The organism is Labrys sp. KB_33_2, assembly GCF_052114505.1.
GTDB lineage: Bacteria > Pseudomonadota > Alphaproteobacteria > Rhizobiales > Labraceae > Labrys.
Genome location: NZ_JBFREW010000010.1, coordinates 113104 through 169620, shown reverse-complemented (window position 1 = coordinate 169620; position 56517 = coordinate 113104). Strand labels below are relative to the sequence as shown.

The 56517-nt window shown below is 62.2% G+C and carries 53 protein-coding genes, 1 tRNA gene and 1 pseudogene (2 of these 55 cut by a window edge); 28 read left to right on the top strand and 27 right to left on the bottom strand.

Translation table 11 applies throughout. The annotated features are described in order from the left end of the window. Together AB4037_RS18630 and AB4037_RS18625 are read right to left on the bottom strand one after the other, a co-directional pair. Nucleotides 1–3363, bottom strand: partial view of a vitamin B12-dependent ribonucleotide reductase gene (locus tag AB4037_RS18630; protein WP_441772517.1) — the 5' portion only. 414 nt of this gene lie to the left of the window's left edge; only the first 3363 of its 3777 coding nucleotides appear in the window; it begins with the start codon at nt 3361–3363; its stop codon lies off the left edge, out of view. Nucleotides 3364–3859: 496 nt separating this feature from the next. After that, nucleotides 3860–5143, bottom strand: coding sequence for an NAD(P)/FAD-dependent oxidoreductase (locus tag AB4037_RS18625; RefSeq protein WP_441772516.1), 1284 nt, complete (start codon nt 5141–5143; stop codon nt 3860–3862). 122 nt (nt 5144–5265) lie between these two features. Here AB4037_RS18625 and AB4037_RS18620 point away from each other — a divergent pair, with 122 nt between their 5' ends. The 5 genes and pseudogenes from AB4037_RS18620 (at nt 5266) to AB4037_RS18600 (ending at nt 8860) form a co-directional block, all read left to right on the top strand. Beyond that, a complete protein-coding gene (locus AB4037_RS18620; protein WP_434956021.1) occupies nt 5266–5772 on the top strand; it encodes a DUF1003 domain-containing protein in 507 nt (168 codons plus the stop codon). Nucleotides 5773–5861: 89 nt separating this feature from the next. Continuing rightward, nucleotides 5862–6797: a nucleoside hydrolase gene (locus AB4037_RS18615; RefSeq protein WP_441772515.1), complete on the top strand. Its 936-nt coding sequence runs from the start codon at nt 5862–5864 to the stop codon at nt 6795–6797. A gap of 182 nt (nt 6798–6979) precedes the next feature. Beyond that, nucleotides 6980–7387 (top strand): NADH:ubiquinone oxidoreductase subunit NDUFA12, encoded by a 408-nt coding sequence (locus tag AB4037_RS18610; RefSeq protein ID WP_434956023.1) that lies wholly within the window; start codon nt 6980–6982, stop codon nt 7385–7387. Between the two features lie 95 nt (nt 7388–7482). Next, nucleotides 7483–7923 (top strand): annotated as a pseudogene (locus tag AB4037_RS18605) (DUF2155 domain-containing protein); the annotation flags it as partial. 313 nt (nt 7924–8236) lie between these two features. Then, nucleotides 8237–8860, top strand: coding sequence for a trimeric intracellular cation channel family protein (locus tag AB4037_RS18600; protein WP_434956024.1), 624 nt, complete (start codon nt 8237–8239; stop codon nt 8858–8860). Between the two features lie 9 nt (nt 8861–8869). Here the strand turns inward: AB4037_RS18600 and aat are convergent, their stop codons facing one another. From aat to AB4037_RS18565, 7 genes are all read right to left on the bottom strand, one after another. Then, nucleotides 8870–9538, bottom strand: coding sequence for a leucyl/phenylalanyl-tRNA--protein transferase (aat, locus tag AB4037_RS18595; RefSeq protein WP_434956025.1), 669 nt, complete (start codon nt 9536–9538; stop codon nt 8870–8872). Between the two features lie 11 nt (nt 9539–9549). Beyond that, nucleotides 9550–10908, bottom strand: coding sequence for an acetyl-CoA carboxylase biotin carboxylase subunit (gene accC / locus AB4037_RS18590; RefSeq protein ID WP_434956026.1), 1359 nt, complete (start codon nt 10906–10908; stop codon nt 9550–9552). 5 nt (nt 10909–10913) lie between these two features. After that, nucleotides 10914–11378, bottom strand: a complete 465-nt coding sequence (gene accB / locus AB4037_RS18585) for an acetyl-CoA carboxylase biotin carboxyl carrier protein (protein WP_434959625.1) — start codon at nt 11376–11378, stop codon at nt 10914–10916. A 40-nt stretch (nt 11379–11418) separates the two neighbouring features. After that, nucleotides 11419–11862, bottom strand: a complete 444-nt coding sequence (aroQ, locus tag AB4037_RS18580) for a type II 3-dehydroquinate dehydratase (RefSeq protein ID WP_434956027.1) — start codon at nt 11860–11862, stop codon at nt 11419–11421. A gap of 147 nt (nt 11863–12009) precedes the next feature. After that, nucleotides 12010–12774, bottom strand: coding sequence for a DsbA family protein (locus AB4037_RS18575; RefSeq protein WP_441772514.1), 765 nt, complete (start codon nt 12772–12774; stop codon nt 12010–12012). Between the two features lie 220 nt (nt 12775–12994). Further along, nucleotides 12995–13525: a YceD family protein gene (locus tag AB4037_RS18570; protein ID WP_441772513.1), complete on the bottom strand. Its 531-nt coding sequence runs from the start codon at nt 13523–13525 to the stop codon at nt 12995–12997. Further along, entirely contained in the window at nt 13522–14067 is a 546-nt protein-coding gene (locus AB4037_RS18565; RefSeq protein ID WP_441772512.1) for a ubiquinol-cytochrome C chaperone family protein, read from the bottom strand. Before AB4037_RS18565 ends, AB4037_RS18570 begins: the two co-directional genes overlap by 4 nt. A 219-nt stretch (nt 14068–14286) precedes the next feature. On the opposite strand from AB4037_RS18565, the gene AB4037_RS18560 reads away from it, so the two are divergent. After that, the gene (locus AB4037_RS18560; protein WP_434956031.1) at nt 14287–14763 is read left to right on the top strand and encodes an outer membrane protein assembly factor BamE; all 477 of its coding nucleotides are present in this window, start codon (nt 14287–14289) and stop codon (nt 14761–14763) included. Between the two features lie 86 nt (nt 14764–14849). Here AB4037_RS18560 and AB4037_RS18555 read toward each other — a convergent pair whose 3' ends face one another. Together AB4037_RS18555 and AB4037_RS18550 are read right to left on the bottom strand one after the other, a co-directional pair. Next, nucleotides 14850–15260: a GtrA family protein gene (locus tag AB4037_RS18555; RefSeq protein ID WP_441772511.1), complete on the bottom strand. Its 411-nt coding sequence runs from the start codon at nt 15258–15260 to the stop codon at nt 14850–14852. A 19-nt stretch (nt 15261–15279) separates the two neighbouring features. Further along, nucleotides 15280–16209: a glycosyltransferase family 2 protein gene (locus AB4037_RS18550; RefSeq protein ID WP_434956033.1), complete on the bottom strand. Its 930-nt coding sequence runs from the start codon at nt 16207–16209 to the stop codon at nt 15280–15282. 552 nt (nt 16210–16761) lie between these two features. Here AB4037_RS18550 and AB4037_RS18545 point away from each other — a divergent pair. Then, nucleotides 16762–16974, top strand: a complete 213-nt coding sequence (locus AB4037_RS18545; RefSeq protein WP_434956034.1) for a cold-shock protein — start codon at nt 16762–16764, stop codon at nt 16972–16974. Between the two features lie 241 nt (nt 16975–17215). After that, entirely contained in the window at nt 17216–17395 is a 180-nt protein-coding gene (locus tag AB4037_RS18540; protein WP_434956035.1) for a hypothetical protein, read from the top strand. Between the two features lie 285 nt (nt 17396–17680). Here AB4037_RS18540 and AB4037_RS18535 read toward each other — a convergent pair whose 3' ends face one another. From AB4037_RS18535 to AB4037_RS18520, 4 genes are all read right to left on the bottom strand, one after another. Continuing rightward, nucleotides 17681–17977 (bottom strand): hypothetical protein, encoded by a 297-nt coding sequence (locus tag AB4037_RS18535; RefSeq protein ID WP_441772510.1) that lies wholly within the window; start codon nt 17975–17977, stop codon nt 17681–17683. Then, a complete protein-coding gene (locus AB4037_RS18530; RefSeq protein WP_441772509.1) occupies nt 17974–18390 on the bottom strand; it encodes a hypothetical protein in 417 nt (138 codons plus the stop codon). Before AB4037_RS18530 ends, AB4037_RS18535 begins: the two co-directional genes overlap by 4 nt. A 125-nt stretch (nt 18391–18515) precedes the next feature. Next, nucleotides 18516–18806, bottom strand: coding sequence for a putative quinol monooxygenase (locus AB4037_RS18525; RefSeq protein ID WP_441772508.1), 291 nt, complete (start codon nt 18804–18806; stop codon nt 18516–18518). Nucleotides 18807–18919: 113 nt separating this feature from the next. Beyond that, nucleotides 18920–18997 (bottom strand) — tRNA-Pro (locus AB4037_RS18520). Between the two features lie 262 nt (nt 18998–19259). Between AB4037_RS18520 and AB4037_RS18515 the strand changes: the two genes are divergently transcribed. Next, complete coding sequence (locus tag AB4037_RS18515; RefSeq protein ID WP_441772507.1) at nt 19260–19649, top strand: hypothetical protein; 390 nt, start codon at nt 19260–19262, stop codon at nt 19647–19649. A 161-nt stretch (nt 19650–19810) separates the two neighbouring features. Here the strand turns inward: AB4037_RS18515 and AB4037_RS18510 are convergent, their stop codons facing one another. Together AB4037_RS18510 and cysG are read right to left on the bottom strand one after the other, a co-directional pair. Then, nucleotides 19811–20149 (bottom strand): GCG_CRPN prefix-to-repeats domain-containing protein, encoded by a 339-nt coding sequence (locus AB4037_RS18510; RefSeq protein WP_441772506.1) that lies wholly within the window; start codon nt 20147–20149, stop codon nt 19811–19813. Between the two features lie 111 nt (nt 20150–20260). Further along, nucleotides 20261–21688 (bottom strand): siroheme synthase CysG, encoded by a 1428-nt coding sequence (gene cysG, locus AB4037_RS18505; protein ID WP_441772505.1) that lies wholly within the window; start codon nt 21686–21688, stop codon nt 20261–20263. 972 nt (nt 21689–22660) lie between these two features. On the opposite strand from cysG, the gene proS reads away from it, so the two are divergent. The 17 genes from proS to lpxB all read left to right on the top strand — a co-directional run bounded on the left by proS (nt 22661) and on the right by lpxB (nt 44565). Then, entirely contained in the window at nt 22661–23980 is a 1320-nt protein-coding gene (gene proS, locus AB4037_RS18500; RefSeq protein WP_434956042.1) for a proline--tRNA ligase, read from the top strand. Nucleotides 23981–24244: 264 nt separating this feature from the next. Beyond that, nucleotides 24245–25540, top strand: a complete 1296-nt coding sequence (locus AB4037_RS18495; RefSeq protein ID WP_434956043.1) for a lipoprotein-releasing ABC transporter permease subunit — start codon at nt 24245–24247, stop codon at nt 25538–25540. Nucleotides 25541–25544: 4 nt separating this feature from the next. Beyond that, a complete protein-coding gene (locus AB4037_RS18490; RefSeq protein ID WP_434956044.1) occupies nt 25545–26240 on the top strand; it encodes an ABC transporter ATP-binding protein in 696 nt (231 codons plus the stop codon). Nucleotides 26241–26784: 544 nt separating this feature from the next. After that, a complete protein-coding gene (dnaE, locus tag AB4037_RS18485) occupies nt 26785–30252 on the top strand; it encodes a DNA polymerase III subunit alpha (protein ID WP_441772504.1) in 3468 nt (1155 codons plus the stop codon). A 286-nt stretch (nt 30253–30538) separates the two neighbouring features. After that, nucleotides 30539–31549, top strand: coding sequence for a 30S ribosomal protein S2 (locus tag AB4037_RS18480; RefSeq protein ID WP_434956045.1), 1011 nt, complete (start codon nt 30539–30541; stop codon nt 31547–31549). Between the two features lie 153 nt (nt 31550–31702). Then, a complete protein-coding gene (gene tsf, locus AB4037_RS18475) occupies nt 31703–32632 on the top strand; it encodes a translation elongation factor Ts (protein ID WP_434956046.1) in 930 nt (309 codons plus the stop codon). 113 nt (nt 32633–32745) lie between these two features. Beyond that, nucleotides 32746–33462, top strand: coding sequence for a UMP kinase (gene pyrH, locus AB4037_RS18470; protein WP_434956047.1), 717 nt, complete (start codon nt 32746–32748; stop codon nt 33460–33462). Nucleotides 33463–33495: 33 nt separating this feature from the next. Next, the gene (frr, locus tag AB4037_RS18465; RefSeq protein ID WP_434956048.1) at nt 33496–34056 is read left to right on the top strand and encodes a ribosome recycling factor; all 561 of its coding nucleotides are present in this window, start codon (nt 33496–33498) and stop codon (nt 34054–34056) included. A 133-nt stretch (nt 34057–34189) separates the two neighbouring features. Further along, complete coding sequence (locus tag AB4037_RS18460; RefSeq protein WP_434956049.1) at nt 34190–34960, top strand: isoprenyl transferase; 771 nt, start codon at nt 34190–34192, stop codon at nt 34958–34960. A gap of 109 nt (nt 34961–35069) precedes the next feature. Continuing rightward, nucleotides 35070–35894 carry a phosphatidate cytidylyltransferase gene (locus AB4037_RS18455; protein WP_441772503.1) on the top strand — a complete coding sequence of 275 codons (825 nt, stop codon included), beginning with the start codon at nt 35070–35072 and terminating at the stop codon, nt 35892–35894. A 171-nt stretch (nt 35895–36065) separates the two neighbouring features. Continuing rightward, a complete protein-coding gene (locus tag AB4037_RS18450; RefSeq protein ID WP_441772502.1) occupies nt 36066–37190 on the top strand; it encodes a M50 family metallopeptidase in 1125 nt (374 codons plus the stop codon). Between the two features lie 173 nt (nt 37191–37363). Beyond that, nucleotides 37364–39571, top strand: coding sequence for an outer membrane protein assembly factor BamA (gene bamA, locus AB4037_RS18445; protein ID WP_441772501.1), 2208 nt, complete (start codon nt 37364–37366; stop codon nt 39569–39571). A gap of 389 nt (nt 39572–39960) precedes the next feature. Continuing rightward, complete coding sequence (lpxD, locus tag AB4037_RS18440) at nt 39961–41037, top strand: UDP-3-O-(3-hydroxymyristoyl)glucosamine N-acyltransferase (protein WP_441772500.1); 1077 nt, start codon at nt 39961–39963, stop codon at nt 41035–41037. A gap of 168 nt (nt 41038–41205) precedes the next feature. Then, nucleotides 41206–41670, top strand: coding sequence for a 3-hydroxyacyl-ACP dehydratase FabZ (gene fabZ, locus AB4037_RS18435; protein WP_434956054.1), 465 nt, complete (start codon nt 41206–41208; stop codon nt 41668–41670). Then, nucleotides 41670–42506: an acyl-ACP--UDP-N-acetylglucosamine O-acyltransferase gene (gene lpxA, locus AB4037_RS18430; RefSeq protein WP_441772499.1), complete on the top strand. Its 837-nt coding sequence runs from the start codon at nt 41670–41672 to the stop codon at nt 42504–42506. The genes fabZ and lpxA overlap by 1 nt, the downstream gene beginning before the upstream one ends. Before the next feature lie 32 nt (nt 42507–42538). Continuing rightward, nucleotides 42539–43393, top strand: coding sequence for an LpxI family protein (locus AB4037_RS18425; protein ID WP_441772498.1), 855 nt, complete (start codon nt 42539–42541; stop codon nt 43391–43393). Continuing rightward, complete coding sequence (lpxB, locus tag AB4037_RS18420; RefSeq protein WP_441772497.1) at nt 43393–44565, top strand: lipid-A-disaccharide synthase; 1173 nt, start codon at nt 43393–43395, stop codon at nt 44563–44565. Before AB4037_RS18425 ends, lpxB begins: the two co-directional genes overlap by 1 nt. 78 nt (nt 44566–44643) lie before the next feature. Here lpxB and gltA read toward each other — a convergent pair whose 3' ends face one another. Together gltA and gltX are read right to left on the bottom strand one after the other, a co-directional pair. After that, nucleotides 44644–45936, bottom strand: coding sequence for a citrate synthase (gene gltA / locus AB4037_RS18415; RefSeq protein WP_434956058.1), 1293 nt, complete (start codon nt 45934–45936; stop codon nt 44644–44646). A 303-nt stretch (nt 45937–46239) separates the two neighbouring features. Then, nucleotides 46240–47670: a glutamate--tRNA ligase gene (gene gltX / locus AB4037_RS18410; protein ID WP_441772496.1), complete on the bottom strand. Its 1431-nt coding sequence runs from the start codon at nt 47668–47670 to the stop codon at nt 46240–46242. Between the two features lie 218 nt (nt 47671–47888). Between gltX and AB4037_RS18405 the strand changes: the two genes are divergently transcribed. Further along, nucleotides 47889–50117, top strand: coding sequence for a ComEC/Rec2 family competence protein (locus AB4037_RS18405; RefSeq protein ID WP_441772495.1), 2229 nt, complete (start codon nt 47889–47891; stop codon nt 50115–50117). Nucleotides 50118–50146: 29 nt separating this feature from the next. Continuing rightward, on the top strand, nt 50147–50353 hold the full coding sequence (locus AB4037_RS18400) for a TOBE domain-containing protein (RefSeq protein ID WP_434956061.1): 207 nt from the start codon (nt 50147–50149) through the stop codon (nt 50351–50353). Nucleotides 50354–50456: 103 nt separating this feature from the next. On the opposite strand, the gene AB4037_RS18395 is transcribed toward AB4037_RS18400, so the two are convergent. The 8 genes from AB4037_RS18395 to AB4037_RS18360 all read right to left on the bottom strand — a co-directional run. Then, nucleotides 50457–51140 (bottom strand): pentapeptide repeat-containing protein, encoded by a 684-nt coding sequence (locus AB4037_RS18395; protein WP_441772494.1) that lies wholly within the window; start codon nt 51138–51140, stop codon nt 50457–50459. Between the two features lie 26 nt (nt 51141–51166). Then, on the bottom strand, nt 51167–51883 hold the full coding sequence (gene lexA / locus AB4037_RS18390) for a transcriptional repressor LexA (RefSeq protein WP_434956063.1): 717 nt from the start codon (nt 51881–51883) through the stop codon (nt 51167–51169). 112 nt (nt 51884–51995) lie between these two features. After that, nucleotides 51996–53216 carry a molybdopterin molybdotransferase MoeA gene (locus AB4037_RS18385; RefSeq protein ID WP_441772493.1) on the bottom strand — a complete coding sequence of 407 codons (1221 nt, stop codon included), beginning with the start codon at nt 53214–53216 and terminating at the stop codon, nt 51996–51998. Next, a complete protein-coding gene (gene moaC, locus AB4037_RS18380; RefSeq protein WP_434956065.1) occupies nt 53213–53716 on the bottom strand; it encodes a cyclic pyranopterin monophosphate synthase MoaC in 504 nt (167 codons plus the stop codon). The genes AB4037_RS18385 and moaC overlap by 4 nt, the downstream gene beginning before the upstream one ends. Next, nucleotides 53713–54516, bottom strand: a complete 804-nt coding sequence (gene trpC / locus AB4037_RS18375; RefSeq protein ID WP_441772492.1) for an indole-3-glycerol phosphate synthase TrpC — start codon at nt 54514–54516, stop codon at nt 53713–53715. Before trpC ends, moaC begins: the two co-directional genes overlap by 4 nt. 5 nt (nt 54517–54521) lie before the next feature. Then, nucleotides 54522–55532 (bottom strand): anthranilate phosphoribosyltransferase, encoded by a 1011-nt coding sequence (gene trpD, locus AB4037_RS18370; RefSeq protein ID WP_441772644.1) that lies wholly within the window; start codon nt 55530–55532, stop codon nt 54522–54524. Next, nucleotides 55532–56146 carry an anthranilate synthase component II gene (locus AB4037_RS18365; RefSeq protein WP_434959627.1) on the bottom strand — a complete coding sequence of 205 codons (615 nt, stop codon included), beginning with the start codon at nt 56144–56146 and terminating at the stop codon, nt 55532–55534. Before AB4037_RS18365 ends, trpD begins: the two co-directional genes overlap by 1 nt. Before the next feature lie 84 nt (nt 56147–56230). After that, nucleotides 56231–56517 carry the 3' portion of a hypothetical protein gene (locus AB4037_RS18360; RefSeq protein ID WP_434956067.1) on the bottom strand. The gene runs 220 nt beyond the window's last position, so 287 of the gene's 507 nt are visible here — the last part of the coding sequence; its start codon lies beyond the right edge, outside the window; the stop codon is at nt 56231–56233.

Below are 56517 nucleotides of genomic sequence, written 5' to 3'. Positions count from 1 at the left end.
AACAGGCACGGTCACTGGCTGGGCCGGCGCCTTGCTCTCTCCGTCACCACGGCCAAGCGTAGCATGGCCATCCTCATCAGGCACGACATGGGCGAGGTCGTACCGGCCGACATAGGAGATGGCGAGCTCGCGGAACACATAGTCCAGGATGGAGGTGGCGTTCTTGATCGAGTCGTTGCCCTGCACAAAGCCAGAGGGCTCGAAACGCGTGAAGGTGAAGGCCTCGACATATTCCTCCAGCGGCACGCCATATTGCAGGCCGAGTGAGATCGCGATGGCGAAATTGTTCATCATCGCTCGGAAGGAAGCGCCTTCCTTGTGCATGTCGATGAAGATCTCGCCGAGGCGGCCATCGTCATACTCGCCGGTGCGCAGATAGATCTTGTGGCCGCCCACCACCGCCTTCTGGGTGTAACCCTTGCGGCGGTCGGGCATCTTCTCGCGCTCGCGCGCCACTTCCACCCGCTCGATAATACGCTCGACGATCTTCTCGGCGACCTGGGCCGCACGGGCGGGCACCGAGCGCTCGAGATGCTCTTCCACCGCGTCGGCTTCGTCCTCGTCGGCCAGAAGCTGCGAGTTGAGCGGCTGGGAGAGCTTGGAGCCGTCGCGATAGAGGGCGTTTGCCTTCAGCGCCAGGCGCCAGGACAGCATGTAGGAAGCCTTGCAGTCCTCCACCGTGGCGTCGTTGGGCATGTTGATGGTCTTGGAGATCGCGCCCGAGATGAAGGGCTGCGCCGCCGCCATCATGCGGATGTGGCTTTCCACCGAGAGGAAGCGCTTGCCCAAGCGTCCGCAGGGATTGGCGCAATCGAATACCGGCAGATGCTCGGCCTTCAGATGCGGCGCGCCTTCGAGGGTCATGGCGCCGCAGACATGGATGTTGGCCTTCTCGATATCAGCCTTGGCGAAGCCAAGGTGAGCGAGGAGGTCGAAGGAAGGCTCGTTGAGCTTTTCGGCCGGCACGCCGAGCGTACCGGTGATGAAGTCCTCGCCGAGTGTCCACTTGTTGAAGACGAACTTGATGTCGAAGGCCGAAGCTAGGGACTTCTCGAGCAGAGCGAGCTTCTCCTCGGTGAAGCCCTTGGAGGCCAGCGAGGTGTGGTTGATCGCGGGCGCCTGGCGCAGCGAGGCATGGCCGACGGCATGGGCCTCGATCTCGGCGATGTCGGCTTCCGAATAACCCAGCGTCCGCAGGGCCTCGGGCACGGCGCGGTTGATGATCTTGAAGTAGCCGCCGCCGGCGAGCTTCTTGAACTTCACCAGGGCGAAATCAGGCTCGATGCCAGTGGTGTCGCAATCCATCACCAGGCCGATCGTGCCGGTGGGCGCGATCACGGTCGCCTGGGCGTTGCGGTAGCCATGGGCCTCGCCCAGCGCCAGGGCGTTGTTCCAGGCGGCCTTGGCATGCTCGACGATGGCCTTGCCGTTGTCGCCGAGGGCTGCGAGAGAAGCGAGATCGAGCGCGACCGGTGCGGTGGCCAGCGCCTCATAGCCCGTTGCCTCGCCATGGGCGGCACGGCGATGGTTGCGAATGACGCGCAGCATGGATTCGCGGTTCGGCTCGAAGCCCGGGAAGGGGCCGAGCTCCCTGGCCATCTCGGCCGAGGTCGCATAGGCGACGCCGGTCATGATTGCCGAAAAGGCGCCGCCGAGCGCGCGGCCGGCATCGGAGTCGTAGGGGATGCCCGAGGTCATCAAGAGGCCGCCGATATTGGCATAGCCCAGGCCCAGCGTACGGTAGCGATAGGACAGCTCCGCGATCGCCTTGGAGGGGAACTGCGCCATCATCACGGAGATTTCGAGCACGATCGTCCACAGACGGACGGCATGCTCGTAGGAGGCCAGGTTGAAGCTGCCGTCTTTCTCACGGAACTGCAGCAGGTTCAGCGAGGCGAGGTTGCAGGCCGTGTCGTCGAGGAACATGTATTCCGAGCACGGATTGGATGCGCGGATCGGCCCCGAGACCGGGCAGGTGTGCCAGTCATTGATGGTGGTGTGGAACTGGATGCCCGGATCGGCGGAAGCCCACGCGGCGTGGCCGATCTTCTCCCAGAGGTCACGGGCCTTCAGTGTCTTCATGGTCTTGCCGGTGATGCGGGCCTTCAGCTCCCAATCGCTGTCCTTTTCGACCGCGTTGAGGAAGGCATCGTCCACGCGCACGGAATTGTTCGAATTCTGGCCGGCGACGGTGAGATAAGCCTCCGAGTCCCAATCGGTGTCATAGGTGTCGAAGGAGATATCCTTGTAGCCCTGCTTGGCGAACTGGATGACGCGCTTGACCAGATTGTCGGCGACGAGGTTGCGGCGGGCCGCCTTGATTTCGCGCTTGAGGGCCGGGTTGCGCTCCGGATCGAAGCAATCCTCGCCCGGGCCTTCGCATTGCACGCAGGCGCGCATCACAGCCTTGAGGTGGCGCTGCACGATCTTGGAGCCGGTGACGAGGGCGGCAACCTTCTGCTCTTCCTTCACCTTCCAGTCGATATAGGTCTCGATATCGGGATGATCGGCATCGACAACCACCATCTTGGCGGCTCTGCGGGTGGTACCGCCCGACTTGATGGCGCCGGCGGCGCGGTCGCCGATCTTGAGGAAGGACATCAGGCCGGAGGAACGGCCGCCGCCCGAAAGCCTTTCGCCCTCGCTGCGCAGGGCCGAGAAGTTGGAGCCGGTGCCCGAGCCATATTTGAACAGGCGCGCCTCGCGCACCCACAGATCCATGATGCCGCCCTCGTTGACGAGGTCGTCGGCAACCGACTGGATGAAGCAGGCATGCGGCTGGGGATGCTCGTAAGCCGAGGACGAGGAGGTCAGCTTGCCGGTCTTGTAGTCGACATAGAAATGGCCCTGGCCGGGGCCATCGATGCCATAGGCCCAGTGCAGGCCGGTGTTGAACCATTGCGGCGAATTGGGCGCGACCATCTGCATGGCGAGCATGTAGCGGTGCTCGTCGAAGAAGGCTTGCGCATCGTCTTCGCTGTCGAAATAGCCGCCCTTCCAGCCCCAATAGGTCCAGGTGCCGGCCAGGCGATCGAAGACCTGGCGCGAATCAGTCTCACCGACAAAACGCTCGGCCTCGGGGAGGGCGGCCAGAGCCTTCTTGTCGGGAATGGTGCGCCAGAGCCAGGACGGAACGGCGTTCTCTTCCACCTTCTTTGTACGGGCGGGCACGCCCGCCTTGCGGAAATATTTCTGCGCCAGGATGTCGGCGGCGACCTGGCTCCAGGCCTCCGGAACGGCGATGCCTTCCAGCCGGAAGACGATCGAGCCATCCGGATTCCGGATCTCGCTCGTCGCGGTCCGGAACGCGATGGACGCGTAGGGGGACTGCCCCTTCTTGGTGTAAAGCCGATCAATCCGCATTGCGTTCTGCCCCGAAAATTAGACGCAAAAATTCGCGCCGTGCCAGCGTTACGGCTCGGTTCGAAATCTGCCTGACATCCTGTTTACTTGTCGGTGAGTGCATGGCCCTGCCAACGTTCGAATGCCGGGCTCGTGCCCCGCAATCCCGCGAGGTTACCCCCGCCGCCGACGTTTCCGACTATGACTCAATAGGTATGACTCGACGGGGGTGGCGTCAAGATTTAGTGCCGGCAAAATGAGTGACTATCTACATATGGTAGAGGCTGTGGAAAACGGGGACAAGCTTGAGCCGGCAGCCTCAAGGCTCCGGAATCTCTGGCGAAATCGCCGCCTTCACCCTGTCTTTGAATTGCCATGTTCCGGTCATGTTTCATTTACCATCCCGGTGGATGACCCAAAATGGCACACAAGCCTTTGTGGAGAGATCGCCGAAGTCCTGCCGTAAGGGCAAGCGCGGGAGGTCGTTGGCGGACGAATCGAGGCCGGGGTGATTCCCTCACCCCTTTTCGAGCGACGAATCGTCCCCGTCCCCGCCCTGGGTGATCAGGCGGGCGCCGCGTTGATTGCGGGTGTGGATCCATAACCAGCTCAGGGCGACGCTGAGGCGAGAGCGTACGCTGATCAGGAAATAGATGTGGGCGATGCCCCAGATCCACCAGGCGAGCGAGCCGCGCAGCTTGATCCAGCCGAAATCGATCACCGCGCGCTTCTTGCCGATCTGCGCCAGGCTGCCCTGATGCTTATAGCGGAAAGGAGGCGGGGCAGGATCGCCCGCCAGCCGGGCCCGAATCACCCGGGCGACATAAACGCCGGCTTGCTTGGCGGCCGGCGCAATGCCGGGTACGGGCTTGCCGTCCGGGCCGGTGAGGCTGACGGTATCCCCAATGGCGAAGATCTCGGGATGACCCGGCACAGTCAGGTCCGGCTCGACGATGATTCGACCGTTCCGGTCCGCCGGGACAGCGAGCCATTCGGCAGCCGGGGATGCGCGCACGCCCGCGGCCCAGACGATGGTGCGTGCTGGCAGGAGCTTGCCGCCATGGACGACGCCCTCGGCGGTGCATGCGGTGACCGCGGCGCCGAGAACCACCTCGACACCAAGGCTTTCGAGCGACTGCTTGGTGTAATCGGAGAGGTCGTCGGGGTAGCCTGCGAGCACGCGGGGCCCAGCCTCCACGAGCACCACTCGTGCTTTATGCGTGTCGATACGGCGAAAATCCGGAGCCAGGGTGTCGCGCGCCAGTTCGGCGATGGTGCCGGCGAGCTCTACGCCGGTTGGTCCAGCGCCAACGATCACGAAAGTGAGCAAAGCGTCCTGCACCTTGGGATCGGTCTCGCGTTCCGCCTTTTCGAAGGCAATGAGAATGCGCCGGCGAATGGTGGTGGCGTCCTCGATCGCTTTCAGGCCGGGGGCGTGAGGCTCCCATTCGTCATGACCGAAATAGGCGTGGCGCGCGCCCGTCGCCAGAATCAGCGTGTCATAGGCAAGCATCGCGCCGTCCTTCAGGCACACTTGCCGCGCCGGCGCGTCGATGCCGCCGACTTCACCGAGCAGCGTGGTCACCTCCGGCCGGCCGCGCATGAGATGGCGAATCGGCCAGGCAATCTCGGAGGTGGCCAGCGAGGCGGTGGCAACCTGATAGAGCAGGGGCTGGAAGATATGGTGATTGCGCCGATCCACCAGCGTGATCTCGACGGGCGCCCTCTTGAGGTGATGGATAGCTTCCAGGCCCCCGAAACCTGCCCCGACGACCACGATACGGTGGGGTTCGCCCGCCATGTCCCATTCTCCTGCCTACAGTCCGGCGTCGCGGCCCGTATGCGCGCCCGACAATTTCCGCCGTTCAGCCAGGGAACCTTGTAGCATTCCCGCACCGCAAGCAGAGTCGGAAAGAACGGAAGATGAGCCTCATCGCCAAAGCCCATCAGCTTCATGACGAGGAGCTGGCACTCCTGCACCGGTTGCGCCAGTCGCGACGCGTCCGACGAGGAGGAGATCAGGCGGCGATGTCCTTCGGCGCCCGCGTTGCCGATGCGGTCGCCGCCACCATGGGAAGCTGGCCTTTCATCATCGTGCAATCGGCCGTGCTGGCGGCCTGGGTGGTGCTCAACGTCATCGCCTTCGTCCAGCATTGGGATCCCTATCCCTTCATCCTGCTCAATCTGGCGCTGTCGTTCCAGGCGGCTTATGCCGCCCCCTTCATCATGATGAGCCAGAACCGGCAGGCCACCATCGACCGTGCTGCCGCCACCCATGACTATGACGTCAACACCAAGGCGGAACTGGAGATCGAGCTGTTGCATGAGAAGATAGACTTCCTGCGTGAGACTCAAGTCGTGGAGTTGATGCAACTGGTCAAAAGGCTGGAGGAGAAACTCGACGCCGCCGACCGCGCGCCACCGGCCTGAAGCAGCCGAGGAAGAGGAGTCTTCGGCGCCTTGCGCGCCGATCCGCGCCGGTCCATGGTCCGGCCTTCTTCAATGCTCCCGAGTCTGTCATGCCCCGTTCCATCATCATCGACACCGATCCCGGCCAGGACGATGCCCTGGCGCTGTTGCTGGCGCTGGGAAGTCCCGAGATCGAGGTGCTGGGCATCACCACCGTGGCCGGCAATGTGCCGTTGGCCTTGACGAGCCGAAATGCGCGCGTGGTCTGCGAGCTGGCGGGGCGGTCCGACATCACCGTGTGCGCCGGCGCGGACCGGCCGCTGCTGCGACCGCTCGTCACCGCCGAGCATGTGCATGGCAAGACCGGCCTCGACGGCGCGGATCTGCCGGAGCCGGCCATGCCGCTCAGCCCGCGCCATGGCGTCGATTTCATCGTCGAGACCCTGATGACGCGCCCCTCCGGCACCATCACGCTTTGCCCGCTTGGCCCCCTCACCAACATTGCCCTGGCGTTGATGCGCGAGCCGCGCATCGCCCCGCGCATCAAGGAGATCGTGCTGATGGGCGGGGGCTGCTTCGAGGGCGGCAACATGACGCCGGCGGCCGAGTTCAACATCTTCGTTGATCCCCATGCGGCCAAAGCGGTTTTCGCCGCCGGCGTTCCGATCACCATGGCCCCGCTCGACGTGACCCACAAGGCGCTCACCACCCGCCCGCGCGTCGACAGGATCCGGGCGATCGGGTCCAAAGTTTCGGATGCGGCGGTGGGTTGGCTCGATTTCTTCGAGCGCTTCGACGTGCAGAAATACGGTTCGGAGGGCGGGCCTCTGCACGATCCCTGCGTGATCGCCTGGCTGATCAAGCCTGAGCTCTTCACCGGCCGTTCCTGCAATGTCGAGATCGAGACGGAATCCGACCTTACCCAGGGCATGACGGTGATCGACTGGTGGGGCGTGACCGACCGTCCGAAAAACGCCTTTGTCCTCGGCGGCATCGATGCCGACGGCTATTTCGACCTGATTGCGCAGGCGATCGCACGGCTCTGATACTTCGCCGGCGGCCTTCGGGTCGGACGGATGCGGAGTTAGAATGGCAGATTCGAGCAGAACAAGGTTCTGCTGCCACGCGTCTTGCTCTAGAAATCGCCTGTAAGGTGGAGCGGAATGGTGGACATCCCCTTCATGCTTGGCCATAAGACTTGCAACGGAATACGAAACGGCAGCCCTCGATGAAAACGCTCCTGCAGATCTTCACGTGGTGGAACGGCTCCACGATCGGAACCCGCTTCTGGACCTCGCGGAAGGGCGAGCGCGTGGGCGAGGACGAGTTCGGCAATGTCTACTACCGCACCAAGGGCGGTGCCGTGGATCCGACCATTGGCGTGCAGCGCCGCTGGGTGCAGTATAATGGCTATGCCGAGGCCACGGCGATTCCGCCGGGCTGGTGGGGCTGGATGCACCATCAGATCGATACCCCTCCGAGCGAGACCGAATACAAGCCGCGCGATTGGCAAAAGCCGCATCGCCCCAACCAGACCGGTACGGTGAACGCCTATCACCCCAAGGGCTCGATGCTCTCTCACGGCCATCGCCAGGCGGCGACCGGCGATTACCAGGCCTGGTCGCCGGGGGACTGACGCATCGGTATAGCCGGCTGCGGCGGTGCCCGTGGCCGTCTTTTCGCCCCGAAGGGGCGCTATCGCTTTTCGACTCGTCCAGACACGGATCCCCTTTGCCTTTGCGTCCGCCTGCCTTCCTTTCTCTGACCGACCGGTCCCGGCGCCTTGCTGTTGCAAGTGCGGCTTGCCTCGGCGTGATTTTGGGCACCGGCGAAGCCCGGGCTGAGCGCATCACCAACCCCACCGCGGTCTTCACCGGCCTCGACAAGATTTCCGGTGAAATCAGTACCTTCGAGGCGCCAGTTGGACAGACGGTGAAGTTCGGGGCGCTCAGCGTGACCCCACGCGTATGCTACAGCCGTTCGGCCAGCGAGGATCCGCAAACCACCAGCTTCGTTGAAATCGACGAGCTCACGCTCAGCAAGAAGGTCGATCGCCTGTTCAATGGCTGGATGTTCGCTGCCAGCCCGGGCCTCAATGGCGTCGAGCATCCCGTCTATGACGTCTGGCTCAAGGACTGCAAGGGCGGCAAGACCAGCGATCCACCGCCGCCGCCCGTGGTGACGGCTCAGCCGGGCAGCAAGCCCGCGAAGGGCAAGAAGGGGCAGGCCGCATCGCCCGACACGGTGGTGCCGGACGCCGCTCCGCCGCCTGAGGCCGGCGACGGCAATACCGATTTCTTCGACCAGCCGGTGGATCCCAACGCGCCGCAGGATTGAGCGGGCGGCTTTTCACGGTCCATGTACAGCTTTGTTGATCGGCGTGATTGTCTGCCGTACGGGGATCGTGGATAGGGCGTTGCCATGTCCTGATATCCCTGGAAATCCTGACATCACCGGAAATCCTGGCATCGCTGGAAGCGCGTCGATGTCCCGCAAGGTCGATCAACTGGTTCTCCTCGCCGATCTCGGCGGCACCTTCGTATTCGCGCTCGAAGGGGCGTTGGCCGGCGTGGTGGCCGGGTTCGATCCGGTCGGGGTGCTGGTGCTGGCCTTCCTGACGGCGCTCGGCGGTGGAGTGATGCGCGACGTCTTGATCGGCGCCCGCCCGGTGGCTGCGGTGGCCGACTGGCGCTATACGGTGGCCGTGCTCAGTGCCGCTTTCGTCACCTGGGTGTTCCACGCTTGGGTCAAAGCCATCCCGATCCACGTGTTGATCGCGTTCGATGCCTGTGGCCTGGCTCTGTTTGTGGTGGCCGGTACCTTCAAGGCGCTGGATTTCAAGATCCATCCTCTGGTGGCGATTTTCCTCGGCACGGTCAGCGGCGTCGGGGGCGGTGTGATGCGCGACGTGCTGCTGAACAGGGTGCCGCATATTCTGCAGACCGACATCTATGCGACAGCCGGCATGGCCGGCGCTATCGTGATAACACTCAGCCGCGGGCGAAATTGGCGCCGGCGCTATGTCGCTGTGGCGGCGGCTATCCTCTGCGTCAGCCTGCGCATGATCGCGGTCGCCTATAATTGGCAGCTCCCGACAAGCCCCTTTTGACCGGCAGGCTCAATCGGCCAGTACGGCCAGAATTTCAGCGCCGCTCCTGGCCTCTTCCTTTGGCCAGGCGAGAAAATCACCGTCCTCGGCGAGAGCGTCATCCAACAGTTGATGATAGAGGGAGCGCGGCAGTTCGATGGCGCCGAGGCTGGTCAGGTGGTCGGTGACGAACTGGGTGTCGAGCAACTGGTAGCCGCCATGGCGCAATCTTGCCACCAGATGAGCCAAGGCGACTTTCGAGGCGTCGCTCTCGCGATGGAACATGCTTTCGCCGAAAAAGGCGCCGCCAAGGTCGACACCGTAGAGGCCACCAACCAGCTGGCCGCCGCGATAGGCCTCGACCGTGTGGCAATGCCCCAGCCGGAACAATTCGCCATAGAGCCGACGGATCGAGGCGTTGATCCAAGTGGTGCGACGCCCCGGCGCGGATTGCGCGCAGCCATCGATCACCGCCTCGAAATCGCGATCCACCACGATCTCGAAACGGTCGGAACGGATGGTGCGGGCGAGGCGATGGGAGATGATCAGGCCATCGAGCGGAACGACGCCGCGAAACTCCGGCTCGACCCAATAGAGGCCTGGATCATCGACGCTCTCGGCCATCGGGAAGATGCCGCAGGCATAGGCCTTGAGCAGGACCTGCGGCGTGATCTCCAGATTGATCTCGGCGCCCGACATGGCGGAAAAGCCTAGACGCTGTCGCTCATGCCGCCGGCCTCGAGGAACTTCTCGAGCCAGTGAATGTCGTAGAGGCCGTTCTGGATGTCCGCGTTGCGCACCAGGGTGCGGAACAGGGGCAGGGTGGTCTCCACGCCATCGACCACGAATTCGTCGATAGCCCGGCGCAGACGCATCAGGCACTCGGTGCGCGTGCGGCCGTGCACGATGAGCTTACCGATCAGCGAATCATAATAGGGCGGGATCTTGTAGCCTTGATAGACCGCCGAATCGACGCGTACGCCGAGCCCGCCCGGCGGATGGAAATAGCTGATCGTGCCAGGGGAAGGCCGGAAGGTCGCGGCATTCTCGGCATTGATGCGGCACTCGATGGCATGGCCTTCGATCTGCACGTCAGACTGCTTGATCGACAGCGGCGAACCGGCGGCGATCTTGATCTGCTCGTTGACGAGATCGATGCCGGTAATCATCTCGGTCACCGGATGTTCCACCTGGATGCGCGTGTTCATTTCGATGAAATAGAACTCGCCATTCTCATAGAGGAACTCGATGGTGCCGGCGCCGACATAGCCGAGTTCGATCATCGCCTTGGCGACGATATCGCCGATCTTGCTGCGCTGGGCGGCATTGAGAGCTGGGGAGGGGCCTTCCTCCCACACCTTTTGGTGTCGGCGCTGCAGCGAGCAGTCGCGCTCGCCCAGATGAATGGCATGACCCTGGCCATCGCCGAGCACCTGCAATTCGATGTGGCGGGGCTTTTGCAGGTATTTCTCGAGATAGACCGCGTCGTCGCCAAACGCTGCCAGAGCTTCGGCGCGGGCGGTGGCGAGAGCGTCGGACAAATCCTCGGCCGTCAACGCGACCTTCATGCCGCGGCCACCGCCACCGGCGGCTGCCTTGACCAGCACGGGATAGCCGATCTCGGCGGCGATGCGGGCCGCGTCGACGTCATTGGTGACGCCACCATCCGAGCCGGGAACGCAGGGGATGCCGAGGCGTTTGGCGGTGCGCTTGGCCTCGATCTTGTCGCCCATCATGCGGATATGCTCGGCCTTGGGGCCGATGAAGGCGATGTTGTGCTGATCGAGTATATCGGCGAAGCGGGCGTTTTCCGACAGGAAGCCGTAGCCCGGATGCACTGCTTCAGCGCCGGTAATCTCACAGGCGGCAATCAGAGCGGGGATGTTGAGATAGCTCTCGCGTGCCGGCGGGGGCCCGATGCAGACGCTTTCGTCCGCCAGCTTGACATGCATGGCATCGGCGTCGGCGGTGGAATGGACGGCCACCGTCTTGATGCCGAGTTCCTTGCAGGCGCGCAGCACGCGCAGGGCGATCTCGCCGCGGTTCGCGATCAGGATCTTGTCAAACATTCCCGTCACTCGATGATCATCAGCGGCTGGCCGTATTCGACCGGCTGCTTGTCTTCGATGAACAAGGTGGTCACCGTTCCAGAACGCGGCGCGATGATGTCGTTGAAGGTCTTCATGGCTTCCACGATCAGTACGCGATCGCCCTGGTTGACCTTGCTGCCGATCTCCACGAAGGCCTTGGCGCCCGGTGCGGCGCCGAGAAAGGCGGTACCCACCATCGGCGATTTCAGCACGCCGGGATGATTGGCCGGGTCGGCGGCGGCCGGCACTGCGGCGACGACGGCGGCCGGTGCGGCAACGCTCACCGCTGGCGCGCCCACCGGCACGGTGGCCGTGACGTTGATCTGCCGCGCCACCCGGATACGCAGGTCAGCCTGCTGCACCTCGATTTCGGTAAGATCCGTCTCCGTGAGGAGATTGGCGAGTTCCCGGATAATCTCGGGATCAATCCCCGATTTGGTTCGCGACATCGTCATGCCTTGCGTTTCCGCGGGGCCGAGGCCCCGTCATTCATTGAGCCGATACGCTCGAAGCCAGTGCTTCGAGGGCAAGTTCATAGCCCTTGGGGCCAAATCCGCAGATCACGCCCTTGGCGGCCGGCGAGACCCAGGAGTGGTGCCGGAAGCTTTCGCGCGCGAACACGTTGGATAGATGCAGTTCGATTACCGGCAGGCTAACAGCCTTGATCGCATCGTGCAGAGCGATCGAGGTGTGGGTGAGCGCGCCGGGATTGATGATCAATCCGACTGCTCCCTTGTGATAGGCCTCGTGCACCCAGTCGAGCAGCACGCCCTCGTGGTTGGTCTGCCGGAATTCGACGGTCAGGCCCAATTGTTCCGCGCGCGCCCGGGCCAACGTCTCGATACCGCCGAGGTCGAGCGTGCCGTAGACGGACGTTTCACGCACACCCAGCATATTGAGATTGGGGCCATTCAGAATGTAGACGAGCGCCATGCTTGCCAATCGGACCATAAATTGAAAGCCCGAAGCGTGCTGCAACGGGCCTTTTGCTGCGAACGCTCCTTATAGGGCGCTCGATCCAGGAAGGCAAAGCCGGCGGTGAAAAACCGCCTGCTTTGCACGCAGAAGGTTCTGTCCGGCTCAGCCGCAGGCGGTCTGGCCGCATTTGCGCAGCGAATCGATCTTGGATTTCAAGGCGTCGTAGCCGACGGCGCCGGGCGTGATCTCGCTGCCGAGCACATAGGAGGGCGTGCCGTTGATGCCCAGTGCTTCGCCGAGGCGCATGGTGCTGGCGAGCCCCTGCAGCAAGGCCGGATCCTTCATGTCGGCCTGCAGCTTGGTCATGTCGACACCGGAGTCCTCCGCCACCTGCAGCGCCCGATCCTTGCCGACGGCGCCGCGGGTGGTCAGCAGGATCTGATGAAACTGCATGAACTTGTCACCCTGCAACTGCTTCTTGACGGCGAGGGCAACCACGGCGGCTTCCTTGGAGCCTTCGCTCAGGATCGGGTAATCGCGCAGCACCACCTTGAGCTTCTTGTCGGTATCGAGCAGCTTGACCATGTCGGCGAGGCCGCGCTTGCAGTAGCCGCAATTGTAGTCGAAGAATTCGACCAGCGTGACATCGCCCTGAGGGTTGCCCAGTACGGCGTTCTGCGACCCGTTGAGGATGGTATCCATGCTGTCGGAGAGCAGCTTCTTCTGGCGCTCGGACGCCGCCGCTTCCTGTTTGGCCTGCATGGCGTTGATGGCGTCGACGATGACCTCGGGATGCTCCATCAGGTAATTCTTGACGATCGCCTCGACCGCCGGCTTGTCCAGCGGTTCGGCAGCGAAGACGGGCTGGCCGGATGCCAGCAAGCCAACGCCGAGTGCAACCCCGGCCATCAGACGCTTCAACGACATTTACTTCTCCAAAAGGCAGAAATTCATACGGTGTGGATAGGTCCAGGCCCGTAACGGATCAATGAATCGCGGCTCCAGGACGTGCGATCTCACACAATCGTGTTCGATCAAAGGCGTTTGCTACGGCTTTTGCCCGTTGCCGGGCACGGCAGGTTTCGCAAAGACGCATCGAAACAAGGAGCCGGAGCAAAGCGCATTTTAACGAAAACGTCCTTTGCTCTTAAGAATCCTTGTCCTTCAACTTGTTGAGCGCGGCGAAGGGAGAGAGGCCCGCTTCGTCTTCGTCGCCCTCGAAGGCCGCCCCCGGCTTGCGCGGATAGGGATCGAGCGCCAGGGCAAGGAACTCGCAGACGATGGCACCCAGATCGATGGTGTCGCCGGACAGCAGGTCCGGCGGATCCTCGGCATCCGGGTTGTGCAATTCGGCCAGATCGAATTCGGCATTGGGATCCTGCCCATCCGGTGAGAAGCGGACATCGACGGGAGCGTCGACCTCGCTCTCGAACGGCTCGGCCGTGACGACACAGATCTGTGTCAGGCGGGCACGAATGGTGCCATCGACCGCCAGCCCATCCTTGCGGAAGGGTGTGACATGAAGCTTGGCCGTGAGGGCGGCGACATCAGGAACACCGAGCTGCCGCGCGATGGCCCGGCGCTCGTCCTCGTTCGTCTCGATGACGAAGTAGCGGCCGGTGGGCGGAACCTCGCGCAGGTGGACCGGACGCGAGAAGTGGGGCGTTTCATTGGTCATGCGCTCTCACCTAGGGCTGGGGTGGGGAAGGGCAGGGAATTGCTGGCAAGATTCGCCAGCGATGCATCGGCAAGGGCCTTGGAGGCGCGCCGGACATAGCCGGCGAGAGCCCGCGCCTGAGGCAGTCTCGCCTCGTCGCGGGCATAGACGTTGCGCAGAAGGACCTGGGTGAGTTCTTCGTCATCGGGCTTGTGCAAGGCATTGCCATAGGAAGACGAGCATCCCGTATAGATGTCGGCGATCTTGCGCATCTTCTTGGGCACGGTGAGATCGCCCACGCCCATTTCCCGCATGGCGCGGTCGAGCTCGGCGAAAAAGCGGTCGCATACGCCCTGGGCGATCTCACGGATATCACCTTGCTCGTCATTGAGCCGGTGCATGAGCAGGAACAGATGCAGCAGCATCATGTCCGTGCGCCCTTCCACCGTGTCGGGGACGCGTCCTTCGAGGAACAGTGCGGGATCGCGGCTCTGCGCCAGGATCTGGTCGTAGAGGCGGGCAATCTGCGCCTCGCGCGCTCTATTGCGAAACAGGCCGAACATGAGCTCCTTCACCAGCAGGGATATTCGACAGGGGGGCCGGGGGGCGGGACCATGCCCGCGGCCCGGCGACGATCCGGTCGAAGACCGCACTCTATAGCGGACGCTCCATATAAGTGGATGCTCCCTGAGCGCCAAGGTTGAATTTCGTGCGCGAGCGGGTTACGCCAGAGCCCACGCGACGATGTGGCGAACGAGCCTGTGTGCCCGATGGAGGCCAAAGTGAGTATAGTTGTGTTGCCCCCCCGTTTCCGGTCTCCCGTGCTGGCGGCCGCTGTCGTCATCTCGCTGGCTGGGCTGCTGCAAAGCTGCGGCTCGATCGGCGAGACCAATGTGCACGGTATCGTGGTGACCGAGAGCACCTTGTCGGCGATCAAGCCCGGCACGACCCAGGCCCAGGTGCTGGAAGCGCTCGGCACGCCCTCCACCCAGTCCACCCTCGACGGCCAGGCCTGGTACTATGTGTCTCAGACCACCTCGCGCCCGGTGGCCTTCCTGTCGCCGCACCTGGTCGACCGCAATGTGCTGGCCGTCTACTTCGCCAATGGCCGGGTGTCGCGCGTCGCCAATTACGGTCTGAAGGACGGCGTGGTGTTCGATTCGATCACCCGTACGACGCCGACGGCCGGTGGCGATCTCAACTTCGTCACGCAGCTCGCGCGCGGCATGACCGCAGGCATCCCGGGCTTCGGCCGATAGGCTCAGCGCCAGAGCGAAGAAGCGTCTCCGTGTGAGGCGCTTTTTTTGCGATCGGGGATGATTCCATCAGATCGCGAGAGAGACTCTTATGCCGGCCTATCTGGAGTCCTCGGCTTCGGCGCGAAGACGACCTTGAGATAGCTCCAGAAATTGAGGCTCATCGACAGCGCGATAGCAACCGCCACGGCGAGCACCGGCCATCGTGCAAAGGGCCCGCCGAGGGTGACCAGCGCCATGAAAGCGCCGAGATTGACCAGGGCCGCCAGCACGCTGGCGGATAAATAGCGCAGGAACTCGGACACGATGTCGGAGCCGGCCCGGTCGCCGAAGGCAAGCGAGCGGTTGATCAGCCAGGTCACCACCATGGCGCAGGCAAAGGAGACCAGGCGCGCCAGACGGACATCGAAGCCGAGATTGACCAGGGCGGTCAGAATGCCGGCATCGAAGGCGAAACCGACGAAGCCGGCCAAGGCAAAGCAGCATAGCCGCCAGCGCAAGGACCTCTCGGAAGAGGGGCTAGCGGACGGGGGCATAGCGTAAATAATGCAGGCGCTTGAGTTCCCTGCGTCCGCGCGTGACCGTGTCGAGGATCATGCCGGAAAAGAAAGCGATGATGGCCGACAGCATCAGACCGGTGGCGAGCACAGCCGTCGGCAAGCGCGGCACCGAGCCGAATTCAAGATATTCCAGGACCACCGGTGTGGCGATGGCGAGCGACAATAGAGCAAGCAGGCCCGCGACCCAGCTGAAGAACAGCAGCGGCCGTTCTTCCTTCACCAGTTTGGCAATGAGTTTAAGAATGCGCATACCGTCCTGCACGGTACGCAGCTTGCTCTGCGAGCCTACCGGACGCTCCCGATAGAAGGTTTCGATCTCGCCGAGCGGAAGCGACATTTCGAGGGCGTGCACGAGCAATTCGGTCTCGATCTCGAAGCCGGTCGAAAGGGCCGGAAACGTCTTGACGAAGCGCCGGGACATCGCCTTGTACCCCGACAGCATGTCACGCGAAGACGAGCCGAAGAAGCGGGTGACAAGGCGGGTAAGCATCCGGTTGCCGAAGCGATGTCCGGGGCGGTAGGCCATCTCGCCATCAGCCACCCGTACGCCGTTGACGAGATCGAGGGGACCGGCGCGCAAGGCCTCGACGAGGGCCGGAGCACTGGCGGGATCATAGGTATTGTCGCCGTCGACGATGATGTAGATGTCCGCCTCGATATCCGCGAACATGCGGCGGATCACATGTCCCTTGCCCTGACGAGCCTCATGGCGCACGACGGCACCGGCTTCTTTCGCCAGGAGCGCAGTGTCGTCGGAGGAATTGTTGTCATAGACATAGATGACGGCCGAGGGCAGCTGCGCGTGGAAGCCTTGTATGACGGCCTGGATTGCCACTGCCTCATTGTAGCAGGGCACCAATATCGCGATCTCTGGCTTCGCACCGTCCATCGTCCTTTTCGGTCCTTCGCCTGCCTTCCCGGTTCCGTCCTTATAGCCGCAAGCGGGGGCAGGGTGCCAACCGCCCTGCGTCATGGTTAAGGCCATTCCGGCGTGCCGGTGCGGAGGAAAGGCAAGGTGTCCACTGCTCCCGGGTGCGATTTTTGATCTGCGTGAATGCTGTTCCAGCGAAAAGTCAGAGGATTGTGTGACAGGAAAGTGAATTGAAGCGTAGTGAATTCGCAAGAGCAGGATCAGACATGTGCTGCGGAATTGCAGCCTTGATGTTCTGCTTGGAAGATTTCGGCTGGATTGGCGCTATATTGTTATTGGCGTTTCAGAAAGGCGACACAGATGCAAAAATGCGCATTTTGTCGCAGCTTTGTCTTGACCGCTCGATTTCAATGAGGCAGCCTGTCGCCATCGATTTTCGGCCGAACGACTTGGCCTCGCGTCACGGCACTCGCTGGATGCGCGCAGACAAGCTCTCACCAAAATTCGACACTCGCTGGGTCCGCTTCGCTGCGGGCTTTGGCTCTCACTACGTTGAAGGAATAGCTCACGATGAGCACAGGTACCGTAAAGTGGTTCAACGCCCAGAAGGGCTTCGGTTTCATTCAGCCCGATGATGGCTCCAAGGACGTGTTCGTCCACATCAGTGCGGTTGAGCGGGCCGGCCTTTATGAGCTGCGCGAAGGCCAGAAGATCAGCTATGAACTGGTCCAGGATCGGCGTTCGGGCAAGTTGGCCGCTGATCAGCTCCAGGCGGCAGCCTAAACGAACCGCAGAGTCTTTCGGTATACCGTCAGATTTTCAGGAAAAGCCGGCGCGCCAGCAGCCGGCTTTTCTTTTGTTTGCGATGCAGCAGCATGTGTGCGCTGCAAAATAGCGTCAAGCTTTGGTACTCGATGACGATTTAAACTTGAAGGATAGTAGGAACAAGCGCAGAATTCATGCGTTGAAATGAAGGGCTGGGTCCCTCATGGCCGGATCGGGAACCGGCTGATGGAGGTTCGTCATGGATCTGAGTGAAATGATCACGGGTTTTCTGGTTGTCCTGGTGATCGCTATTTTGATTATCGATACGGTGATTGATTGGCGTTCGCCGGCTATGGCTGCGAAGCAGACGAAACAGGTGGCTGCTCCCGGCAAACACAGCCTCGATCCGAAGATCGCCTGCGATATCGTTTGGTGCTGAACACACACGCACTGTGATGCGGTCACCGCGGCACGAGCCGTCTGGTGAGCGTAGAGGCCCTGTGTTGCGCAGTCTTTCTGATAGCTACAGCGGCATAGCCACATAGGGGCAGCATTACGCCTGCGCGATTTGCAGATGGTTGACTGGCGGGATCTTGCCGCTGGTGTCATGCGTATGTGCCAAAGCATAGCTCGATGCGGGGGTCGAAGCAGAATTCCGTGTCGCCATTGTCGTTTTTTCCGATCGGCATGCTCTGAAAGTGCGATTTGCTTTGGCGGTGATCTCTCAATCCTCGGGCTTGCGAAGCGCTTTGTCATCCAAGCGGGGGAGAGCACGCCAGCCGGGGAGGGGGCGCTCACCAAGGCCCCGCGCGTAACCGCGCGACACGCTGGCAGCCAGCGCCGCAATCTCGCCCTCCCGCGCGGCGAGTTCGGCCCTCAGATGATCGATCATGACAAGCAGGGCGCGAACCGTCGCGCCTGCATCGCCACCGCAAGCAGCGATCGCCTCCTCGACCTTGAGCGGTACAACCTCGTCAGCCCGACGCAGGGTAGACTTCGGCCCTGTCAGAGGCTCGGTCATGGCTTGCCAGATAGGCTGAGGGGATTGCCCGCCGCCTCCAGCAGGCTTGCCAGACGGTCGAGTTCGTCGTCGAGCCTGACATTGCGGCGAATCGCCCGTCGCAATGCCGTTATGGCATTGCCGTCGGTCCGCTTCAGTTCGCGGCTGACGATCCAGTCGATCGGGACACCCTGGGCGTCGCCATCCACTCTTTCGTGAAGATCTTCGTCCTCGAGCCGATCGGATTGGCGCTTCAATTCTGCGATCAGCCTGTCCCGATTGATCAGCGAAGTCTGGGCCTGCAGAGCGTAACGGTAGAGCGCCAGCAGGGCTGCGCCGCTGCCGCCTGCCATATCGACCAATCGGGCGATTTCCGCGACTTCTTCCGGCCGGGCAGCGGGCATGTGCGTGCCATCGAAATAACCGTCGAGCATGTCGATTACCTTCGGTTGAGGGCAGGACCCTATGCCGCACACATGTGCTTGTCCAGTATTTTGTTCTCTTTTTGTTCTATATCAAATCCATGATCGAAAACAGACACGGATAAACCGCACCATGCTCAAACCTCGAAGGAATCCATCAGAATATAGGTGCCCGGCTGGCGCTGATGGGCATCGATCTGGGACACCAGCCGCTTGAAATGCTCGGTACGGCAATGGGCGTCGAGGGCTGCGCGATCGGGCCATGCCTCGACGAAGACGAAATGGCCGGGGTCCTTCTGGTCGATGAAAAGGTCATAGGCGATGCAGTGCTGTTCCTGGCGCGTCTTGGCGACCAGTTCCCTGTAGAGCGGAAGCACCGTATCGACGTGGTCGTGCTTGATGAAGTCCTGGGCAATGACTTTTAACATCGGGAACCTGACGGCATCGGCTGCGTTTGCCAATATTGGCTCGGACCGTGTCAAGCCTACGCCTCTTCGCTTCACGCGAAGAAGGGCTGACATATTCGAAATGTTCAGAAAAATGGTCGGAGCGAGAGGATTCGAACCTCCGACCCCTAGTCCCCCAGACTAGTGCGCTAACCGGGCTGCGCTACGCTCCGACGCTCATTGAGCGTGGGCTGAATAGGGTTTTTCGCTCTGATGCGCAAGCCCCGATTTCAGTTTCTCGTCATATGAGAGACGCGAAATGCACAGGCCTGGTAGGTGGGCGCGCACCACACCAGAAATATGAGGAAGAATTCGAAGCTGCCTATGAATGCTCAGGCCACCGCCATACACTGGAAGACGGGGTCGCCGCTGGCGCGGAACGAACGCTTCCCGCGCTGCGTTTATATCGCGCTGGATTCGCTCGAGGAGCGTGTGATGAGACAATGGGTTATTGCCGCTTATGCAGCAGCCATGGGCTTTGCTTCGGCAGGCCTTACTGCTGCGCCTGCTTCCGCCATGCCGGTGGTGCCTGCGGCTAGCGTAGAAGATCCACTACTGCAAACCGTGGCGGATGGATGCCCGCGCAATTATTATCGCAGCTATGGACGCTGTGTGCCCAACAGCCGTGGCTATCGGGGACCGCGTTACGGCGATGGATATGCCGAAGCACCGAGATATTATGTGCGTCCCTATTATTATGACAGTCCGGGCTACTTCGATGGGCCGGGCTATTACGACGGCCCACGCTATTGGGCCGTTCCGCGCCGAAGCTGCCCGCCTGGCACGTATCCGGGTCTGTACGGTCGTTGCGTGTCGGATTGGTGATCTTGGCTCGACAGCCTATCTGACCGAAATCATCCGCAAATGGCTTCGCCGGCATAAGAGCATAAGCGGGTTTTGAAGCGGACGTCCCCAGTGGCTCAAAAAAAAACCGGCAAGGATGGACCTTGCCGGGCTTGGTGAGACGGGTGAAGTCTCGTGCGATTTCAATAGGCAGGGTGGCAATAGCCGCCGCGCGGACCCAGACGCGTGCCGGGCGGGCAGGCCCGTCCGTAGCCGCTGCGATTGGCCGGCACCGGGCCGCGGCGATAAGCAGGGGTATCTGGGACGAAGCGACCAGGACGGTAGGCGGGGGCGGGGCGCTGGTTGGGCACGCAACGGCCCCAGCGATTGGGTACGAAGCCACGGCCGCAGCCATAGGCGATGGTCTCGATGAGGCTGGCATCCGCGCCGATGCCGGGAGCGGCGGGCATGGCAGAGGCACCGGTCGAAAGGCCGGCAAAGCCCATCGTGGCCAGAGCGGCCGCGAGAATCAGTTTTTTCATGGAGAACTCCTGTCGTTCAAACACCCGGCGGGCGCGAATCTGCGGTCCACCATGGAAGGAGGGTGGCAAATCTTTCCTTAACGGAAGCTGTACCGCGGAGACGGGTGCCGTTCAGCTTGGGCGGTCGCGCCTTGCCTCGGACATGGCCTGGCCGAACAGAATGATGCAGGGGCCGTCGAGCTGGTTGGCGGTAAAGACGCCGGCCATTTCGCCGATCGCGGTATGGAAACGGCGTTCACGCGCATGGGTGGCGTATTCCACGATGATGGCCGGCGTATCCGCTGCCATGCCGGCCTCGAGCAGGCGCGTGGCGACTTCGGCGACGACCAGCTTGCCCATATAGATGGCAGTGGTGGCGGCGGGATCGGCAAGCGCCTTCCAATCGAGATCATCCGGCAGCTTGCCGTTCTTGGCATGGGCGGTGATGTATTGCAGGCGCCTCGCGTGGTCGCGGTGGGTAAGGGAGACTTCCAGGCTCGCGGCGGCTCCGGAAGCGGCAGTGATGCCGGGAATGACCTCGACGGCAATGCCGGCGGCACGACAGGCGGCGATTTCCTCGCCGGCCCGCCCAAACACCAGGGGATCACCGCCTTTCAGCCGCACCACGCGCTTGCCGTCCCTGGCCAGAGAAACCATCAGAGCGTTGATGTCGTCCTGCTTGCAGGACGGGCGATGGCCGCGTTTGCCAGTGATGATGCGCTCGGCCTCGCGGCGGGCGAAATCGAGCACTTCCTGGGAGACGAGATCGTCATGCAGGATGACATCCGCCGATTGCAGGACGCGCACGGCCTTCAAGGTCAGCAGCTCCGGATCCCCCGGACCCGCGCCCACCAAGGCGACGCTGCCGTGTGCCGGGGTTTTTTCCTGCTGCTCGATTGTGGCGAGGAGGTCGGCGCGTTCGGCCTCGCCCGGCACGCGCTCCGGATGGCGGAAGGCGGCATGGACGAAACGCTCCCAGATCGCCCGGCGCGCCTGCAGGGAAAGGTTGTGCGCCTGCACCAGGGGACGCCAGTTGCGGGCAGCCTCCGCCCATTTCTGGAAACCGGTCGGCAGCAACATTTCGATTCGGCTGCGGATCGCCTGCGCGAAGACGGGGACGGCCCCGTCGGTCGAGATGCCCACCACCAGTGGCGAACGGTTGACCACTGCACCAAACTGAAAATCACAGAAGGCCGGTCGGTCGACGATATTCACGGGCGTACCGGCCCGGCGCGCGGCGGCGGCGAGATGGGCGGCCTGCCCGTCGTCCTCGACATCGGCGACGACCAGGGCAATGCCGTCGAGATCGGCCTCGTGCCAGGAGCGGGCGAGGTGGCGGACACTCACATCCTCGCGGGCGCATAATTGCGCCAGAGCGTCGTTCGCGTCGGGCGCGGCGACGCGAACTTCGGCGCCGGTCGACGCCAGCAGCTCGGCCTTCCACAGGGCGGCCTGGCTCGCGCCGATGACCAGGACGGGTTTGCCGGTCAGGCGATAGAAGACCGGCAATACCGCCAGCGGCGCGATCCGCGCGGGTTGCGAGACAGGGCTACGGCTCATCGATCACAGGCTCAACGTGCTCAATACAGTCTGGGGAGGCGCTGATAACTGCCGGCCTTCGCCTCAGTTCTGCCGCACGTCACACAGCCGGCAAACGCTAAAGTAAATCGATCAGGCAGACAATGCGAAGCTAAGCAAAGCTTCCCGATGCCGCCCATTCGTGGGCAAAATCGGGAAACTTTGCAAGCGTTTGATATTCTGCAGATTGCTCCTGCCCGAGCCGCGGCCTCAGGCAGGAGCAATCTGCTTTGAGAAAAATCCGATTCCACCCGGCGATGCTGTCGCCATTGCGACGGAGCTTCCGCCGATCCGACATTGTCATGTGGTTGTCACGATGCGTCCGCATGATGCAACATGCCGTTACGCCAACACGCATTAAAAAAGGCGAGGCTCTTGCGAGCCTCGCCTTATTCTAGACCTCGTCCTAACCCATCTTCCTGAGACTTCCTTCACGCATCTTTGTGCTGTTTGAAGTGTCAGGACGGCTGCTCGACAACGGTTTGTTCACCGGCGGCGCCTGCGGGCTTCCTCCCAAGACTTGGACCCTGACTTCCTTCTACTCATTGCTGAGTTCGGATGCCCTGTCGTTGACGGGACGGACGCTAGACGAAGTTTTTTTGCTTGTCACGTCTTTGTGCAGCGATCGGCACAAAATTAATATCTTTGCTTAAAATTTGTGCGCGTCGTTTTACCAGGCTGCGCCGTTCGTGGGCAGTTGGTGAACGAACAGGTAGCATCGCACTCATCGTGTTGTGCGCGCAAATTGCCAAATAATGGCGGTTTTGCTGGTCTTACCCTTGTGTTTTTACGAGGGATCGGGTCAAGCTTCCATGAGCTGGCGATCGGAAGCGATTTGCCGGACAGGCGTGTCACGGTCTCGATCGGCGCGTCCTTTCATCTTGAATCGCGATTTTGCCACATGTCTTACCCGGCGCAGCAGAGGTCGCCGGCTGCTTGGAGAAGGTTTGTCCTATGCGTTTGAGCCGTTATTTCCTGCCTATTCTGCGCGAGACGCCGAAGGAAGCAGAAATTGTTTCCCATCGTCTGATGCTGCGCACGGGCATGATCCGTCAGGAAGCGGCCGGAATCTACGCATTGCTGCCACTTGGCCTGCGTGTGGTGAACAAGATCAACGCGATCATTCGCGAAGAGCAGAATCGTGCCGGCGCCATCGAATTGCTGATGCCGACCATTCAATCCGCCGATCTGTGGCGCGAAAGCGGGCGCTATGACGATTATGGCAAGGAGATGCTGCGCATTCGGGACCGTCAGGAGCGCGAGATGCTCTATGGGCCGACCAATGAGGAGATGATCACCGAGATCTTCCGTGCCTATGTGCGCAGCTATAAGGACCTGCCGCTCAACCTCTACCATATCCAGTGGAAGTTCAGGGACGAGATCCGCCCCCGTTTCGGCCTGATGCGCGGGCGCGAATTCCTGATGAAGGATGCCTATTCCTTCGATCTCGACCAGGCCAGTGCGCAGCATTCCTACAACAAGATGTTCGTGGCCTATCTGCGCACTTTCGCGCGGCTCGGCCTGACTGCGATTCCGATGGTGGCCGATACCGGCCCGATCGGTGGCAATCTCAGCCATGAATTCATCATCCTGGCCTCGACGGGCGAGAGCGAAGTGTTCTGCCATCGCGACTATCTGTCGATGGCACCGCCCTCGGCGGGCACGGATTTCGACGACAAGGCCGGGCTGCAGGCGATCGTCGATCAATGGACTTCGCTCTATGCGGCGACCGAGGAGAAGCACGACAAGCCTGCCTTCGACGCCCTGCCGGCCGACAAGCAGGTCTCCGCGCGCGGCATCGAGGTCGGGCATATCTTCTATTTCGGCACGAAATATTCCGCGCCGATGAAGGCCGTCGTCGCAGGTCCCGACGGTTCCCTCATTCCCGTGCATGGCGGTTCCTACGGCATCGGGCCCACCCGCGTCGCCGGCGCGGCCATCGAGGCGAGCCATGACGAGGCTGGTATCATATGGCCGGAGGCGATCGCGCCGTTCAAGGTCGGCCTGATCAATCTCAAACCGGGCGACAGCGCGGTGGATGCTGCCTGCGGCGATCTCTATCTTCAGCTCGGCGCCAAGGGGGTCGACGTCTTGCTCGACGACACCGATGAAAGGCCCGGCGGCAAATTTGCCAAGATGGATCTGATCGGCCTGCCCTGGCAGATTATCGTCGGTCCCAAGAGCCTGGCGGAGGGCAAGGTCGAGGTGAAGAACCGCCGCACCGGCGAACGCCAATTGCTGACGCCCTCGGACGCGCTCGTCCTGGTGGGCTGAGCCGGGTTCGCTGCAGCCGGCAGGCTGACCTCATCGACGCCGCGCGTGCCAGAGGCACTCGCGGCGTTTTTGTTGTTTATCAAGAAATTTTTGTATTCATTTGAATTGTAACGACTAATCTCAATGGGATCTTCGTCATTGCGCAAGAGGCGCCTCGATTAGAGCGTCAAAAAGCCGTGGCAAAGCTGGGCATCGCTGAATTTTTGCCGTGCAAACGCCGCGATTCTCGCAGAGTAAGAGGCCTCGCGCCCCACCTGGAATGCCATGAACGCGTCTGCTTCAGCCACGACATCGTCGGAACCGACCGGAACGCCGCCTTTCTCCGCCTTCGAGTGGATGGTGGCCCTGCGCTATCTGATGCCGCATCGCAAGGGCGGAGTGGCTTCTCTGATCGCCGTTCTGTCCTTTTTGAGCTTCCTCATCGGCGTCGCCGCTCTCATCATCGTGATGTCGGTGATGAACGGCTTTCGTGTCGAACTGCAATCCAAGATCCTCGGATTCAACGGGCATATCGTCGTCTCTCCCTATGAGACGCCGCTGACCGACTATGATGCGGTTACCAGCCGCCTCGCCAAGGTGCCCGGCGTGACCCTGGCTGTTCCCTTCGTGGAAGGACAGGTACTGGTGTCGTCGCCCTTCTCGGCGAGCGGCGCCCTGGTGCGCGGCATGAAGCTCGAGGATCTCAAGCGCTTGCCGGGGCTTGCCAACAATATCAAGGACGGCACGCTGGACAATTTCGACCAGGGGCAGGGCGTGGTGATCGGCGCCAGGCTCGCATCCTCGCTCGGCCTGCAGATCGGCGACGGCATTACCCTGATCTCTCCCAAGGGAGACCAGACAGCCTTCGGTACCACGCCGCGCATGAAGGTCTATCCGGTCGTCGCCACCTTCGAGGTCGGCATGTCCGATATCGACAGTGGCTTCGTGATCATGCCGCTGCAGGAATCGCAGGCCTATTTCAACCGGGACGGGGATGCCACGGCGATCGAGGTTTATATCGAGAACCCCGACCGCGTGCAGTCCGAGAGCGAGGCGATCAAGACGGCAGCGGGACGTCCGGTTTCCCTTGTCGACTGGCGCCAGCGCAATTCAGCCTTCTTTACGGCCCTGCAGGTCGAGCGCAACGTGATGTTCATGATCCTGTTGATTCTGGTGATCATGGCGGCGCTCGGGGTCGTCTCCAGCATGGTCATGCTGGTGCAGTCCAAGCAGACCGACATCGCCATCATGCGCACCATGGGCGCGACGCGTGGCGCGATGCTGCGCATCTTCTTCATCACCGGCATGGCGATCGGCCTGCTCGGCACGATAGTCGGCCTGCTGCTGGGCCTGCTGGTATGTCGTTACATCGAGAACATCCAGGAATTCATCTCCTGGCTGTCAAACACGCAGCTCTTTGCCTCCGAGATCTATTTCCTCTCGCGCCTGCCGGCCAAGACCGATCCGACGGAAGTGACCGTGGTGGTCGTCACCACTTTGATCCTGTGCTTCCTGGCAACGCTCTATCCCGCCTGGCGGGCCGCCAAGCTCGACCCGGTCGAAGCGTTGAGGGGAGGCTAAGCCGATGAGCATGTCGGGTGAAATTCCAGCCCTCGAGCTACGGGCAGTCGAACGGAGCTACCAGCAGGGCCCCACGGAACTGCGCATCCTGCGCGGCGTGGACCTCGTGGTGATGCCGGGGCAGTCGGTAGCGCTGATCGCTCCCTCGGGTGCGGGCAAATCGACCCTGCTCCACATCGCCGGCCTGCTCGAGAGGCCGGATGGCGGAGATGTGTTGATCTCCGGCGATTCCACCGCCGACCTGAACGATACCGGACGCACGCGCCTGCGCCGCAATTCGATCGGCTTCGTCTACCAGTTCCACCATCTCCAGCCGGAGTTTTCGGCATTGGAGAATGTGATTCTGCCGCAGATGATCCGGGGCCTGTCACGCCGCGAGGCGCGACAGCGTGGCGAAGAATTGCTGACCTTCCTTGGCCTCGGTCAGCGCTTCGGCCACCGGCCCAACGAGTTGTCGGGCGGCGAGCAGCAACGCGTCGCCATTGCCCGTGCGGTCGCCAATGCGCCGCATCTCATCCTGGCCGACGAACCGACGGGCAACCTCGACCCCGGTACGGCGGATCATGTCTTCGGCACGCTGACGGCGCTGGTGCGTGCGTCCGGTCTGGCGGCCCTGATCGCGACCCACAATCTCGATCTGGCGGCGCGCATGGACCGCCGCGTCACCCTGCGCGATGGTCATATCGTCGAGCTCAACTGACAATTGTGACGGTGAACGCCCGATTGCGAACGGCGCTTCTCACTATGGTAAACGCCGGAATCGATCGGCCCCGACAAGCTGGGGCGTGCCGCATAACACCTTGAATAATATCGAGAAAATTCCGTTGAGATGATGCGGGCGCGAGTGCTGATGGCTCGCGTCAGGGGAACATAAGCGCGACATAAGATGGCGGTTCGGCGACGATGCGCTTGACTCGGAACAAAACGTGAACAAGATGTCTCTATCGAAGAGAGGAGAACATTATGTTTGCTCGTTTCACCGAAGATTTCGCCGCCATCGCCTCGATGAGCCTGTTCCTCGTCATGCTCGCCATGTGGACGAGCTTCCTGAGCGGCGTTTAAGCCAGATTTGTCCACACTTGTCCACAGGCTCTCAACAAGGGGCAGTGGCGAAGATGTGACGCTGATGTGGCCATCCGAGGCTGGGGTAGAAAGTCAGCTTTGGTGCCCGGCCGGATTGCCATAAACCATAGGGGAAGGCAGGCAGCGAGTCGCGCTGCCGGCCAAAGCAAAGCGGAGGTGTCATGGCGGAGGGGAAGGCGAACGGTCCGGGCTTCGTCCATTTGAATGTCCGCTCGGCCTATTCCTTGCTCGAGGGGGCGATGAAGGTCCCCAAGCTTGCCGATCTCGCCAAGGCCGACGGCATGCCGGCCCTGGCGTTGACGGACACCAACAATCTGTTCGGGGCGCTGGAGTTTTCCGAAAAGCTCGCCGGTAGCGGCATCCAGCCGATCATGGGCATCTCGCTGGCGATCAATTTCGCCGACCGCGAGGATGCCTCGGACCGGCGGCCTTTGCACCAGCGGCGTTTGCCGCGCATGATTCTGCTGGCTCAGAGCGAAGTGGGATATGGCCATCTGATGGCGCTGTCTTCCCATTGCTACATGGATCCCGCCAACGGCGAGGAGGCGCATGTTTCTATCGGGCGCCTGGCCGAGTTCCAGGAGGGCCTGATTGCGCTGACGGGTGGCCCCTCCGGTCCACTGGACATGGCTTTGCGCGAGGGGCTCGACGATCTCGCGAGGATCCGGCTGCAGCGCCTGCTGGCGATGTTCGCCGATCGTCTCTATGTCGAAGTGCAGCGCCATGACAGCGCGGAAGAGCAACAGGTCGAGGCTCCGCTTCTGGAACTCGCCTATGCGACTGACGTGCCGCTGGTGGCGACCAACGAGGTCTATTTCGCCGCGCGGGCCGACAGCGAACCGCATGATGCGCTGATGGCAATCGCCGAAGGTCGCATCCTGGCCGAGACGGATCGGCGGCGAATGACGCCGAACCATTACTTCAAGAGCCGGGCAGAAATGGTATCCTTGTTCAAGGATCTTCCAGAGGCTATTGAAAATACTATTGAAATTGCCAAGCGTTGTGCCTTTCGCGTGCGTACGAGAAAGCCGATCCTGCCGCGTTTCTCCACGGGTCTTGACGAGACGGGCGCCCCCGTCGACGAGGCCGTCGAATTGCGTCGCCAGGCCGAGGAAGGCCTCAAGGCCAGGCTGGCCGCGCATGGGCCGGCTCCTGGCCACACCGAAGACAGCTACGCCAAGCGGCTGGAATTCGAGCTTTCTATCATCGAGCGCATGAAATTCCCCGGCTACTTCCTGATCGTGGCTGATTTCATCAAGCACGCCAAGGGGAAGGGAATCCCAGTCGGGCCGGGGCGTGGATCGGGTGCAGGCTCCCTGGTTGCCTACGCTCTCACCATCACCGATCTCGATCCGCTGCGCTTCAGCTTGCTGTTCGAGCGCTTCCTCAATCCCGAACGTATCTCGATGCCGGACTTCGACATCGACTTCTGCCAGGAGCGGCGTGACGAGGTCATCCGCTATGTGCAGGAGAAATATGGAGAGGATCGGGTCGCGCAGATCATCACCTTCGGCTCCCTGCAGGCGCGCGGCGTGCTGCGCGACGTCGGGCGTACGCTGGAGATGGGATATGGCCAGGTCGACAAGCTGTGCAAGCTGGTGCCGCAGAACCCGGCCAATCCGGTAACGCTGGCCAAGGCGATCGAGGACGAGCCGAAGCTGCGCGAATCCGCCAAGGACGATCCTACCGTCGAGCGCCTGCTCAGCATCGCTCAGAAGCTGGAGGGGCTCTATCGTCACGCCTCGACCCATGCCGCCGGCGTGGTGATCGGGGATCGTCCGCTGGTGGAGCTGGTGCCGCTCTATCACGATCCGAAGACCTCGATGCCGATGCCGGCCACCCAGTTCAACATGAAATGGGTGGAGCAGGCGGGCCTGGTGAAGTTCGACTTCCTCGGCCTCAAGACGCTCACCGTGCTGCAGCGCGCTTTGATGTTCCTCAAGCAGCGCGGCATCGATCTCGATCTTGCAGGCCTGCCTCTCGATGACAGGAAGAGCTATGAAATGCTCGGCCGTGGCGAGACGGTGGGTGTGTTCCAGGTGGAAAGCGCGGGCATGCGCAAGGCGCTGCTTGACATGAACGCCGACCGTTTCGAGGATATTATCGCGCTGGTAGCCCTCTACCGCCCGGGCCCGATGGCCAATATTCCGGTCTACAACGCCCGTAAGAAGGGGCTTGAAGAGCCGGACTACATGCTCGACCAGCTCAAGCCGGCCCTGGAAGAGACCTATGGCGTCATCATCTACCAGGAACAGGTGATGCAGATCGCGCAGATCCTCTCCGGCTATACGCTGGGCGAGGCCGACATGCTGCGCCGCGCCATGGGCAAGAAGATCAAGGCGGAGATGGATGCCCAGCGTGTGCGCTTCGTCAAAGGCGCCGTCGAGGGGGGGACTCAGAAGGCCAAGGCGGACGAGATCTTCGATTATCTCGCCAAGTTCGCCGATTACGGCTTCAACAAGAGCCACGCGGCCGCCTATGCGCTGGTCTCCTACCAGACCGCCTATCTCAAGGCGAATTATCCGGTCGAGTTCATGGCGGCGTCGATGTCGCTGGATATGTCGAACACCGACAAGCTCGCCGAATTCCGCCTGGAAGCGCGTCGGCTCGGCATTAAGGTCGAGGCGCCCTCCATCAACCGCTCGGGGCCTGACTTCGAGGTCCATGACGGCTCGATCCGCTATGCTCTCGGTGCAGTCAAGGGCGTCGGCCTGGCGGCGATGGAGCGCCTGGTCGAGATCCGCGGTGACCAGCCCTTCTTCGACCTCGGCGACTTCGCGCGGCGTATCGATCCCAAGGCCATCAATAAGCGCATTCTCGAAAACTTGGCGGCGGCGGGAGCCTTCGACGAATTCGACCGTGATCGGGCGCGCATCACCGCCTCCATCGATGCCATCATGGCGCAGGCGCAGCGCGCCCATGCCGAGAAGAGTGATGGACAAGCCGACATGTTCGGCTCCGCTTCGACGCCCGAGCCACTGAAAGGTACTGTTGTCGAGCCGTGGGAACCCGCCGACCGTCTGCAACGCGAGTTCGACGCGATCGGCTTTTTCCTTTCAGGTCATCCGCTCGATGCCTACGTCACCGCCTTGGAGCGCCTGCAGGTGCCGTCCTGGGCACAATTCACCCAGAAAGTGAAGCAGGGGGCCACGGCAGGGCGCCTGGCGGCGACCGTGCTGTCACGTTCCGAGCGCAAGACCCGAACCGGCTCCAAGATGGGCGTGATCATGCTCTCCGACGCCTCGGGCCAGTTCGAGGCCGTGATCTTCTCGGAAGGCCTGGCGCAATATCGTGACTTGTTCGAGCCGGGCACGGCCGTGCTGGTCGGCGTGCAGGCCGCTCATGAAGGAGACGATGTCCGCATTCGCATCGTGACGGCCGAAAAACTCGACAACGCCACCGCCAAGACCCAACGCGGCATCAAGGTTTTCCTGCAAGGCGAGCTGGCCCTTGAATCGGTCGCCAAGCGGTTGGGCCAGCGCGGGGAGGGCGAGGTCTTCCTGATCCTGCAGCTGGATGGCGGCATGCGGGAGGTCGAGTTGAAGTTGCCCGGCAAATTCCTGGTGACCCCGCAGATCGCCGGTGCGATCAAGGCGATCCCGGGTGTAGCGACCGTCATGCAGATGTGATGCCGGGAAGTGGCGTGTGAGCGAAGTAGGGCGCATATGGTGCGCCGGTCTTGAAGGCCGTGATGCGGATTTCAGCTTGTGCGCTGAACGAAGGGAGCGAGGCGTGTGCCTTTTCAGCATTTGTCCTTGCCTAATCGCCTACATCCCCTTATAGAGCGCGCCATTCCACACGCGGACGAAGCGGCCCTGCCGCTCCGGTGCCGTGTTTTGTTTCGTCCGCTATGGCGCGGCGAGGCAGGCACGGTAGATGTCCGCGGAGGCCTTATCAAACCGGAGTTACAACTCTATGGCACTGCCAGATTTTTCCATGCGCCAGCTGCTCGAAGCTGGAGCCCATTTCGGCCATCAGTCGCACCGCTGGAACCCCAAGATGGGGCCCTATCTCTTCGGCGTGCGCAACGGCATCCACATCATCGACCTCGCCCAGACGGTTCCTGCGTTCCATCGCGCTCTGCAGGCGGTGTCGGACACGGTCGCCCGTGGCGGTCGCGTGCTGTTCGTCGGCACCAAGCGCCAGGCTCAGGACGCGGTTGCCGATGCGGCCCGCCGTTCGGCCCAGTATTATGTCAATTCGCGTTGGCTCGGCGGCACGCTGACCAACTGGAAGACCATCTCCAACTCGATCCAGCGTCTGCGCAAGCTCGACGAGCTGCTCTCCGGTGGCGCCCAGCAGGGCTACACCAAGAAGGAGCGCCTCGACCTAACCCGTGAGCGCGACAAGCTCGAGCGCGCCCTCGGCGGTATCAAGGACATGGGCGGTACCCCCGACCTGATCTTCATCATCGATACCAACAAGGAAGACATCGCGATCAAGGAAGCCCGCCGCCTCAACATCCCGGTGGCCGCCGTCCTCGATTCGAATTCCGATCCGGATGGCATTACCTTCCCGATTCCGGCCAATGACGACGCTGGCCGCGCTCTGTCGCTCTATTGCGATCTCGTCGCCCGTGCCGCTCTCGACGGCATCTCCCGCGCCCATGGCGACATGGGTCTCGACATCGGCGCCGAAGAAGCGCCGCTGGTCGAGGAACTGCCGGTTGCCGACGAAGCCGCTTCGGGTGAGCTTTTCGAGCTCCTGTCCGCTCCGCGCGGCGCGCCCGACGATCTGACCAAGCTGACCGGCGTCGGCCCGCAGCTCGAGAAGAAGCTCAACGAGGGTGGTCTGTGGCACTATTGGCAGGTCGCCGCCATGACCCCGGCCGACGTTGCCAAGGTCGATGCCGAGCTCAAGCTCAACGGTCGTATCGATCGTGACGGCTGGGTGGAACTGGCCCGCAATCTGGTCGCCGGCGCCTGACACGGTCTGAAGGCTGCAATTTCGTTGCAGCCTCCCTATCTATCCCTGAACACGGCCCGGTTGCTCGCCTTCCAATTGTGATGTTGGAGTGGTAAGCGCCGGGCCGCTTCCCATCACCGGACCTGTTCCGGTTTCCCAAAGAGGTATCCTGCAATGTCGAACATTACCGCCGCCATGGTGAAAGAGCTGCGCGAACAGACTGGCGCGGGCATGATGGATTGCAAGGCAGCGCTCACCGAGACCGCCGGCGATCTGGAAGCCGCCGTTGACTGGCTGCGCAAGAAGGGCCTGTCGAAGGCCGCCAAGAAGGCTGGTCGTGTCGCTGCCGAAGGGCTTGTCGCCCTGCTGGTCGAAGGCAACCAGGGCGTTGCCGTGGAAGTCAATTCCGAAACCGACTTCGTGGCCCGTAACCCCGAGTTCCAGGATCTGGTCGGCGGTATCGCCGAAGTGGCTCTGAAGACCGGCGAGGACGTCGAGGCCCTCAAGGCGGCTGCCTTCCCGGGCGGCGGCACGGTCGAGGAGAAGATCTCCGCCACGGTTGCCAAGATCGGCGAGAACATGTCGCTTCGCCGTGCCAAGATCGTCTCGGTCGGGCAGGGCGCCCTGGCGACCTATATCCACAACCCGGTCGTTGCCAACAAGGGCCGCATCGGCGTGATTGTCGCGCTGGAGTCCGCTGGCAATACCGAGAAGCTCGCCGAACTCGGCCGTCAGATTGCCATGCACGTCGCGTCTTCGAACCCGGTCGCAGTCGATGCCGCCGGCGTCGATGCCGCGATTGTCGAGCGTGAGAAGACCATTCTCGCCGAAAAGTATCGCGAGCAGGGCAAGCCGGAAGCTGCGATCGCCAAGATTGTCGAGAGCGGCATCAAGACCTATTTCAAGGAAGTAACCCTGCTCGAGCAGCCCTTCATCTTCGATCCCTCCAAGTCGGTCGGCCAGGCCATCAAGGAGAGCGAAGGTGCTGCCGGCGGCCCGATCAAGGTGGCTGGCTTCATCCGCTACGCTCTGGGTGAGGGCATCGAGAAGCAGGAAAGCGATTTCGCAGCCGAAGTTGCCGCTCAGGCTGGTCACGCCGCCTGATCTTCTATTCCAACGACCCTTGGCCGCACTTCGGCCATGTGGATGATCGAGATCGACAACAGGCGGCTTAGAGCCGCCTGTTGTATAAGTGGCCAGCGAATCGGAGAGCAGTCATGGCGGTACTTCCCTATAAACGCGTCCTGGTGAAGCTTTCCGGTGAGGCATTGATGGGAGGCGAGGCCTTCGGCATCGATCGCGGCACGGTGCGCCGGATAGCCGAGGACGTCATCGAAGCGGTCAAGCTGGGTGTGGAAGTCGGCGTGGTCGTGGGCGGCGGCAATATCTTCCGCGGCTCGCAGATCGCCGGTATGGGCTTGTCGCGGCCTGCGGCCGACTCGATGGGCATGCTCGCCACCGTAATGAACGTCATCGCGCTCGAGGCCCAACTCGCTTCCCTCGGCCAATCCGCTCGCGCCATGTCCGGCGTCGCCATGCCGTCGGTGGTCGAAACCTATACGCGCCAGCAGGCGATGGAGCATCTGGCCAAGGACCGTGTCGTGCTGCTGGCGGGCGGCACCGGCAATCCCTTCTTCACCACCGACACCGGCGGTGCACTGCGTGCGGCGGAGCTGGAATGCAACGTCCTGATGAAGGGCACGCAGGTCGACGGCATCTATTCCGCCGATCCCAAGAAGGATCCCGCTGCTACCCGCTATGATCACATCACCCATGACGAGGTCATCCGCAAAGACCTCAAGATCATGGATACGGCGGCGTTTGCGCTTGCCCGCGAGGCGCGCTTGCCGATAATTGTCTTTTCGATTCAACAACCCGGATCCCTGGCAGCCGTGCTGCGCGGGGAGGGGCGTTGCACTCTGGTCACTCCCTGACCACTTCCGTCAAAGAAATTCGAGGGCAGGAACATGGCTGCGTCATTCGATATCGCCGAGGTCAAGCGTCGCATGGAAGGCGCGCTCAATGCGCTGAAACATGAACTGGGTGGTCTGCGCACCGGCCGGGCCTCTTCCTCACTGCTCGAACCGGTGCATGTCGATGCCTATGGCGCCAGCATGCAGCTGTCGCAGGTCGCCACCATTTCGGTGCCCGAACCGCGCCTGCTTAGCGTGCAGGTCTGGGACCGTGGCATGGTCGGCGCCGTCGAGAAGGCGATCATGAACTCCAATCTTGGACTCAATCCGCAGACCGAGGGACAGGTGATCCGGCTGCGCATTCCCGAGATGACGCAGGATCGCCGTAAGGAACTGGTCAAGGTCGCGCATAAATATACCGAGTCGGCGCGCGTGGCGGTTCGGCATGTCCGCCGTGACGGCCTGGACATTCTGAAGAAGACCGAAAAAGACGGTACGATTGGTGAAGACGAAGAAAAGCGTCTGGCCGATCAGGTGCAGAAGGCGACTGATGCGATGATCGCCGAAATCGATAAGACCCTCCTCTCCAAGGAGAAGGAAATCATGCAGGTGTGACGGAAGAGGGGTGCAGATTATCCGCAAGGACTATTCTACTCCCCCTATTCGACACCAATTATCCACTGTCTATCCGATGATCGTTCGATAGAATTCGTGCCAGCCGGTTCGGCGGAGAAGCTTCGAGGCACCAATGTTTGGCAGGGACGAAATCGACGACGCAACTGTGGCGACCCCGCCGGCTCATGTCGCCATCATCATGGATGGTAATGGCCGCTGGGCCTCCAAGCGCCTGATGCCCCGTTTCGAGGGGCATCGCCGGGGCGTGGAGGCGCTCAGGCGTACCGTCCGCGCCGCTGCTGAGCTGGGCATCCGTTACCTAACGCTCTATTCCTTCTCGTCGGAGAACTGGTCGAGGCCCCGGACTGAAGTCGACTATCTCATGGGGCTGGTGAAGCGCTTTGTGCGCAACGATCTGGCCGACCTGCATGCCAACAATGTCCGGGTTCGTATCATCGGCGAGCGAGAAGGGCTCGACGCCGAACTTGCCGAGCTCCTGATCGAGGTCGAGAATCTCACGGCCGCCAATACCGGATTGACCCTCGTCGTGGCGTTCAACTACGGCGCCCGGCAGGAGATTGTTGCGGCAGCCAGGCGCTTGGCGGAGAAGGTTGCGGAAGGGCTGCTCAAGCCCGCAGACATTACGGCCGAAGCCATCGGCGCCAATCTGCACACGCATGATATTCCGGATCCAGATCTGGTCATCCGGACCTCGGGAGAACAAAGGCTCTCCAATTTCCTGCTCTGGCAGGCGGCCTATGCGGAGTTGGTTTTCATTCCCTTGCTCTGGCCGGATTTCGACCGCCGGGCGCTGGAAGCGGCGCTGGCCGAGTATCACGCGCGCGACCGTCGTTTCGGGGGGCTTGGCGAGACCGATCCTCCCCGTCAGGCCAATTCCGGCTAGGGCGGTATCGTCGACGTGCCTGTGGGGGAAGATGTGACAGCAGTTTTGTGTCGGGGAACAGCGGCTGGCCGGCTGCGGGGGGCGGTGCCATCCGTCCGCGGTCTCTGACATGGCAGGCGCATCCAAGGCCAACTGGTCCGATCTTTCCATCCGCATCGCCTCCGCCCTGGTCATGGCCGGTTTGGCGCTGGCCACGGCCTGGTGGGGAGGCTCTCTTTTCGTACTGTTCTGGTTCCTCGCAGCTGCCGCGGTTCTTTGCGAATGGCTGTTTCTGATCGCCGCCGGTCGACGCGATTGGCTGATCGTTGTGCTCGGTGTCGGCCTGCTCGCCGTGTCCACGCTGTTTGCCCTGAGCGGGCAAGCCGGAACCGCTCTGTTGACCGTCGTCGGGGGCGCGGCGGTGATGGGCGGCCTGGCGTGGGGACGAGGTCTGGCGCAGCCGCTGCTGGCCGCTGTCGCCATACCCTATGCGGCCTGCGTGGTCTTGCCGGTTACTCTTTTGAGGCTCGACGAGCCCCATGGCATGCGCGCCATTTTCGTGCTGTTTGCCATTGTCTGGGGCTCGGATGTACTGGCCTATTTCACTGGACGGACCCTGGGTGGTCCCAAGCTCTGGCCGAGGGTAAGCCCGAAGAAGACCTGGTCTGGCTTCATCGGCGGCACCGTGTTTGCTGCGGCGGCGGCCGGCCTTGTCGGCGGCTCCGTTGTTCTTGTTCCCATAGGGGCGGCGCTGGCGGCGATCTCTCAAGGTGGTGATCTCCTTGAATCCGCCTTGAAGCGCCGCTTTGATGCCAAGGACGCGAGCCAGCTGATACCCGGCCATGGCGGCGTCATGGACAGGCTCGACGGCTTTCTGGCGGCGGCGCTGGCTGCTTTGCTGATCGGGCTTGTGCATGCTGGCCTGCATCCGGCCCAGGGCTTCATTGTGTGGTAGTGCCGAAAGGCTAGGCAGAGTTTCCCGACGAGACCCAAGAGTGAGCCTCGCCGGGAAACTCTGCAAATTGGTTTGCTATCTTGCCAGTTCCTCCTGACCGTGCCTGTGGCCCCATCATGAGGAACCTGAGTAGGCCGGTGTGGCTTGGCTTTTGGCGCGTGAGAGGAATGGATGATGGGTTTTCTGGATAGTTTCGGTCTCGGTGCTCTCGGCTTCGTGCCGTTCATCGTGATCATTTCCATCCTGATCTTCTTTCACGAGCTTGGGCATTTCCTTGTCGGGCGCTGGTGCGGCGTGAAAGTTGTGACCTTCTCGATCGGCTTCGGGCCGGAATTGTTCGGCTATGACGACCGGCACGGGACCCATTGGCGTATCGCAGCAATCCCCCTCGGCGGTTATGTGCGCTTCTTCGGTGATGCCAATGCCGCTTCTCTGCCCGATGAAGAGCGCAACCAATTGATGACGCCGGAGGAGCGTGCGGTCAGCCTGTTCCACAAACCGGTCTGGCAGCGCATCGCCATCGTGGCGGCCGGCCCTCTGGCCAATTTCATCCTGGCCGCTTTCGTCTTCGCGGCTGCATTCTCGATTTATGGTTACCCGAATTCTGACGCCATTATCGGGCCGATCAAGGCTGACGGACCGGCGGCCAAGGCGGGACTGCGCAAGGGCGACAGGATCGTCGAGGTCAACGGCACCAAAGTCACCCTGTTCGACCAACTTCCGGAACTGATTTCGGCTGTGCCCGGGCGCCCCGTGAACCTCACCATCGAGCGTGGACAGGAGAGCTTCGACGTCAGCGTCACACCTGAAACGCGTACGTTCTCCACGCCCGATGGCAAGACCATTTCGCGGGCCATCATCGGCATCGGCCCCGGCGGCATGTCGCGTCTCGACCCTGTTTCGGCGCTGTGGCAAGGCACCAAGGAAACCGGACAAGGTATTGGTGCATCAGCGAAATTTATCTACGACCTCTTTGCCGGACGTGGCGATCCCAAGCAGGTGACCGGCATTGTCGGCATTGCGGTCGTATCCAAGACGATTACCGAAACCATCGGGCTCGCCGGTCTGATCCTGCTCACGGCTGGTCTGTCGATTTCCGTCGGCTTCATCAATCTGTTGCCGATTCCGGTTCTAGATGGCGGACATCTGGTCTTTTACGCCATCGAGGCGATCCGGGGCAGGCCAGTGGGAGCCCGTGCGCAGGAACTGTCCTTCGGCATCGGGCTCATGTTGATAATTACAATCACTGTTTTGGTGTTGGGCCATGATCTGTCACAGCAATTATCGGGCGGCTGAGAGGGCGTGGCGGATTCGCAACGGTCTCCCAAAAAAGGACGGACGGTGGCCGGGGGTCGGTTTGCATGTGTCCGGAAACCCTGTAGAAGCATTTCCAATGAGAGCAATGCGGGCTGGTGAGGTTTGGCATTGAACTCGACTTGGTTTGGTAAAAAGAGTGGGATTTAGACCCGATGGCAACAGCAATGTACAAGTTGAAGCTGGGCGTTGCCCTCGCGGCTGTCGCGGTTCCGTCGTTGTTCGGGGCCTTCGTGGCATCTCCTATGGTGGGCACGGCTGAAGCCGCTCCGAGGAAGCATGTTGCGTCGCGCTCGGCACCGATCGTCAACCGCATCGTGTTCGAGAAGAACAAGAAGGTCACAGCGGACCAGCTGTCTTCCATCATGGAGACCAAGCCCGGCAGCCAGGTGAACCAGGCCACCCTCAATGCGGACATCGATCGCATGCGTGAGGCCTACAACCGGACCGGCCGCTCGACGGTGCAGATTACGTATCGCGAAGTCCAGTTGCCGAATAATCGCGTCGACCTCGTCTTCACGGTGGCTGAGGGCTCGAAGGTCGGCATCGACTCGATCAACTTCGTCGGCAACAACAATTTCTCCGCCTGGCGCCTGAAGCGCCAGATGGCCACGATCGAGAGCGGCTATCTCGGCTGGCTGCGCACCACCGACACTTATGATCCGGATCGCCTCGCTGGTGACGAAGAGCGCCTGCGCCAATTCTATGTGAACCACGGCTATCCCGATTTCCGCGTCGTCTCGATCGTGCCGTCGCTGAACGAGAAGCAGGACGCCTATGTCCTGACCGTCACGGTCGACGAGGGGCAGTATTACAAGTTCGGCCCCTCGCAGGTCGAATCCACCATTTCCGACGTCAACCCCGCCGACCTGAACGGCGATATCCAGTCCTGGAACAACTGGACCTATCGTGGCGAGGACGTGGACAAGACTGTCGAGGACATGACGGTCAAGCTGGCTGGTTCCGGCCACCCCTTCGCTCAGGTCCGCCCGCGCGCCGTTCGTGACGCCGGCGGCAACATCATCAGCGTCAACTATGTCGTGGAAGAGGGCGCGAAGGTCTATATCGAGCGCATCAACATCCGCGGCAACACCCGCACGCGTGACTATGTGATCCGCCGCGAGTTCGACGTTGGTGAAGGCGACCCCTACAACAAGGCGCTGATCGAACGGGCGACCCGTCGCCTGCGCAACCTCGGCTACTTCAAGAACATCCGCGTCACCAACGAGCCGGGCTCGGAGCCCGATCGCGTGATCGTCAATGTCGAGGTCGAAGATCAGTCGACCGGCGAATTCTCGCTGGGCGGCGGCTACTCCACCTCGGACGGCTTCCTCGGCGAAGTCTCGCTCACCGAGCGCAACTTCCTCGGCCGCGGCCAGTATGTGAAGGCGTCGGTGCAGTACGGCCAGCGCACGCAGGGCTACAGCCTATCCTTCACCGAGCCCTACTTCCTGGGGCAGCGCATTGCCGCCGGCTTCGACCTGTTCTCGAAGACCACGGATGACAGCGACTACAGCTACTACAAGGACCAGACCACGGGTGGCACGCTGCGCGCCGCCTTCCCGATCACTGAGAACTTCACGGTCGGCGTGAACTACACGCTCTACACGGAGAAGGTATCGATCCCGGATATTCAGTACAAGGATGGCAGGTTCGATAACGGTGAAGCGTCCTGGGCGATCAAGGAATTGGCGAATGGCGGTAACCGTCTCGTTTCGATGATCGGTTACACGCTGACCTACAATACGCTGGACGATCTCAAGCAACCGAGTTCGGGTTTTTATGTCCAGTTCAAGCAGGACATTGCCGGCTTGGGCGGTGACGCCAAGTTCATCAAGCAGTCGATCGATGGTCGCTACTACTATTCGCTGACTGACGACCTCACAGTGATGGTTCGCGGCCAGGGCGGCTATATGCACGGCTTCGGCGGCAAGGATAATCTGGCGATCGTTGACCAATTCAGCCCGGGCCCCGATTTGGTGCGAGGCTTCGCTCCAGGCGGTATCGGTGCGCGCGACATCGCCGGTGGTGCCAAGGGCAATGGTTTGGGCGGTACCACCTATTTCGGTGGTACGGTGGAGCTGCAATTCCCTATCTTCGGTCTGCCGCGTGAGGTGGGTCTGCGGGGCGCCGTATTCGCAGATGCAGGTACTCTGTATGGTTATGGTGGTAAGAATTTCGCCATCCAATATCCTGGACAGTTTCAACTGGTTGACGAGCACAAGATCCGCTCTTCGGTCGGCGCCAGCTTGCTGTGGGCCTCGCCGCTCGGACCGCTACGCTTCGACTATGCCTATGTCCTGAGCAAGGCCAAGCATGACGACACGCAGGCTTTCCGCTTCGGCACGATCGTCAACTATTGATGATCTGACCTGAGGTTTGTGCCGGCCGGTCCCTTCGGGGCCGGCCGGTTTTTTGTTCGCAAAGCTGCATCCTTCGCATGCCGCAATGAACGGAAATATTCGGTGTTTTGCATTGCATCCCCTTCATCGTGTAAGGGCTAGAGCGTTTTGCGATTTGACGGAGTCAACCAGAGCCGCAGCGACGCTCATGCCAATCCGTTGGATTGGTTTGGAAACTAGGAGCTGGAGCGAACAAACGTTGGGGCATGAACCTGATTTGCTCTGGGGATGAACGATCAGGCCGGTAACGCTTTTGCAAAGGGACTGGTCTATTCATAATGGAAAAGATCGCCGGTTTCGGAGCAGCCACTCGAAGCCGGATTTGGGGGGCTGACCGTAGCGTGGAGTTGATGACGGATCCGGTATTCTTTCACGCGCGCAACCGCCTCATCGTTGCCGACATCGTCGAACTCACCGGCGCTGAACCGGCGGCCGGCCTGTCGCTGGACTTGACGGTGGAACGCGTGGCGCCGCTCGATCATGCCGGGGAGGGCGATCTGAGCTTCCTCGAGAATCCGCATTATCTGCCGATGCTGGAAACGTCCAAGGCGGCGGTGATCCTGATCTCTCCCAAATTCACCGATCGCGCCCCGAAGAATGCACCCTTGTTGGTGGCGCGCGAACCCTATCGTGCCTTTGCCCAGATTGGCATGGCGTTGTTCCCGGACGCGGCACGCCCGCAATCCTTTTTCGGAGCCAAGGGCATTTCGCCGGGTGCCGTCGTGCACCCTGAAGCGAGGCTCGAGATTGGCGTGACCGTCGATCCGGGTGCCGTTATCGGGCCGCGGGCAGAAATCGGTGCAGGGACCATCGTCGGCGCCAACGCGGTGATCGGATCGGATGTTCGGATCGGCCGTGACTGCTCGATCAGCCCGAATGCGGTGATCCAGCATTCCCTGATCGGTAATCGTGTCATCATCCATGCCGGTGCCTGTCTTGGCCAGGATGGTTTCGGTTTTTCGATGGGACCGCGCGGCCACCTCAAAGTGCCGCAGGTCGGTCGCGTCGTGGTGCAGGATGATGTCGAAATCGGCGCTTGCACCACCATCGATCGTGGTGCCAATCGTGACACCATCATCGGCGAGGGCACCAAGATCGATAATCAGGTGCAGATTGCCCACAACGTCATGGTCGGGCGGCACTGCGTGCTGGTGGCGAAGGTCGGGATCTCCGGTTCGACCGTCCTGGAGGATTTCGTGGTGATGGGAGGTGCCTCCGCCACGGTTGGCCATATCCGCATCGGCATGGGCGCCCAGATTGCCGGCGCCGCCAACGTCAAGGACGACGTGCCGCCGGGCGCGCGCATGGGCGGTACGCCTGCCCAGCCATTGGGGGACTATGCGCGCGAACTGGCCCTGCTCAAGAGGCTGGTCAAGAATTCGCGGGTTCGATCGGGGCAAGGTACGGACGAGGGATCTGCTCCCTAAAGCGTCTTGCGATTCCGTGTGTCTATCGGGAAACGCAAAGACGCGTCGAAACAAGGAGTTAGAGCAAAAAGCGTTTTCGTTGAAACGCGCTTTGCTCTAGGGAGCGATATGGAGTTTGGTTTAAGCGCTCTGGCCGAAGGCCGGGCAGGTTCAGGAAATGAGACCTATATGAGTGAAGCAACCCCTGGAACGCTGGAAACCGCAGATATCGGCAAGCTCTTGACCCTGCTGCCGCATCGCTATCCCTTCCTGCTCGTAGACCGCATCGTCGAGATCGATGGCGACAATTCCGCCGTCGGCATCAAGAACGTCACCTTCAACGAACCGCATTTTACCGGCCACTTCCCCGGGCAACCGGTGATGCCAGGCGTGCTGGTGATCGAAGCGATGGCGCAGACGGCCGGCGCGATCTGCGTACTCAGCAGCGAGGGCAAGGCCAAGCCCAAGGTCGTCTATTTCATGACAATCGACGAATGCCGTTTCCGTAAGCCGGTCACGCCGGGCGATCAGATGCGTCTGCACCTGACTAAACTGAAGAACCGCCGCAATATGTGGTGGTACAAGGGAGAGGCCAAGGTTGATGGTGTCACGGTCGCCGAGGCTATCGTCTCCGCCATGCTGGTCACCGAATAATGGCGGAGGGGGCTCGCCAGATCATCCATCCGTCCGCGGTCGTCGAAGCGGGAGTAAAGCTGGGCGAAGGCGTCAGCATCGGCCCTTTCTGCGTCGTCGGAGCCGAGGCGACTCTGGGTGACGGCGTAACATTGCATTCGCATGTCGTCGTCGCCGGACGTACCAGCATCGGCGCGCGCACCAAGGTGTTCCCCTTTGCCTCCCTGGGCCATCAGCCGCAAGATCTCAAATATGCTGGCGAGCCCTCGGACCTCACCATCGGCAGCGATTGCCTGATCCGTGAGGGGGTAACGATGAATCCCGGTACGAGCGGTGGCGGCATGCACACCATTGTCGGTGATCGCTGTGCCTTTCTCGCTAATTCCCATGTCGGGCATGACTGCAAGCTCGGCAACAACATCATCCTCTCCAACGGTGTCTTGTTGGCCGGCCATGTTTCGGTTGGCGACTATGCCATTCTGGGCGGAGCCGCTGCGGTAATCCAGTTCGCGCGTGTCGGGGCGCATGCCTTCGTTGGCGGCCTGTCCGGGCTCGAGAACGACCTGATCCCCTTCGGCATGGCCCTGGGTGATCGCGCCAGCCTGGCAGGCCTCAACATCATCGGCCTGAAGCGCCGCGGCTTCGGGCGGGAACAGATCCATGCCTTGCGTCATGCCTATCGCATGCTGTTTGCCTCCGCTGGGACCTTGAAGGAACGCGTGGAAAGGGTCGCCGAGACCTTCGCCGATCAGGCCGCGGTGATGGAGATCGTCGATTTCGTGAGAGCCGGCGGTGAGCGTGCTTTGGTAACGCCGCGCGATGCGTCGGCGCGAGATCTCGCAGGCAGCGAGGCGTGAGCACGCCGCCTGCTGCCGGAACGGTCCCAGCCATGCCTGCTTTGGCGGTTGTCGCCGGGGCGGGACGTTTGCCGGCCGAGATTGCAGCGGAGGCGGCAGGGCGGGGCGAAGCTGTCGTGATCCTGCCCTTGAAAGGCTTTGCGGATGCCGATTTTGCTGGTTACGTCCAATATCCTGTCAGCCTGATCGATCCGAAAGGGGTTCTGCAGGAGTTGGCCCGGGCCGGCGCAGGCCGGGTGATCCTGGCGGGTGCCGTGCATCGCCCTGGGCTCGGCATGGTACGGTCCGGCATCCAGGCCGTGCGGCATCTCGAAGAGATCCGTAACGTGCTCGAGGGCGGGGACGACAATCTCCTGCGGGGCGTCATCGTCTTTCTGGAAAAGCACGGCTATGCGGTCGTCGGCGTTCGTGATGTGGCGCCGTCGCTGATGGCGCCCAGGGGGACGCTCGGCCATCTGTCGCCCAGCGCGGCGGAGCTCGAAGGGATCGCCATCGGTAAGCGCGCTCTTGCCGCCATGGGGCCGAGCGACATTGGCCAGGGCGTTGTAGTCGCACAAAGGCGCGTACTGGCCGTCGAAGCCGCCGAGGGCACGGATAACATGATCCGGCGAGTTGCCGTTTTGCGCCGGCTTGGCCTATTTGGCCGCTTGTCGCGCCATGGCCGCCCGCCCATCGCCGAGCAGGATGGCGGTGTGCTGGTGAAGGCGGCCAAGCCGGGACAGGATTTCAGGGCCGACCTTCCGAGCATCGGCCCGCGTACAGTACGCCTCGCCAAGAAGGCCGGACTTGCCGGTATCGCCATCGAGGCCGGCAATGTTCTCGTGCTGGAGCGGGATGCGACGATTGCAGCAGCCGATGCCGCCAATCTATTCCTTGTCGGGGTGTGATGATGATGGATCGGCCTTTGAAGATCGCCATCGTCGTGGGCGAACATTCTGGCGATCAGCTCGGCTTCAAGCTGATGCAGGCCTTGCGCGCGCAGGCGGGTGCGCCCGTGGTGTTCAAGGGCACGGCTGGGCCCGCCATGACGCGCGAGGGCATGGAGAGCCTGTTTCCGCTCGACGACATTGCGGTGATGGGATTTGCTGCCGTGATCGGACGCTTCCCCACGATCTATCGGCGCGCTTGGCAAGTGATCGACTCCATCGTTGCCGATCCGCCCGATGGTCTGGTGATCATCGACAGTCCGGATTTTACCCATGCCGTCGCCAAGCGCGTGCGCCGGCGCCTGCCGCATCTGCCTATCATCAACTATGTCTCCCCCAGCGTCTGGGCCTGGCGCCCGGGCCGGGCGGTGTCGATGCGGGCCTATGTCGACCACGTGCTCGCTTTGCTGCCCTTCGAACCCGAGGCCTATCGCCGGTTGAACGGCCCCCCTTGTTCCTATGTCGGCCATCCTTTGATGGAGCGCCTGCATGAATTGCGCCCCAATGCCGAGGAGGAGACGATCCGGCAAGGGGACCGACCGCTGGTGCTGGTGCTCCCCGGCAGCCGTTCGAGCGAAGTGGGGCTGCTGACGGAAGATTTCGGCCAGACGATCGAGCTCCTATCCACCAGGATCGGGCCCTTCGATGCCGCGCTGCCAACGGTGCCGCGCCATGCCGAGCGTCTGCGGCAGGCAACCGCCGGCTGGGCGCTGAATCCCCTGATCATCACCGATCCCGACGAGAAATACGCGGCCTTCCGCCGGGCGAGAGCGGCACTGGCAGCATCGGGCACGGTGACGCTCGAACTGGCTTTGGCGCAGGTGCCGATGATCGGAACCTATCGCTTTCCGGCCTGGGAGGCCTTCCTGGCCCGTCGCCTGGTCAAGGGACGTTTTTTCCTGTTGCCCAATCTGATTCTCGATCGACAGGCTGTGCCCGAACTCTTCCAGGAAGAGGTCGTACCGGACCGTCTGGCCGATCTTATGGCCGGATTGCTGGGGAATACCGATGAACGGCGCGCGCAGATGCGCGCCTTCGATGAGATCGATCAACGCATGCAGGTGGTGGGGGAGTCCCCGTCGCAGCGAGCGGCCCGCATCGTGCTGGAAACCATTGCCGGCAAGGCGGGTTGAGGGTCTCAAGCGCTCGTGCCGCAAATAGCAGGGGCTGGAAACGAGAAGGGCGGATCCGAGGATCCGCCCTTTGTTATCTTAGCGGCGCTGGGCCGGTGAAACGTAGTCGCGGCGGGCTGCGCCGGTATAGAGCTGGCGCGGGCGGCCGATCTTCTGGGAAGGATCTTCGATCATTTCCTTCCACTGTGCGATCCAGCCGACGGTACGGGCCAGGGCGAACAGCACGGTGAACATCGAGGTCGGGAAGCCCATCGCCTTGAGCGTGATGCCCGAATAGAAGTCAATGTTCGGATAGAGCTTCTTTTCGACGAAATACTCGTCGTGCAGAGCGATGCGCTCGAGTTCCAGCGCAACCTCGAGCAACGGGTCGTCCTTGTGGCCGAGCTCGTTCAGCACCTCGTGGGTGGTACGCTGCATGATCTTGGCGCGCGGATCGTAGTTCTTGTAGACGCGGTGGCCGAAGCCCATCAGGCGGAAGGGATCATTCTTGTCCTTGGCCTTGGCGATATATTGCGGGATACGATCGACCGTGCCGATTTCCTGCAACATCTTGAGCGCAGCTTCATTGGCGCCGCCATGGGCCGGGCCCCATAGGCAGGCGATGCCGGCGGCGATGCAGGCAAACGGATTGGCGCCCGAGGAGCCCGCGAGGCGGACCGTCGAGGTCGACGCGTTCTGCTCGTGATCGGCATGCAGGATGAAGATGCGATCGAGCGCGCGGGCCAGGATCGGATTGGGCTTGTATTCCTCGCAAGGGACCGAGAAACACATGCGCAGGAAGTTGGACGGATAGTCCAGATTGTTCTGCGGATACACGAAGGGCTGGCCGATGGTGTATTTGTAGGCCATCGCAGCCAGGGTCGGCATCTTGGCGATCAGTCGCATCGACGAGATCATGCGCTGATGCGGGTCGGAGATGTCGGTGGAGTCGTGATAGAAGGCCGAAAGGGCGCCGACCGAGGCGACCATCACGGCCATCGGATGGGCGTCACGGCGGAAGCCCTGGAAGAAGCGAGCCATCTGCTCATGCACCATGGTGTGGCGCGTGACACGATAGTCGAAGTCCGCCTTCTGGGCAGCTGTCGGCAGTTCGCCATAGAGCAGGAGATAGCAGGTCTCGAGGAAGTCGCCATGCTCGGCGAGTTGCTCGATCGGGTAGCCGCGATAGAGCAGCACGCCCTCATCGCCATCAATATAGGTGATCTGGGATTCACAGCTCGCCGTCGAGGTGAAGCCTGGATCGTAGGTAAACATGCCCGTGTGCTTATAAAGGGGCGCAATATCAACAACCGTCGGACCAACGGAGCCGGCCTTGGTTGGCAATTCGATTGCCTTGTCACCAATAGTCAGAGTCGCCGTGTTACCGCTCATGCAATCCTCCTTGTACGGAAATACGCGGTCACGCCTTGGCCAGAAAGGAGCCCCCCGGCTCAAGTAAGGCCTACGTATCGCCGATCCGTCGGTGTTGGGTAGACCATTTGCTGCAATGCCGCAAGAAAGACGAAGAAGTGAACTGTCGGTTCGACGACTGCTTAGGCGGCAGCGCGCCAGGGTAGGGCCGATTGCCCCACTTTGACGCGAAAGCTTTCCAAATCTTTCGCGTCAAAGCTGCGAAAAATACACCTATTGCGCGAAACCCGATGTCCGGGAAACACAATCATGCGGCGCTTGGTCTCAGCCGGCCTGATCCTTCAGCCGGGCCAGGCTTTCCTCGCGGCCGAGGACGGCCAGCACGTCGAAGACCGGCGGCGAGGTGGTACGGCCGGTGAGCGCAGCGCGCAACGGCTGGGCCAACGAGCCGAGCTTGGCGCCGGTTTCCTCGGCTGCGGCCCGCACCGTCGCCTCGGTCGCACTGGCGCTCCACTCGCCCAAGGCTTCGAAGCGCGGCAACAGCATGGCGAGGGTCGCCCGCGCTTCTTCGTTCAGCATGGCCTTGGCCTTGTCATCCAAGGGCAGGGGACGCGAGACGAACAGGAAATTGGCGCCATCCAGCAATTCCACCAAAGTCTTGGCGCGTTCCTTAAGGCCGGGCATGGCGGCCAGCAACTGAGAGCGCTTGGCACCATTGCCGTCGGCGAGCTGGGCAACGAGGGCAGGGCCACCGGGAATATGGGGGAGCAACTGGTCGATGGCGGCGAGCAATTCCTCATCCGTGGAGTTGCGCATATAGATGCCATTGAGGTTTTCGAGCTTCTTGAAATCGAAGCGCGCGGCCGATTTGCCGATGGCGCCGGTATCAAAATGCTCGATCATCTCCTTGGTGGTGAACACTTCCTGGTCGCCATGGCTCCAGGACAGGCGCACGAGATAATTGCGCATGGCCGCCGGCAGGTAGCCCATGGCGCGATAGGCGTCGACGCCCAGCGCGCCGTGACGTTTGGAGAGCTTGGCACCGTCGGAGCCGTGGATGAGCGGGATATGGGCCATATGCGGCACTTCCCAGCCCATGGCTTCGTAGATCTGCTTCTGGCGGGCCGCATTGGTGAGATGATCATCGCCACGGATGATATGCGTGATGCCCATGTCATGGTCATCGACCACCACGGCCAGCATATAGGTCGGCGTGCCGTCCGAGCGCAGCAGCACCAGGTCGTCAAGGTCCTTATTGGCCCAGCGCACGGTGCCCTGCACGTCGTCCTGGATGACGGTCTCGCCCTCGATCGGCGCACGCAGGCGGATCACCGGCTTGACGTCCTTGGGGGCTGTCGCCGGGTCGCGGTCGCGCCAGCGGCCATCATAGCGTGGCGGGCGCCCTTCCTTGCGGGCGAGCTCGCGCATCTCCTCCAGCTCCTGCTGGGTGGCGTAGCAATAATACGCCTTGCCCTGGGCGAGCATGGATTCGGCAACTTCGCGGTGGCGGGCAGCGCGGGCAAACTGGAAGATCGGGTCTCCGTCCCAATCGAGGCCAAGCCAGGCCAGGCCATCCAGGATGGCTGCAATGGCGGCATCGGTCGAGCGCTCGCGATCGGTGTCCTCGATGCGCAGCAGCATCTTACCGCCCTTGGCCCTGGCGTAGAGCCAGTTGAACAAGGCCGTGCGGCCGCCGCCGATATGGAGGAAGCCGGTGGGGGAGGGAGCAAAGCGGGTGATGACAGGAGTGGACATCGAAGTTGGCAATTCCAAAAGGCAGGGGAAGCGAAGCCAGAGCGCGGGAGCATGGAGGCGGAAGTATTGAGGCCCTTGGCTAACCCGGATCACATCAATAAGCTTGGGGCTTTAGCACAGGGTTTCATCGGGCGGTAGCGGCGGGGGCGCCTTTGCCTGAGAATGATCGAGGCCGCGCGCGGGTTGGTGTCCTCGGTGGAAGGCCGGGACAGCTGGGATTGGCGTTGCCCGGCGGCATGCTGTTCGGGCAGGGGCTGCAAAGGCTGGTGTCCTGGCTGGCGACCGGGCTTGCGGCGGAGATGGCGGCCTTCGAGCTTGCTCTCGTCGTTCCGGTCTTTCTGGGCCTGGGTGTCATCGCTTATTTTGCCGCACCGGAAGAGCCTGGTCTTGTCGTTCCCGCATTCCTTACTGTAGGGACGGCCTGCCTTGCCTATGGCTTGCGGGGGCGTTGGTGGTTGCATGTCGGCCTGATCAGCCTGACGGCGGTGGGAGCGGGCTTTTGCTCTGCCAAGCTGCGTACGATGAGCGTCGCCGCGCCACAGCTTTCGCGTTCGATGGCGGGAACCGTTACAGGCCTCGTCCTTTCGGTAGAGCCGCGCCTGGGTGGCAGTGCGCGCATCGTCATCAGGCCGGTCTCGGTGGAGAAGCTGGAGCCTGCTGCGATGCCGGCCCGCATCCGACTTACGGTCCGCAAGGGCGGCGAAATCCGGGCTGGCGACAGCATCAGCCTCAAAGCAGTCATGAGACCGCCTCCGCCTCCTGCCTTGCCCGGCGGTTACGACTTCGCACGCGATGCCTTCTTCGATGGCATTGGCGGCGTTGGTTTTGCAGCGGGCAAGATTGCACCTGCGGCCAGCCCCGTCGAGGCGAGCTGGGCGGAATCTTTCAATATCTGGATCGATCGCCAGCGCAACGATCTGACCCGGCGGATCGTCGAGACGATACAAGGCGAGAATGGCGCCATCGCGGCTTCGCAGGTCACCGGCAAACGCGGCCAGATTCCCGGCGACGCCAATGAAGCCTTGCGGGCTTCCGGGCTCTATCATGTCGTTTCGATCTCGGGTCTCCATATGGCGCTATTCGCGGGCGGCCTGTTCGGCCTCATCCGCGCTGTCCTGGCGTTGTCGCGCCGGATCGTGCTCTATCGGGGCACCAAGGAACTCGCTGCGCTGCTCTCGCTGCTGCCGGCCGCTGCCTACACACTGTTTTCTGGCGCCGAAGTCGCGACGGTCCGCTCCTTCCTGATGACGGCCATCGTACTGCTGGCCGTGGCGCTGGGACGCAATGCCATTACCCGCCGCAACGTCGCCCTGGCCGCGAGCTTCGTGCTGCTGACCACGCCGGAACAGCTCCTGGGGCCGAGCTTCCAGATGTCTTTCGCCGCGGTGGCGATGCTGGTGATCGCACATGAGCAATGGAGCCGGCGGAAGCGAGAGAAATCTGCTATGGCGTGGGAAAGGGCCATTGGTGGCGCTGTGACCTTGGTACTTGCCATGATGCTGACCACGATCGTCGCCTCGTTCGCCACGGCGCCATTCTCAGCCTTTCATTTCCATCGTATCACGCTGCAGTCGCTGGCCTCGAACCTTGTCGCGACGCCGATCGTCTCCTTCCTGATCATGCCGCTCGCCATGCTGGCCGTGGTCGCCGAGCCGTTTGGCTATGGCGCTCCATTCTGGCAGGCGATGGGCTGGGCTGTCGGGTTGTTCATGCACGTGGCTCGTTCGGTTGCGACTTGGCCTGGCTCCGATCTCGTGCTGCCGCAGTTCTCCGCCGCGGCGCTCGGATTGTTCGCTCTGACGCTGGTCCTGCTGACCATTCTGCGCACGCGTCTTGCTCTGCTGGCCCTATTGCCCTTGGGCGGGGGCATTGCCCTGGCCGCGACAGCGCCGCTGCCGGTAGCTCTGTTCGGCGCCAATGGCTATGCCGCCCTTGTTCGCAAGGGCGATCAACTGACCGTGCTGGCGCAGCGATCCGATGCTTTTACGGTTCAGCAATGGCTGCTGGCCATGGGCGATCGGCGCAAGCCGGAGGATCCAACCCTTGCCGCACAGCGCCTATGTGACAGAGAAGGGTGTTCCGCGCCCATCGAAGGAGGCGGGATCTTCATGCTCGACAAGACCAGCAACGCCGCCGAAGAGGACTGTGGACGCGTCAGCGTCCTGGCGGGACCGGTTCCGATCGGTGCTCGCTGTGCCGCCGCTGGAGTTGTGATGGACCGCGAGTTGATTCGCGCGGTCGGCTCGATAGCACTTTATGTAGAGCCGTCGGCGAGCGGTGATATCAGCCCGCGCTGGCGTCTCGTCATGGCCCGCCATCCCCAAGCGTCCCGTCCATGGGCACCGGGCCGGGTGATTGTGCCGCCGAAACCTCTGCCCCAGGCGGCAGGGCAGGCCCCAGCGACGGATACGCCTATGGACAGCGTCACCGCAGAAACCGATAACTGACGCAAGATTCTCACAAAAAAGGACGGACCATGAAAATCAGCGCCCGCAACCAGATCAAGGGCACGATCAAGAGCGTGACGAAGGGGCAGACCACCTCCCATATCCAGCTCGAGGTCAACGGAACCATCATCACCGCTTCGATCACCAACGAGGCCGTCGATGATCTCCAGCTCAAGCCCGGCCAGAACGCCTATGCCGTGATCAAGGCCTCCGACGTCATGATCGCGGTCGACTGATCGGCGCTGTCAGCCAGGCCGGGTCTTCGGACAGATGGTAGTTCGAAGACACCCGGGGCTACCCGACCATCAAGCGGATTTGCCTGCGAACTCCAGACCTTCTTCAGGCGATCCGCAAGCCTAGCTCGGCCAGCAATTGGCCGGTCTGGTTTTTCGAGATCGTGGCGCCCTTGAAATAACGGGCGTCACCAAGCTTCAAGCCGCCGAGATCGGCACTGCGTAGATCCGCTCCTTCGAAACGGGCATCGACCAGATTGGCATCGCGCAGGCTGCACTCTTCGAAGATGACATCGCGGAAATCGCATTGGCGCAGATCGGCCTGGGTGAAGTCGAGGCGGCGTAGCGTGGACTTACGAAAGGAAAAGGCCGGCAGTTTCGCCGACATAAGCAAGACCTCCTCGAAAACGAGCCCGAATGCGGCGATTTCCGAGAGATCCGCGCCTGTCAGTTTGCAGCCGGTAAAAACCGTCGAGGCCGCTTTGGCGCGTCGAAAGCTGGCATTGCTGTAGTTACCCGTGCGGAATGCAGCATCTTCGAGGTCGGTGCCACGGAAATCGGCACCGCCTGCCTTGCAATTGCGCCATAGTGTATTCGCGAGCTTGGCGCCGACCAGCTTGGCATTTTTGAGAATGCAACGCTCGAACGACCAGTGGGACAGGTCGAGACGCGAAAGATCGCATTCCTCCAGTTCACAATCGACAAGGCAATACGGCGCGCGCTCCTTGAGCAACCGCTCGACGTCACGTCGTTCCAGAGCGCGGCCGCTGACTGTATGAAGGCCAGTCATTGCAAGCGAACCAAATTCGCATGCTCTCAATATCGGCGGAACAGGCCCACCAATTTACCCTGGATCTGTACCCTGTCCGGGCCAAAAATACGGGTTTCGTAAGCCGGATTGGCCGCCTCCAGCGCAATGGAGGCGCCGCGCTTGCGCAAGCGCTTCAGCGTGGCTTCCTCATCGTCGATCAGGGCTACCACGATATCGCCGGTATCGGCATGGTCCTGGCGGCGGATCAGCACGGTGTCATTGTCGAAGATACCAGCTTCGATCATTGAATCACCGCGCACTTCCAGGGCGAAATGATCACCTGAGGACAGCATTTCCGGCGTAACGCTGATGGTGTGGCTCTTGGTCTGGATGGCGGAGACCGGCGTACCGGCGGCGATGCGTCCCATCACCGGGACCAGAACCGGCCGGCCGACATCCTCGTCCATTTCCGGCCTGACGGGGCGGACCTTGCCGAGATTGCCCTCGATCACGTTGGGGCGGAAGCCCCGCTGTGAAGAGGCCAGCGACAGGCCGCCTGGCACGGCGGATTCGGGCAGGCGTACCACTTCGAGCGCGCGTGCCCGGTTTGGCAGGCGCCGGATGAAGCCGCGCTCCTCCAGAGCCATGATCAGGCGGTGGATGCCGGACTTGGAGCGCAGGTCCAGCGCCTCCTTCATTTCATCGAAGGAGGGGGGCACGCCCTGTTCCTTCAGGCGCTCATGAATGAACCGAAGCAATTCGTGTTGTTTCTTGGTCAGCATGGCTTTCCCGTCGTGGCGGCCGCGAATCACGGTGAAGGTGTAAACAAAACAAGAACAGTGCTACATGTTCCTACTGTGTTCTGCAACTGTGAAGTTCAGGTTAAGGGTAGCGTCAATAGCCGGCCGCACGAAGATCGATGATCTCGCAGATATCGCCTGGTTTTGCTTCCGGCGCAAAGGGCGGCCGGACAACCAGACAGTCGGCATGCTGCATCACACTCACCAGCGACGAATCCTGCAGCTCCAGCGGTTCCACCTTGAGGATGTCTAACGTATCGTCAAGCACGAAGCGGGCACGGATATAGTCTTCACGAACGTCGTTGGCTGGCCAAGCGCTGGCGAAGACGGCCTTGCGGCGGGACAGACCCGCATCGGCCCGCCCCAGCAACGTACGCAACAGGGGTACCAGGAAGAGGACGCCGCAGACCACCGAGGATACCGGATTGCCGGGTAGGCCGAGGATATGCATTGAGCCGAGCCGCCCGTGCAGCAGGGGCTTGCCCGGGCGCATGGCGATCTTCCAGAAGCCGAGCCGCATGCCTTCGCGGGTGAGCGCGGTCTGGATCAGATCGTGATCGCCGACCGAAGCACCGCCGATAGTGACGAGCACATCCGCCTTCTCGGTACGAGCCCGCCGAATGGCCGCTTCCAGGGCCGGGAAGTCGTCGCTGGCGATGCCGAGGTCGAGTACTTCGCCCCCCTCGGCCTCGACCAGTGCCCGAATGGCGAAATTGTTGGAGGCGACGATCTGATTCTCGCCGATGGCTTGACCGGGCAGTACCAATTCATCGCCGGTCGCGAGAATAGCAACTTTGGGGCGGCGGCGGACCGACAGGGCAGGATGATTCATGGCCGCGGCAAGCGCTATGTCGCGGGGACCGATGACGGTGCCTGATGTCAAAGCCTCCCGTCCTTCGGCAAAGTCCAGGCCACGGGCCCGGATATGCTGGCCGAGCCTGGCCGCCGCCTCCACGATGACGCGATTGCCCTCGCGGCTCGTGTGCTCCTGGATAACCACTGTGTCGGCGCCATCCGGCACGGGCGCACCCGTGAAGATGCGAACGGCCTGGTTTTCGCCAACTCTTCCGGCATAGCCGTGCCCAGCCGCCGATTCTCCGATCAATTCGAGGCTGGCACCTTCCTTGGCATCTGCCGCTCGCACCGCATAGCCGTCCATGGCCGAGGCGTTGAAGCCGGGCTGGGTCCTCAGCGCCGTGATGGCCGAAGCGAGAACACGTCCGCGCGTGGCATGCAGCGATATTGTTTCGGTTGGAAGCGGGGCTACGCCGGCAACCACCTTGGCCAGTGCGTCCGCGACGGGAAGCAGGCTCATCGATTTTCCTCCGCATGCCAATCGCCGGATTTGCCGCCGGATTTCTCCACGAGCCTGATCGCCTCGATGCGCATGCCCCGATCGACGGCCTTGACCATGTCATAGATGGTCAGGCAGGCCACGGAGACTGCGGTAAGTGCTTCCATCTCCACGCCGGTCTGGCCGGCAACTTTGGCCGTCGCCCGCACGGTCAGACCCGGCAGAGCGGTGTCGGGCTCGATTTCGACGGCAACCTTGCTGAGAAGCAGCGGATGGCAAAGTGGAATCAGCTCATGCGTCTTCTTGGCTGCCATGATGCCGGCGATGCGGGCCGTGGCGCGGACATCGCCTTTCTTGGCATCGCCGGACAACACGAGGTCGAGCGTTTCACGCTGCATCACCACGCGCCCTTCAGCGATCGCGGTGCGGCTGGTCACGGCCTTTTGCGAGACGTCGACCATATTCGCCTCGCCGGAGGCGTCGAGATGGGTAAGGCCGCGTTTCGTGCGCTGCTGGCTCATGCCGCGCCGTCCAGGGCCAGCAAGGCGCGGGTGGCGGCAGTGACGTCGGCCTGGCGCATCAGGCTTTCGCCGACCAGGAAGGTGTTGACCCCGACCCGCTGCAGGCGGCCGACGTCGGCTGGCGAGAAGATGCCACTCTCACCGACGAGCAGGCGGTCGCTCGGCACTAGCGGCGCCAGAGTCTCCGTGGTTTCCAGGCGGGTGACGAAGTCGTTGAGATCGCGATTGTTGATGCCGATCATGCCGACATCGAGCATGAGAGAGCGCTCGAGTTCGTCGTGGTTGTGGATTTCGCACAGAACGTCGAGTGACCAGTCCTTGGCCGCTGCGATCAGGGCCCGCGCTTCGGCATCGGTGACGCTGGCCATGATCACCAGAATGCAATCGGCGCCCCAGGCTCTGGCTTCCACCACCTGATAGGGATCGTAGAGGAAGTCCTTGCGCAGGGCGGGCAGCGATACCGCTGTGCGCGCTGCGGTAAGGAAGTCGGGCCGTCCCTGGAAGGAGGGCTCGTCGGTCAGCACGGAAAGACAGGCAGCGCCGCCGGCCTCATAGGCGCGGGCGAGCGCCGGAGGGTCGAAATCGGCGCGGATCAAGCCCTTGGAGGGGCTGGCCTTCTTGATCTCGGCAATCAGGGCGGTGTGGCCGGCGTCGAGCTTGGCCTGTAGAGCCCTCTGGAAGCCGCGTACGGGACCGGCCTGCTCTGCCAGCTTGATCAATTCAGGCAACGGGCATGCCACCTTCGCCGCCTCGATCTCGCGACGTTTATAGGCTTCGATCTTTTGCAGAATGGTGGCCATGGCACTCACGCGTTTGAAACTTCAACCAAACGGTTGAGTGTTGCTAGGGCCTTGCCCTTGTCGACGGATTCGCGGGCGAGGGCTACGCCATCCCCAAGGGTCGGCACCCGCCCCGCCACGAGCAGGGCAGCACCGGCATTCAAGAGGGCGATGTCGCGGTAGGGCGTCTTCTCGCCTTCGAGTACGGCCCGCAGCGCCACCGCGTTGTGGGCAGCATCGCCGCCCTTGAGATCATCGGGTGCTGCCACGCGCAGGCCGACTTCCTGCGGCGTGATGACGCCGTGGCTGATCTGGCCGTTCTCCAGCGAGACGATCTCGGTGGGCCCGGTTGTGGTGATCTCGTCGAGCCCGTCGCTACCATGTACGGCGATGATGCGCGTGGAACCCAGCGTCTTGAGCACTTCCACCATGGGCTGCAGCCACTGGCGGGCATAGACGCCGAGCAGCTGCCGCTTGACGCCGGCGGGATTGGAGAGCGGCCCCAGCAAATTGAAGATCGTCCGCGTGCCGAGTTCGACGCGGGTGGGGCCGACATGCCTCATGGCGCCGTGGTGAGCGGGGGCGAACATGAATCCGACGCCGGCCAGGCTGATGCAGCGTGCAATATCTTCCGGCCTCAGCTCGATATTGACCCCAAGCGCTGTCAATACGTCGGCGGCGCCGGATTTGGAGGAGAGGGCGCGATTGCCATGCTTGGCGACCTTCACGCCCGCGCCTGCGACGATCAGGGAGGCGGCGGTCGAGACGTTGTAGGAACCGGAGGCATCTCCGCCCGTGCCGACGATATCGACGGCGTCCTCGGGGGCTTCCACCGTCAGCATCTTGGCGCGCATGGCGGTGACGGCGCCGGCCATCTCGTCAGGCGTTTCCCCGCGTACTCTCAGCGCCATCAGGAAGCCGCCGATCTGAGAGGGGGTGGCCTGGCCGGACAAGAGCAGGTCGAAGGCTTCAGCCGCCTCTTCCCGGGAGAGCGAACCGGCGGCGGCCTTGCCGATATAGGGCTTGAAACCGTCCATCATGCATGCTCGCTTTCTTGAGCTCTATTCTTGGCGTTCCATTCCGCCGCCAGCTCCAGGAAGTTCTGGAGGATGCGGTGGCCATGATCGGACATGATCGATTCCGGATGGAACTGAACGCCATGCAGCGGCGCACTCTTGTGCTGCAGGCCCATGATGACGCCGTCGTCGGTCTCAGCGGTGATTTCGAGATCCGTTGGCAGGGTGTCGCGCTTGACCACCAGCGAGTGATAGCGCGTGCCCATGAAGGGGCCGTTCAAGCCCCGGAAAACGCCGCGGCCACGATGGTCGATCGAGGAGATCTTGCCATGCATGGGGATGGCGAGGCGCACGATGTCGCCGCCGAAAACCTGGCCGATCGCCTGATGGCCGAGGCAGACGCCGAAAAGCGGGATGCGATCCCTGGCTTTCTCGATCAAATCGCAGCAGATGCCGGCCTCGGTGGGCGTACAGGGGCCGGGCGAGAGCACGATCGCATCGGGCGCCGCGGCGATGACCTCGTCGACGCTGACCTTGTCGTTGCGATGAACCGTGACGGTGCAACCCAGCTGGCCGAGATAATGCCAGAGGTTCCAGGTGAAGCTGTCATAATTGTCGATCAGCGTCACGGTCATGGAACGGTCTGTCGTCACGGCTCTTGCCTCCTTTGAAGCCATCACGACTAGGCGTGCGGAGGCAGCGGGTCAAGCGCTTCGGTTTTAGGAAGTGCCGGGAGTAGGCGGAGCCGCCATCAGGCGTCGGCGTATGCCGTGTTTCTTGCCATAGGCGCAGGCAAAGATCTCCAGCAGGACGAAGAGCGCGAGATTTCGGCCCACGATGGGCTCGAAATAGTCCGAGGCCAAGGTCATGCGAGAAGCGATCATCTGCACGGTGTTCCCGAACAGTTCCAACCTCTCCAAACCATAGGGCAAGAGTGCGCCCAGGCCCGCGAAGACGGCCATGTAGATAAGTGAGGCGAGCGAGGAGATTAGCCAGATGCCGAAAC

Coding starts and splice junctions, on each gene's coding strand:
- AB4037_RS18495 (WP_434956043.1), top strand. CDS start 24,245: ATGAACGCGTCTGCTTCAGCCACGACATCGTCGGAACCGACCGGAACG.
- dnaE (WP_441772504.1), top strand. CDS start 26,785: ATGGCGGAGGGGAAGGCGAACGGTCCGGGCTTCGTCCATTTGAATGTC.
- proS (WP_434956042.1), top strand. CDS start 22,661: ATGCGTTTGAGCCGTTATTTCCTGCCTATTCTGCGCGAGACGCCGAAG.
- AB4037_RS18515 (WP_441772507.1), top strand. CDS start 19,260: ATGAGACAATGGGTTATTGCCGCTTATGCAGCAGCCATGGGCTTTGCT.
- AB4037_RS18615 (WP_441772515.1), top strand. CDS start 5,862: ATGCCCCGTTCCATCATCATCGACACCGATCCCGGCCAGGACGATGCC.
- AB4037_RS18490 (WP_434956044.1), top strand. CDS start 25,545: ATGAGCATGTCGGGTGAAATTCCAGCCCTCGAGCTACGGGCAGTCGAA.
- aat (WP_434956025.1), bottom strand. CDS start 9,538: ATGTCGGGCGCCGAGATCAATCTGGAGATCACGCCGCAGGTCCTGCTC.
- trpC (WP_441772492.1), bottom strand. CDS start 54,516: ATGGCCACCATTCTGCAAAAGATCGAAGCCTATAAACGTCGCGAGATC.
- AB4037_RS18510 (WP_441772506.1), bottom strand. CDS start 20,149: ATGAAAAAACTGATTCTCGCGGCCGCTCTGGCCACGATGGGCTTTGCC.
- gltX (WP_441772496.1), bottom strand. CDS start 47,670: ATGTCCACTCCTGTCATCACCCGCTTTGCTCCCTCCCCCACCGGCTTC.
- AB4037_RS18620 (WP_434956021.1), top strand. CDS start 5,266: ATGAGCCTCATCGCCAAAGCCCATCAGCTTCATGACGAGGAGCTGGCA.
- pyrH (WP_434956047.1), top strand. CDS start 32,746: ATGGCGGTACTTCCCTATAAACGCGTCCTGGTGAAGCTTTCCGGTGAG.
- AB4037_RS18395 (WP_441772494.1), bottom strand. CDS start 51,140: ATGACTGGCCTTCATACAGTCAGCGGCCGCGCTCTGGAACGACGTGAC.
- AB4037_RS18460 (WP_434956049.1), top strand. CDS start 34,190: ATGTTTGGCAGGGACGAAATCGACGACGCAACTGTGGCGACCCCGCCG.
- tsf (WP_434956046.1), top strand. CDS start 31,703: ATGTCGAACATTACCGCCGCCATGGTGAAAGAGCTGCGCGAACAGACT.
- lpxA (WP_441772499.1), top strand. CDS start 41,670: ATGGCGGAGGGGGCTCGCCAGATCATCCATCCGTCCGCGGTCGTCGAA.
- AB4037_RS18530 (WP_441772509.1), bottom strand. CDS start 18,390: ATGCTCGACGGTTATTTCGATGGCACGCACATGCCCGCTGCCCGGCCG.
- moaC (WP_434956065.1), bottom strand. CDS start 53,716: ATGAGCCAGCAGCGCACGAAACGCGGCCTTACCCATCTCGACGCCTCC.
- aroQ (WP_434956027.1), bottom strand. CDS start 11,862: ATGGCGCTCGTCTACATTCTGAATGGCCCCAATCTCAATATGCTGGGT.
- AB4037_RS18365 (WP_434959627.1), bottom strand. CDS start 56,146: ATGACCGTGACGCTGATCGACAATTATGACAGCTTCACCTGGAACCTC.
- lpxB (WP_441772497.1), top strand. CDS start 43,393: ATGATGATGGATCGGCCTTTGAAGATCGCCATCGTCGTGGGCGAACAT.
- AB4037_RS18545 (WP_434956034.1), top strand. CDS start 16,762: ATGAGCACAGGTACCGTAAAGTGGTTCAACGCCCAGAAGGGCTTCGGT.
- trpD (WP_441772644.1), bottom strand. CDS start 55,532: ATGGACGGTTTCAAGCCCTATATCGGCAAGGCCGCCGCCGGTTCGCTC.
- lexA (WP_434956063.1), bottom strand. CDS start 51,883: ATGCTGACCAAGAAACAACACGAATTGCTTCGGTTCATTCATGAGCGC.
- AB4037_RS18385 (WP_441772493.1), bottom strand. CDS start 53,216: ATGAGCCTGCTTCCCGTCGCGGACGCACTGGCCAAGGTGGTTGCCGGC.
- AB4037_RS18600 (WP_434956024.1), top strand. CDS start 8,237: ATGTCCCGCAAGGTCGATCAACTGGTTCTCCTCGCCGATCTCGGCGGC.
- frr (WP_434956048.1), top strand. CDS start 33,496: ATGGCTGCGTCATTCGATATCGCCGAGGTCAAGCGTCGCATGGAAGGC.
- AB4037_RS18450 (WP_441772502.1), top strand. CDS start 36,066: ATGATGGGTTTTCTGGATAGTTTCGGTCTCGGTGCTCTCGGCTTCGTG.
- AB4037_RS18525 (WP_441772508.1), bottom strand. CDS start 18,806: ATGTTAAAAGTCATTGCCCAGGACTTCATCAAGCACGACCACGTCGAT.
- AB4037_RS18400 (WP_434956061.1), top strand. CDS start 50,147: ATGAAAATCAGCGCCCGCAACCAGATCAAGGGCACGATCAAGAGCGTG.
- fabZ (WP_434956054.1), top strand. CDS start 41,206: ATGAGTGAAGCAACCCCTGGAACGCTGGAAACCGCAGATATCGGCAAG.
- AB4037_RS18540 (WP_434956035.1), top strand. CDS start 17,216: ATGGATCTGAGTGAAATGATCACGGGTTTTCTGGTTGTCCTGGTGATC.
- bamA (WP_441772501.1), top strand. CDS start 37,364: ATGGCAACAGCAATGTACAAGTTGAAGCTGGGCGTTGCCCTCGCGGCT.
- AB4037_RS18480 (WP_434956045.1), top strand. CDS start 30,539: ATGGCACTGCCAGATTTTTCCATGCGCCAGCTGCTCGAAGCTGGAGCC.
- cysG (WP_441772505.1), bottom strand. CDS start 21,688: ATGAGCCGTAGCCCTGTCTCGCAACCCGCGCGGATCGCGCCGCTGGCG.
- AB4037_RS18610 (WP_434956023.1), top strand. CDS start 6,980: ATGAAAACGCTCCTGCAGATCTTCACGTGGTGGAACGGCTCCACGATC.
- AB4037_RS18575 (WP_441772514.1), bottom strand. CDS start 12,774: ATGTCGTTGAAGCGTCTGATGGCCGGGGTTGCACTCGGCGTTGGCTTG.
- AB4037_RS18550 (WP_434956033.1), bottom strand. CDS start 16,209: ATGGACGGTGCGAAGCCAGAGATCGCGATATTGGTGCCCTGCTACAAT.
- AB4037_RS18455 (WP_441772503.1), top strand. CDS start 35,070: ATGGCAGGCGCATCCAAGGCCAACTGGTCCGATCTTTCCATCCGCATC.
- AB4037_RS18570 (WP_441772513.1), bottom strand. CDS start 13,525: ATGACCAATGAAACGCCCCACTTCTCGCGTCCGGTCCACCTGCGCGAG.
- accB (WP_434959625.1), bottom strand. CDS start 11,378: ATGTCGCGAACCAAATCGGGGATTGATCCCGAGATTATCCGGGAACTC.
- gltA (WP_434956058.1), bottom strand. CDS start 45,936: ATGAGCGGTAACACGGCGACTCTGACTATTGGTGACAAGGCAATCGAA.
- AB4037_RS18565 (WP_441772512.1), bottom strand. CDS start 14,067: ATGTTCGGCCTGTTTCGCAATAGAGCGCGCGAGGCGCAGATTGCCCGC.
- AB4037_RS18625 (WP_441772516.1), bottom strand. CDS start 5,143: ATGGCGGGCGAACCCCACCGTATCGTGGTCGTCGGGGCAGGTTTCGGG.
- accC (WP_434956026.1), bottom strand. CDS start 10,908: ATGTTTGACAAGATCCTGATCGCGAACCGCGGCGAGATCGCCCTGCGC.
- AB4037_RS18425 (WP_441772498.1), top strand. CDS start 42,539: ATGCCTGCTTTGGCGGTTGTCGCCGGGGCGGGACGTTTGCCGGCCGAG.
- lpxD (WP_441772500.1), top strand. CDS start 39,961: ATGACGGATCCGGTATTCTTTCACGCGCGCAACCGCCTCATCGTTGCC.
- AB4037_RS18535 (WP_441772510.1), bottom strand. CDS start 17,977: ATGACCGAGCCTCTGACAGGGCCGAAGTCTACCCTGCGTCGGGCTGAC.